We start from the raw sequence: 57,119 nt of genomic DNA on the forward strand, positions 1-57,119 counted from the left end.
AATTGCCATCGGAATATGCTTTTCATTAAAGATAATGCAATGTTCATTGTAATACACATATGGTGAATACTGTAAATAATACTGCTCTCCACACAGAGTGATTGGTATAATCCTGTGGTTTTGTCTTGCCGGTTGTGAGAGGTGACCTGCATACCCTTCGTTTTCCCTGCAAAGCAGGCACGCCGGGTATCCAGATTTTTTTGCAGTTCCATCTTTTGCAATATCCCTTGGATCTTTTTCTGATTTTGACAAGTTAATTGTGATATCCATCTTGCCAAATTCTGTATCAGTCTCCCACTTTTCATCCTTTATAATCCGATCTGTGCGGATATAGTTTGTTGCCTGGCTGAAATGATAATAAAATTCAGTTGCTGCCTTTGGGGATGAATTTAAGGAACTTCTCGCAGCATATATTCGGAAACATAACACAACCATACATTCTGCTACAGGAAAAACGCCTCTTTCACGTTATCTCCACAGTGTGCATCCGATCAGAAAGCCAAAATCCCCGGAATGGCTGGATGAATGCTTTTTGAATCGTACAACCCGTAGGATATCCAGAGATGCAACATTGGAATTAGACTGCAGGTGTTATGATGCCCCAATGCAGTTGATTGGACAGAAAGTAGAAGTACGTTATCTGCCGGATGATCCAGAAAAAGTATGGGTATTCTCAGAAGGGAAAAGATATCAGGCTCGTCTGACAAATCGAATTGAAAATGGAAAAACAAAACGTGAGAATCAAGTAGCGATTGATTATAGCACAGCCCTTGGAGGTGGAAAGAATGTACACTGATTTTTATGGCTTAAGTTTTAATCCTTTTGATAAACAGATGGTAAAAGAAAAAGATGCATTTGAGTCGGAAGATTTCCGTGAAATGACAGCGCGATTAGAGTACTTGAAAGAAATCCGGGGAATCGGAGTTTTTACAGCTAGTCCAGGGATGGGGAAAACATTTGCCCTGAGATTTTTTGCGAAAGGGCTGAATCCCAACCTATACCAATGTGCATATCTATGCCTGTCAACAGTAAGTGTGCAGGAATTCTACAGGCAGTTATGTGAGGCTTTGGGATTAGAATCAGGGTTTGGAAAAAGCCAGATGTTCCGGTCGATTCAGGAGAGACTGTATTATCTGTATAAAGAAAAAAGGCAGCCATTTATCTGCATTCTGGATGAAGCGCAGTATTTAAGCAGTAACATCTTAAGAGACTTAAAAATGCTAATGAACCAGAAATATGATTCTGTAAACTGCTTTTCATTGATTCTTTGTGGTGAGCCTTATCTGAATCACATTTTAGAGAAGCAGGTAAATGAAGCACTGCGTCAGAGAATTGTAGTACATTATAATTTTCATGGATTGACAGATCAGGAAGTACCAGATTATATCAGAAAGAAGATTCGAGCAGCCGGAGGAAGGAAAGACATCATAGATACCGCAGCAATCAACAACCAGACATTGAGCTGATAAAGTGCAAGAAAAGAGGCATGATTGTGTCGTTGAGATGCGATTGTGCTTTTTTTCTGTAAAAGTTGGCGATTATAAAGTGTCGCTCGACAGTATTTCATTCCAACGGTTTACTACAATTAAATACCACTCCTCCGAAACTGGAATACTATGTAAATTCCCTAATCGAGAAGGAAATTCGTGAAATAGATTACATAGTATCAAAAGCAAGTAAACTATGATAATTCCTCTCAACCATTTCCCTCGCAACTTATTTTTTTATCTCTTTTCTTTGCCATATTGTTATTTATGCCTTCATCCTTCTTGACCAGCTCTTTATAGCGAATGGCATACATAGAATACCAATCAAGACAGGAATAGTAATAAGTAGATATGGTGACCAGATAAGCTTCCCAAAAATACGAAAAGTATTAGTTCTGAAAATATCTGTTGAACTTCCTACCAATGGTATTAAATCCAATGCTTTTTGCATTTCATAAGGAAGATATTCTGCAATCATCATTGGTCCGTATACAACAGCCAGACTAAGCAGTAAGGTAAGTACATTATTTTTTACAGCCGCTGATATAAACATAACAATTCCAGCAAAACCTATTGCTCCAAGCAATACAAAAGCATATTCATAAATTTCTGCCTGCAGCATATTCATAGGTGCAACAGCAATCAGCTTGATATTCTGAATCGGCATATCCCATCCGGCAGTTCCCATAAAAAACAACTGTGATATAACACTTGAAACAGCAAGTAATACAAATAACTCCACTGTAAACGCTAAACCAGTAAGAATTTTGGCAAGAGCGATTTTCCCCCAACCATTTCGAGTCGTCAATACTAATGCGCTTGTATTATCATGCCATTCGCCAGCAAATAAAGAGGATAAAACAATACCGAGAAACAAAGCCATCACAACTCCCAGATCCGCAACCGTACTACCAAGAAGCGTTGACCATCCTTCTACCCACTCATAATGAAATGGTTTTTCTACCTTCCTCTCTATCTGATGTAAAAACTCTTTTTCAGCTCCTACCTGACCACTGACCTCCAAAAACTCATCAAGCACCTGCTGTCTTCTTTCATAGAAGCCTGTTAACTTATCCGGATCAACATAACTTATCATCGTTTTATAATTACTGGTATCTCGAAGCTCCGGATACAATGTTCCGAGCCAACTATTAACTATCTGCCAGTCTGTCTTTTCCAGTTCTTCCTCCATACCGTCAGCTTCCATTTGCTGATAATCACTTACTATTTGCTGCAAGGTTTCATCCGTCAATTCTCCACCAAATGAAAGTGCATATTCCTGACTATCCTTTATTACTGTATATCCATCAAAATTATTGCCAAAAGCGCTTGTATAGTCATCTGAACTGCCAAAACCGAACCATTGAAACGAAAGTATGCTGCCAAAAATTACACAATAAACAAAACACAACAACACACATATTTTAACGATTTTCTTTCGCCATAACTTTTTATGCTCTAACCAAAATAGCTCCATTCTATTTCACTCCTTCCTCTGTCGGAAAATAAAATAAATAAAGATCTTCCAATGTAGCTTCACAAGGAACCGCTCGCTCACTAGGCATATTGTCTGAAATAATACGCAATATAATTTCTTTTCCTTCATGCCGTAAATTAGCAACCGTTGTTTTTGTCTGCCATTGTCTAGCTTCTTGTGGAGAAACAGAAAGTTCCCAAACCTTACCATTTGCCTTGTGAATCAACTCTGGAACCGTACCCTGCAATATAAATTTTCCTTTTTTCATCAATAGCACTTCATCTGCTATTGCTTCTATATCCGATACAATATGTGTGGAAAGAATCACAATTTTATCACCTGCATACTCTGAGAGCAGATTACGAAAACGGACACGCTCTTTCGGATCAAGTCCTGCAGTCGGCTCATCCAAAATCAAAATTTTCGGATTATTAAGTAACGCCTGTGCAATTCCTACTCTTTGTTTCATACCACCGGAAAAAGTTTTTACTTTTTTGTTTGCCACATGGCTTAAATCAACTACTTCCAACAATTCAGTCACACGTTTTTTTGCAACCTTCTTCGGTATTCCTTTCAGTGCTGCAATATACATTAAGAACTCCACCGCAGTATAATTTGGATAATATCCAAAATCCTGTGGTAAATAACCCAACACATTCCGGTAATCTGCCCCCATCGAAGTTACTTCTTTTCCATCCAGCAATACCTCCCCTGAGGTTGACTCCAAAATAGCACATAGCATACGCATCAATGTTGTTTTACCTGCACCGTTAGCCCCCAAAAGACCATATACTCCCGGCTTTAAGGTTGCACTAACACAATCTACCGCTATTTTTCTGCCATACTGTTTTGTTAAACGATCAAGCGACAATTCCATACATTTTTCCTTCCTTTCTCATCTCTGCAATATAATGAATTTCATTTATAAAGAACATAGCAAAAATCAAAAATGTAACAATCCACACCCCCACTGCTGATGTTTCATATAACCATGGCAATATTCTTGCTGACATACCCCAACAAATGCAGGAACCCAGCATTACAATCGCACATATCTGTAAACTCTGTTTCTTTTGCAAACGGATCAAACGTAGCAACGCAACCATACACACTAAGTACGGAACCAGGCAGTATAGGACCATCTGTCCAATCTCTTTATAAGAATTTTGCAAATAAACTTCCATACACAAAAGAATTGTTATACACACCAAATTAGCTGCCCCGACCAAAACCAGCTTTGCTAACGTGATTTGGGCACCAGAAGCTCTTGTTACCGCTTCAATCTCGCTCATTCCATAATACTGGCTTTTAAAAATTGCTGGTATGATAGCCAATACAAACAGCGGCATAAAAATTGGTATATTCTTTGGCACGTCTGCAATGCTGGCAATCGTTAAACAAACTATAAATAACGTTACTGCCTGCAAACCAAATATTGGAATACCTTCAAAGCGAAATACATCTGAAAGATAGTGAAAGAAACCTGTCCTCGGTTCTGCCCTAGTCACTTCCTGTTCTCGTACAATTTCAGTGCAAAGCTTAATCGTTTCCTCTAATCTTTTAGGATGTACTTCCTCTCCTAAAGATTGCTTTAAATAGCCCTTCAAATTTTTATCTTTCATTTTCCTGCTCCTTTCTCATAATTTTTAAAGCATTACGAACCCTGCTTTGTGCTGTTCGCATATTGCATCCCATCACTTTTGCAATCTCTCCAAAACTAAGTTGTTCTCCAAAGCGTAGAATGACTGCTTCCCTTTGTTCTGATGATAAAAAATTCAAAAAATAGCTTATCTCTGCCCTATCCTCTAGCCGAACTATGTCGTTATACTCATGCACTATATTTTCTTCATCTTCTAATGGAGAAAACCCAACCTTCCTGCTTTCATCAATACATAAATGATTTGCAATCGTGTATACATAAGCCTTAAACTTCTTTTTCCCTTTATATCCGGATAAATTCTTAAACAACTTCAAAAATGTTTCCTGAGTCAGGTCTTCTGCTTTTTCCAGATTAGAGCAATGCCACCTACAGTAACGTAAAATAGATGTATAATAGCGTTTTATCAATTCTTCTGCTGCATTTTCATTTCCAAGTAGAATCTGTTCCACTAATTCGTCATCACTCAACACGCATCAGACTCCTTTCCATTGAATATCTGTATATATATAATAACGGGTTATGCACTTAAAATGATTAAAAGATTCCTCATTTTTTCTTTTTTGCCCATCCTAGACACTGCGATACCCTCCTTCAAAATGTTCAAATTATGTAGCCTTTTTTCGTTTTTTATGCCCTTTAATCGTATCAAAAGATATGCAAGGCATATTTCCCTGTCACTTCATCAGGAACGCCTTAAATCGTCAATTTCCTGTCAGGAAAGGCAATCAGTGTTCAAACCGATTGCCCCCTCAGATGTTGTGACACTTTCTTATTCCGTCTGTATCTGCCGGAATGCTGCTTCAAAATGTGCTAAAGCCTTATCCACAATCCAGCAGAATTTCCATTTATCCAACAAGTGATGATACAAGTCCTCTGCATTGTCGTAGTTGGAATTATTCTCAAAATATCCATCCATGTAATACTCCAGTACAATAAAGCCGAACCTAACATCATATACCACACACATATCTCCCAATTCATCCATCATACTGCGGAACAGTTCCACAACCTTTGTACACTTTCTGATTTCTTCCTGTTTCATAAGCTCTCTATCCTCCATACCCTTAACCGTTTACTGTGACTTCCTTTGATTTCTGTTCTTCCCCTGCGATACGCTTTCTCCGCTTTTCCATGTATCTGCGGTTATATTCTGCTTTTTTTGCCCTGCGTACTTTCAGCTTTTCATGCTCTGCAATTTCTTCCGCAGTCGGTTCTTTTACAGGCAGTTCAAACTTCCCGATAAAGTTCAGGTAAATCTCCACTTCCTGTACCCTTTCTCCGCTGGAATAATCCGCTTCATGGACAAGTATCTTTTCCACAAATTCATTCAGCATGGGGGTAGTTAATTCACTGAAATCCGTATAGCGTTTCACAAGTTCTATAAATTTGTCTGCCCGGACTGTATCACTCTCATATTTTTCAATCTCGGCTTTGGCATTTTCCATAGATATTTCAATGGTGTCCTGTGCAATTTTTCGCTTTAAAGACCTTATGCTCTCTTTCTGCTTGTCTCTCGAAGAGGAATATATCCTGTTGATAAATTCCTCCTCATTGGTAATCACATAATCACTGACCGCTTTGATGGTTTCCAGCACCAGCTTTCTTACAACCTCTGTCCGGATATAATGCTGGCTGCACTGTTTGTCATAACTCTGTCTGCTTAAGTTATAGGTGGAGCAGTTATACTCATCACGATCCGGTCTGCGTTTTCCGTTTAATTCCCCTTTCCAATTTCTTGCCCTTCCTGCTCCGCCACGATGGTTGTACATTTTAGCACCGCAATCAGCACAATACAAAAGCTCCGTAAACGGATTGGCTTCGCCGACTGTATCCGTCCTGCGGACGGTCTTTCTCAGTTCCTGCACCTTATTCCACATTTCTTCAGAAACGATTGCTTCCTGTGTATTCTTGAAAATAACCCAGTCCTCTTTTGGTGTCTTTTTTGCCCTCTTATCCTTGTAGGACTCTTTCTAAGAGCGGAAATTTACGGTATGTCCCATATACTCCGGCTTGGAAAGAATATCCCTCACCGTTGCCCCACGCCACACATAAGGGGTTGCAGTATTATTGTTGGAACGGCAGGTTCCAAGTCCCCGCTTGGCAAGATAATAGGATGGACACTCGATTTGTTCCTCCGAAAGTATCCTTGCAATCTCATAGGGTCCTTTCCCCTCCAGAGACATCCGGTATATCCTGCGTACCACCTCGGCAGCTTCTTCATCAATTATCCACTGGTTTTTATCTTCCTCACTTTTCTGGTAACCGTAAATGGCATTATTGGTGGTGTGTTTTCCCTTCATTCCCCTTGCACGAAGCACCGTAGTCACTTTCCGGCTGGAGTCATGAATGTACCACTCATTCATGATGTTTAGAAACGGGGCGAACTCACTGCTCTCTCTTTTCTGATTATCAACTCCGTTTGCAATCGCAATAAAGTGGACTTCCTTTTCCTTGAACATGACCTCCGTATAAAAGCCCACCTGCAGATAGTCACGCCCTATCCGGCTCATATCCTTTACAATAACTGTGCCAATGCTTCCGTCCTCAATTCCTGCTATCATTCTTTTCCAGTCCGGTCTGTCAAATGAACCGCTGGAATAACCGTCATCTGTGAAATGCTCTATGTTAGTATAGCCATTCTGTTTTGCATAATCCTCAAGCATCTTCTTCTGGTTGACGATACTGTTACTGTCCCCTACCATTTCATCATCACGAGAAAGTCTTTCGTAGAGGGCAGTAATCTTTTCATTTTCTGCTTTTTTTGTTCTCATTTTTTGTCCTTTCTTGTGCTTTTTTCTTAACTACCCTTTACAATATAAGTCCTCCGGATAGTGTTTCGGCGGTGAAGTTTTCCATTCACGGAGACTTGCTGACACAGTTTCAAAAGTCTGTCCTTCCTTCAGCACAGGGAGAGCGGCATCTTCGTTTTCTCTATGTTCCGTTTCACTCTGCCTGATACTCATACGGTGAATCCGTTCCACCTCTTTCCAGCCGGACTGTAAGATGGTCTTTCCTCTTGCTGTAAAAGTATATCCCTGGCAGTCCAACATAGCGGTGACCGCTTCAAACCGATTTGCCTGCGTTGTGGCACAAAGCAGTCTGACGGCAAGCAGGGTAAGCACGTCCCTCTCCCTGGAAGGAAGCTCTGACAGGTCTGTCCGTGCAATCTCCACAGTTGGGATGATGGCATGGTGGTCGGTCACTTTGCTGTCGTCTGTTACCCGGTCAATATCCGGCTCGCCGGCACAGCCTTTTTCGAAGGGCATATTGTCACGCAGCCACAGGATTATGGAAGCGGCAGTTGCCTGCATGCCCTTCGTCAAATACTGGCTGTCCGTTCTCGGATAGGTTGGATACCGATTCAGTAATTCTTTTCTCTTTGCACAAAAAGTCTGATATTCCTCCTGTTCTTTTTGCTAACTATAACAAGTTTCTCAGGAGAAAACGACTGTGCGATTTTCACATTCAATCTGCCAGAAACTCTCTGGCAGACTGAATCCTTTCTACCGCTCACGCTCTTTTTTCTTTTGTTCCGGTTCTATCTCCACTCCTTCTCCATCGTCCAACAAGGGCAATTACTTTACACTTAGTCATATGGCTTCCTCCTTCCTCGAAAAATTTAATAGCCAATCCTTTTTACGGGACGGGCTATGTATAAAAATGAGCATGAAAAAAGCCGACTGATTTTCAATTTGAATCAATCGGCTATGTAATATATTCTATTTTACATTTTTCAAGATATTCAATTTCTCGAAAATCTTTTTCTTCACGAAAACGTTCTGGAATATTTCCAAATATTGTCTTATAAATTTCAGCAGACCCTTCTGTATATTCTTCAACTTTATGTGTTAATTTCTTTTTACTTGCTCTTGAAATGTTTCTGATTGTCGTGGAAGCCATTCATTCATAATTTGAAATGCATTATATTTCTCCAGTCTATCAAAACATACTCCCATTGTTTCTATGATTTCTTTTATCCGCATTTTCTCTTTTGAGGGAATAATAATATACCTCTTTTTTACACATTCACTAATTCTATATTCATTATATTCTACTGGAATAAGCTTACTTTTATACCAATATTCATGTGTAAGTGCAGCATCATCAACCAAACCATTTAAATATAACTGTTCCCATGAAATTAACTGTTCATCATTTTCATCAACGACTATCTTATAAACTTTAACATCTAGCGTATCTTCTTGAAAATACTTATATATCTCCAATGCACGCAAGCATTGAATAATACTTGGTGCCAAACATATTCTATTTGTTTTAACTTCTTCCCCTATAGAAGTATCTCCTGGTATTCGTGGAATCAGTATTTCCTGTGTTGGCTTATTAAATAATGTTACATGATATAAAATCAATTCTATTCCCCTTTTTACTACTAGATGGTTCTTTATGCAAATAATCGAAAATCTGTTCCTCATTATAATCTCTCTTTTTTAATATTTCAATTTATTATTTTCCACGATAGCTTATGAAAAGTTGGGGAATCCTACGCTATCATACATCAAAAGTTGGGGAAATATTGGGTAATTACACTACTCCCCAACTTTTACCCAATTCCATGCATAAATAGCGATAATTTACGATAAGTCAAAATTTATTCCCCAATACGCAAAAAAACCTTGAATCATCCCATTTTCATAGGAAATTCAAGGTTTTTCGTTGATTTACATGATAATCATACGGTTCAAATTCTTATGCGAACTGTAAGATTATGCGTTCATCTGAGCTGCAACTTCTGCTGCAAAGTCCTCATTCTTTTTCTCAAGACCTTCACCAGTCTCGAAACGAACGAATCTCTTAAGCTCTACAGGTGTTCCAACTTCTTTGGATACCATCTCAAGATACTTAGCAACTGTCTCTTTGTTCTCAGCTTTTACATACTCCTGCTCTAACAGGCAGATCTCTTTGAGCTCTTTTGCAAGACGTCCAGTAATCATCTTCTCGATGATGTTCTCTGGCTTGTTAGCATTCTTAGGATCATTCTTAGCCTGAGCGATAAGAATCTCTTTCTCGTGCTCTTTGTACTCTTCCGGTACATCATCAGTAGATACATACTTCGGATTCAGAGCTGCTACCTGCATAGCAACGTTCTTAAGAGCCTCTTTAACTCTCTCGTCATCGCTCTCTGTCTTAGCTTCTACTAAAACACCGATCTTTCCTGCTGCGTGGATGTAAGATACAACGATTCCATCCTCAGATACGATTTTCTCAAATCTTCTGATGTTCATGTTCTCACCAATCTTAGCGATCATAGCTGCAAGTTTCTCATCTACTGTCATAGATGTATCAAGTGCCCATTTCTCAGCCTTGAATGCATCGATATCAGCTGCATCTGTGTCTGCTGCCTGCTCAACAACTTCTTTAACAAATGTCTGGAATACTTCATTCTTTGCTACGAAGTCTGTCTCAGCATTAACTTCTACGATTGCTGCAACTTTATCACCATCTTTGATAGTTGTTGCTACAAGTCCTTCAGCGGCAATTCTTCCTGCTTTCTTCTCAGCAGTAGCAAGTCCCTTCTCACGAAGGAATTCAATAGCTTTGTCAAAATCACCATCTGTTGCAGAAAGTGCCTTTTTGCAGTCCATCATTCCTGCTCCGGTCATCTCTCTTAATTCTTTTACCATACTAGCTGTAACTGCCATCTTTTTTGTCCTCCAATTAATTAATGTAATTAATCAATATTATCTGGTTCTTACTCTTCTGTTGCCTCTGCTACTTCTTCAGCTGCTTCAGCCTCCTCGTATACGTCAGCGCCAGCCTCGCCCTGATTAGCTTCGATAACAGCATCTGCCATCTTAGAAACGATCAATTTTACTGCACGGATTGCATCGTCATTTCCTGGGATAACATAGTCAAGCTCTTCTGGATCACAGTTTGTATCAGCGATACCGATAAGTGGAATTCCAAGTGTGTGAGCCTCCTGAACACAGATTCTCTCTTTCTTAGGATCTACTACGAAGATAGCATCCGGGATTTTCTTCATCTCTTTGATTCCGCCAAGGTTCTTCTCAAGTTTCTCCCACTCTTTTTTGATCTGGATAACTTCTTTCTTAGGCAGTACATCAAATGTTCCATCCTCAGACATTCTCTCAATCTCTTTGAGACGGGCAATTCTGCTCTTGATTGTCTTGAAGTTTGTAAGCATTCCTCCAAGCCATCTCTCATTTACATAATACATTCCGCAGCGCTCTGCTTCTACTTTGATTGCATCCTGAGCCTGTTTCTTTGTTCCTACGAAAAGGATTGTTCCGCCCTGTGCTGCAATATCAGATACTGCATAGTAAGCCTCATCAACTTTTCCTACAGATTTCTGTAAGTCGATGATATAGATACCATTTCTCTCTGTGTAGATGTAAGGAGCCATCTTAGGGTTCCATCTTCTTGTCTGATGTCCAAAGTGAACACCTGCTTCTAAAAGCTGCTTCATTGAAATAACGCTCATGTTTCTTTCCTCCAATTGGTTTTTTTACTTCCGCACCGGTATACGTCCTTGAAACCAGTCTCTTTCTTTTGACTGGCACCGTCTCAGACAGCCATGTGCGTGCTTTTTTGCGACCTTAAAATGATATCATAAAACCCTTGCGAATGCAAGGGTTTTTCAAAAACATCATATTAGATTTTTGTATATTTTATATTTTCAAATGTGACTCACCTATGGTTCAAATATGACTCAATTCAAGAATGCCTCGGAGTTTTTATATCATGGAAATTGTAATTTTCTAAAGATGTTGGGGGCAAAAGCCCCAACTATGATTCCTGCGGATTGTTCCGTGCTTTGCACTCCCACTGGCATCATGATATTAAAAATGCCAGGATTCAAAAGAAATCCTGGCAAATAAATTCAATATTCTTTTATTAAGGACGTACGATTCTCATATTAGAAGGGACACTTGCTACTTTTACTACATCACCTGTATGTGGTGCATGGATCATCTGACCATTTCCAATGTAAATTCCACAGTGTCCGGATCTTACACACACATCTCCAGGCTGTGGGTTACTCACTGTCGGAAGGGCATTCAATGACGCTGATGTGCAGGAACGTGAATATCTACCTGTCAGGCAGAAACCTACAAGACCTGAACAGTCAAAGGAATTCGGTCCTGTCGCTCCCCATACATACGGTTTTCCAAGTGCAGAATACGCACGGGACACTGCGTCTCCTGATACATAACTTGGAGCATTGTTGCTTGTTCCTTTATTGGAACTATTTCCCTTATTGCTATTACTTGAGCTATTGCTTGATGAGCTGGAAGAATTATTCCTGTTCGATGCAGCCTGCTGTCTTGCTGTTTCTGCTGCCGCTGCCTGTCTTGCTGCTTCTTCCTGCTGTCTCTTCAGCTCTTCTTCCGCCGCCTTACGCTCAGCTTCTTCGATCTGCTGATTCAGATCAGACACCTCTGCCTGTTTAGATGCGATCAGGTTATCAAGTTTCGACTCCTGCGACTCATACTCTGTCTGCATACTTTCAAGCTGTGACTGTTCTTCTTCCAATTGATCTTTCAGATCAGAAATCTTCTGCTTTGTCTCTACGTACTCCTGTAATTTCTGTCTGTCGTAATTATGTACATTACTTACATATTCCGCTTTGTTGACCATATCAGAGAAATCCTCTGAACCAACTAAGCTTTCTACAGCACTCTGATCACCAGCTTCGTACATATACTTAATACGAACCTTCATATCTGCATACTGTTTCTGTTCTTCTGCCTCGGCATCTTCCAGATCTGACTGTGCCTGAATAATCTCTTCACCTTTACTGCTAAGTTGAGACTCCAGCTCCGTAATCTTTCCCACTACTGTATTAAGCTGTGTCTGGAGTGAACTTACTTCATTCTGTGCGGACTCTTTGCTCTTTTTCAAATCGTCAACAGATGGATCTGCAAAAACCGGTGTCACAAGTACAGAACTGGCAACTGCCGCCGCCAGAATTCTCTTACCTATTTTGTTCATATTCATCTTCCCTCTTTTAATTATTTTTCTTTCGAAAACGCCCCATCGTTATTATACACATTTTTCATAGTTTACGCAACCCGCTACAAATTTGACGCAATCTTTATCATTTTGTGTTCATTTTTTTACCATTTCAGATACAATTCCATCAAATATGTCTAGATATGATCCTGTATATGACAAATGCCAGTCCTTTCAAAAAAACTGGCATTAAATTATTCATTTTCTTATATACTTTATGGACGAACGTACCACATATTAGATGGTACTGCAGATATTTTCACTACATCTCCTGTGTGTGGTGCATGAATCATCTGACCTCCACCTATATAAACACCTACATGCCCAACTCTTACACAAATATCTCCTGGCTGTGGATTACTTACCTTAGTCAATCCAACGAAATCACTGGAGCTATATGTATGTGAATATCTTCCTGTCAGACAGAAACTTACAAGTCCGGAACAATCGAAAGAATTCGGTCCTGCCGCTCCCCATACATACGGTTTTCCAAGTGCTGAATATGCACGGGATACTGTACTTCCGGATACGTAACTACCAGAACTGCTGCTTGATGATGAACTGCTGTTTCCTTTGTTACTGGAACTGCTTGGATTCGAGCTGCTGTTGCCTTTATTACTATTGGAGCTGCTTGAACTATTGGAGTTGCCAGAATTACTATTCGTTGTTGTACTATTCTGAGATGCTGCCTGAAGTTGTTTCTGTCTTTCCTCTTCTGCTTTCTTCTGACGCTCTTCCTCTTCTTTCGCCGCCTTCTCTGCCGCTTCCTGAATCTGTGAATCAAGATCTGCTACTTCTGCCTGTTTTGAATCAATCAGAGTTGTCAGATTAGACTCTTCTGTCTCATATTCTGTCTGCATGCTCTCAAGCTGTGACTGCTCTGTCTCAAGCTGTTCCTTCAGATCAGCAATCTTCTGCTTAGTTGCAACATATTCTTCCAGCTTGTCGCGATCATATCCATGTACACTTTGAACATACTCAGCTTTACTTAACAGATCCGAAAAATCTTCTGAGCTTACCAGTGATTCAAGCGCTGTTGCATCACCAGCCTCATACATATACTTGATGCGAAGCTTCATAGCCGCATACTGTGTCTTCTCGTCTTCCTGTGCCTGCTCCAGATCTGCCTGCGCCTGAATAATCTCTTCACCCTTTGTTGTAAGATCAGCTTCCAATTGAGTAATCTTACTTACAATACTCTGAAGCTGTGACTGAAGTGAGTTCACTTCACTTTGCGCTGATGCCTTACTCTTCTGAAGATCATCTACTGAAGGTGCTGCCAAAACCGGTGTAACTACTAAACTGCTCGTAATTAATGCTGCCAGTATTCTTCTTCCAAATTTATTCATATAAAAACTTCCTCACTCAAATGTATACAATTTTATATAGTTTTGCTACTACATCTAGATGTTATTATACATGAGTCAGTACATATTTGCAATATTTTTTAACATTTTTGTAACATTTGGACCAGTCAAGCCATGCAGGAAAATAAATATGGGGTGAGAAATCAAGCTTGTTTGAAGTTCTCACCCGATACTTATTTTGTTACTGTACATTCATATTCGTATATCCCATCAGGCTGACATCGATTTCCTGTGCGGCTTCTCTTCCTTCGCGGATTGCCCATACAACCAGTGACTGACCTCTGTGCATATCTCCCGCTGTGAACACCCGCTCCACATTTGTATGATACTCACCTGCCGGTGTTGCCACATTTGTACGCGCATTGACTTCCACGCCAAATGCTTTTGTCACATATTCTTCACTTCCAAGAAATCCTGCTGCAATAAGTACAAGATCTGCCTGTACTGTATACTCAGTTCCCGGTATCTCAGTCATCATCATGCGTCCGGTTTTCTCGTCTTTCTTCGGCTCCAGCTTCACAAGTGTGACCTTGCAGAGATTTCCTTCCTTATCTTTGATGAACTCTTTGACCGTTGTCTGATATACACGCGGATCATGTCCGAAGACTGCCGCTGCTTCTTCCTGGCCATAGTCTGTTTTGCAGACTTTTGGCCACTCCGGCCACGGGTTGTTATCTGCACGAGTGTCTGGTGCTTTGGGCATCATTTCTACTTGAAGAACAGATTTTGCGCCATGTCTCATAGAAGTTCCGATACAGTCATTTCCCGTATCACCTCCGCCAATAACGATAACGTGTTTTCCCTTTGCAGAAATGTATGTGCCATCCACCAGTTTCATATCATTTGCCCACAATGCTTTTGTCGTGGACTTCAGGAAATCGACTGCAAAATAAATTCCTTTTGCGTCCCGTCCCGGTGCTTTAATATCTCTTGGATGAGAAGCTCCACAGCAGAGAACTACACGGTCAAACTCTTTTAATATAGAAGAAGCTTTTTTGTCTTTACCAATATTGCAATTTGTTACAAACGTAATTCCTTCTTCTTCCATAATATTTACCTTACGGTCAATATACTGTTTTTCCAGTTTCATGTTTGGAATTCCGTAACGAAGAAGTCCTCCGACTTTGTCTTCCCGTTCAAACACTGTCACGCTATGTCCTCTGCGGTTCAGCATATCTGCCACAGCAAGTCCAGACGGTCCTGATCCCACAACAGCTACTTTCTTTCCGGTTCTGACTTTCACCGGTCTTGCCGCAGCGTATCCTTTTTCGTAAGCATTTTCAATAATACTGTACTCATTCGCTTTTGATGATACTGCATTTCCGTTGAGTCCACATGTACATGCTGCCTCACAAAGTGCAGGACATACCCTGGAAGTGAATTCCGGAAAATTATTCGTCTTTTTTAACCTATAATAAGCCTCTTCCCAGTTGCCGTGGTAAATCAGATCATTCCACTCCGGCACCAGGTTATGGAGAGGGCAGCCACTTGCCATCCCCATAATCATCTGTCCTGCCTGGCAGAACGGAACGCCACACGCCATACATCTTGCACCTTGGCGCTCCTGTTCTTCTTTTGACAAAGGTGTGTGGAATTCGCGGAAATGCTTGATTCGCTCCTTCGGTGACTCTGCCGGCTTATCCTGTCTTTCATATTCCATAAATCCTGTTGGTTTTCCCACGTTGTCCGCCCCCTATCTTCTTCCTTCTTTAATTGCGTAAAATGCTTCAATTCTAGCTTGCTCACTGCTCATGCCCTGTTCTTCCATCTGAACGATAGTAGAAAGCATTTTCTCGTAATCAATCGGAATGATTTTCTTAAATTTCGGCAGATAATCGGTAAAGTGATCCAGAATTTCTTTTCCGCTCTCAGAATTCGTATAAGCCACATGCTCTTCGATCATTTCTTTCAACTCGTTGATTTCAAACTTCGAAGTCACTCGTTCAATATTTACCATCTGCTTATTAATATTCTTATAAAGATCACTGTTCAGATCCAGTACATAAGCGACACCGCCGCTCATTCCGGCTGCAAAGTTCTTTCCAGTCTTGCCAAGAACAACAACGCATCCGCCGGTCATGTACTCACATCCATGATCACCAACACCTTCTACAACTGCTTTTGCTCCAGAGTTTCGGACTGCAAAACGCTCACCTGCCACACCATTGATAAAAGCTTTACCACTGGTTGCTCCGTAAAGTGCAACATTTCCTATTATAATATTCTCTTCGTGTTTAAATGTAACACCCTTCGGTGGATACACGATCAGTTTTCCGCCTGAAAGACCTTTACCAAAATAATCATTGCCGTCTCCTACAAGTTCCAGTGTCAGACCCTTTGGAATAAATGCACCAAATGATTGACCGCCTGCTCCGGTACATTTGATCACATAACTGTCTTCCTCTACGCCTTCCGGATATCTTCTTGTAATTTCTGATCCGAAAATTGTTCCAAATGTACGGTTGGTGTTCGTGACATCGACTTCCAGGCTTCTCTTCTGATGCTTTTCAAGTGCCGGAAGCAGTTCTTTTACAAGGACTCTTTCGTCCAGCGTCTTCTCCAGTTCGAAATCATAAATCTTCTTTGGATTATAAGTCATTGGTGTCTTTGTTCCCTCATAAGGGTTTTGCAGGATCTGGCTTAAATCCAGTGTTGCTGCACGATCAGATGTCGGCACTTCTTTGACTTTCAGAAGGTCAGTCCTTCCAACCAGTTCATCAATCGTACGAACACCTAATTTTGCCATATATTCGCGCAGATTCTGTGCGATGAATCTCATAAAGTTGATGACGTATTCCGGTTTTCCGCGGAAGTTCTTGCGAAGTTCCGGATTCTGTGTTGCCACACCAACCGGACATGTATCCAAATTACATACCCGCATCATAACACATCCCATAGTTACAAGTGGTGCTGTCGCAAATCCAAATTCCTCTGCTCCAAGGATTGCTGCAATTGCCACGTCACGACCACTCATCAATTTTCCATCTGTCTCAATACGGACACGTTCACGCAGTCCATTTTGGATCAACGTCTGATGTGTTTCCGCAAGTCCAAGCTCCCAAGGAAGTCCTGCATTGTGGATAGAACTCTTAGCCGCCGCTCCGGTTCCTCCGTCATATCCAGAGATCAGGATCAGTCCGGCTCCTGCTTTTGCAACACCGGCTGCGACAGTTCCAACACCTGCTTCAGATACAAGTTTTACGGAAATCCTTGCGTCTTTATTTGCATTTTTACAGTCATAAATGAGCTGTGCCAGATCCTCGATAGAGTAAATATCGTGATGCGGTGGTGGTGAAATCAGGCTGACACCTGGCGTAGAATGTCTTGTCTTGGCAATCCACGGATAGACCTTTCCTCCTGGAAGATGTCCACCTTCTCCTGGTTTTGCACCCTGTGCCATTTTAATCTGAATCTCTTTTGCGCTGACAAGATATCTGCTCGTTACACCAAATCGTCCGGAAGCGACTTGCTTAATTGCAGAACATTTTTCTGTATCCAGACGCTCGATTTCTTCACCGCCTTCACCACTGTTGGATTTACCATGCAGACGGTTCATGGCGATTGCAAGCGTCTCATGTGCCTCCTTGGAAATGGATCCGTAGGACATAGCACCTGTCTTGAATCGCTGAACGATTTCATCCACACTCTCTACTTCTTCAATCGGAATACCTTTCTTCGGATAATTAAAATCAAGCTGACCTCGCAGATTAATGTGGGCACCTTCTTCATTTACCATATCTGTGTACTGCTTAAACATTTCATAATTGCCAAGTCTTGTAGACTGTTGAAGCATATGGATCGTACGTGGATTGTACAGATGTTCCTCGCCACAGCTTCTGGATTTGTGTTGTCCGAGACTGTCCAGTGTCAGATCTACTTCCAGTCCAAGTGGATCGAATGCCTGAGAATGTCTTGCAAGATAATCCTGTGCAATCTCCTCAATACCGATGCCGCCAACACGGCTGACTGTATCTGTAAAATATCTGTTAATAAATTCTTCTTTTAATCCAATGGCCTCGAAAATCTTTGCTCCCTGATAAGACTGAATTGTGGAAATACCCATTTTAGAAGCAATTTTTACAATGCCGCTTAAGATTCCGTGATTGTAATCATCAACTGCAGCGTAATAATCTTTCTGCAGCATACCTGTATCAATAAGCTGACGGATTGTCTCATGTGCAAGATATGGATTGACTGCGCATGCTCCATATCCAAGTAATGTCGCAAAATGATGTACTTCTCTTGGCTCTCCAGTCTCAAGAATGATTGCAACGGAAGTTCTCTTCTTCGTGCGCACCAGATGCTGTTGCAGTCCGGACAATGCCAGAAGTGACGGCATAGCCACATGATACTCGTCAACACCACGGTCAGAAAGGATCAAAATATTCGCTCCGTCACGGATTGCACGATCTACTTCGATAAACAGGTAATCCATTGCTTTTTCCAGACTGGAATTTTTATAATAAATAGTCGGAATCTCTGCAATTTTGAATCCATCCTGTTTCATGTTCTTAATCTTCAGAAGGTCAACATTTGTAAGGATCGGATTATTGACCTTGAGCATCTTGCAGTTTTCTGCTTTTTCTTCCAGAAGATTTCCGTCTGCTCCGATGTATACAGTCGTGGATGTTACCACTTCCTCACGGATTGCGTCAATCGGCGGATTCGTAACTTGTGCAAATAACTGTTTAAAATAATCGAACAGGTTCTGATGCTTATCCGAAAGTACCGCAAGTGGTATATCAATACCCATGGCAGCAGTTCCTTCTCCACCGTTGAGTGCCATATTTTTGATAGAAGTTTCTACTTCCTCATAAGAATAACCAAATGCTTTCTGAAGTCTCTTAAGATCCTCTGGTTTGTAGGTCGGTACTAACTGATTCGGAATTTTCAGATTCTTAAGCTCAATCAAATTGCTGTCCAGCCACTCACCATAAGGCTGTCTGTCCGCATACATTTCTTTCAGCTCTTCGTCTCCGATGACACGTCCCTGAACCGTATCGACCAGAAGCATTTTACCTGGGCGAAGTCTTTCTTTTACTATGATTTTCTCTGGTGCAATATCCATAACTCCGACCTCAGATGATAAAATCAACTGATCATCATCTGTAATGTAATATCTGGACGGACGAAGTCCGTTTCTATCAAGAACTGCTCCCATACAATCTCCATCACTGAACAGAATTGACGCCGGACCATCCCATGGTTCCATCATTGTTGCATAGTACTGATAGAAATCTTTCTTCTTCTGGGACATGCTCTTATTATTTGCCCACGGCTCCGGAATAGAAATCATAACTGCCAGCGGAAGTTCCATGCCACTCATGACCATAAATTCAATGGCATTGTCAAGCATAGCGGAGTCAGAACCTGTGGCATTGATTGCCGGAAGGACTTTGTGAAGTTCTCCTTTTAAAGCTTCAGATTCCATATTTTCCTCTCTTGCCTGCATCTTATCCCGGTTACCACGGATTGTATTAATCTCGCCGTTGTGTACAATAAAACGGTTCGGATGTGCTCTCTCCCAGCTTGGATTCGTGTTCGTACTGAATCTGGAATGAACCAGTGCAATGGCAGATTCATAATCCTTATCCTGAAGATCTGCAAAAAAGAGACGTAACTGATCTACCAGAAACATTCCCTTATAAGCAATCGTTCTGCTTGACAGTGAAGCTACATAAGTATCATCGCTGCTCTGCTCAAAGACACGGCGTACCACATACAGACGTCTGTCGAAGTCAATTCCTTTTTCAACCTTTTCCGGCCGCTTGATAAATCCCTGCATGATGCATGGCATACACTCTACTGCACGACTTCCAAGCACATCCGGATGTACCGGTACTTCTCGCCAGCCCAGGAATTCCATTCCTTCTTTTTCCACAATCACTTCAAAGATATTCTTTGCCTGATTTCTTTTCAGTTCGTCCTGAGGGAAGAAAAACATACCTACGCCGTAATCTCTCTCAGAGCCTAAAAAGATGCCGAAAGGTTTACAGACTTTGGTGAAAAACTTGTGAGAAATCTGTAACAGAATTCCTACTCCATCACCTGTCTTACCTTCGGCATCTTTGCCCGCTCTATGTTCTAATTGTTCCACAATCTTTAATGCATTCGCCACGGTATCGTGACTTTTCTGGCCCTTGATATTGACGATTGCTCCAATACCACAGTTATCGTGTTCAAACGAAGGACGATACAAGCCAGCATTTTTCTGTCGCTGTTGCCCGTTCATAATATCTGAGTCCTTTCTTACATTTTTTTATTTTTTCCTACTATACACCCATTTTTCAAATTTGTAAATAAAAACTTCTTTTTAAATTGTCAGATAATTAGACGTTTTACGATTGCAAAAGGAGTAGTCTGATAACTACCCCTCGTTTTGGCTATTATTTTTAGTTGTATCTGTGTTCAATCTCTGAATCATAACATAAATACTTGATGTAATAAATGCACATAACACTGTTGAAATTCCGACACGCATCGGATCTTTGAACAACCAGTCGAACCATTGGAACTGCGTTCCAACCACTGACAGGATATTCGCTGTAATATGCGCAAGTATCGGTGCTTTCACAGAACCATATTTTTCATACACATAACAGAACATCATGCCCATGATAAAACCATAAAGTCCCTGGACAAGATTGCCATGGGTAAATGCAAATACGAGTGATGAATACAAAGCCGCTGCCCAAAACGGTGAAGTATAACGTAATCTTTTATAGACAAGTCCTCTGTACACCAGTTCTTCACATGTCGGCATCAAAATTCCAAGCACGAGAATCTGCACTGCAAATCCCTGTCCGTATAAAGTCTGCATTGTATCGGAATAAGTTTCACTCGCTGCTGACAGATTACTTAAAAATATCAGATTATTAAGCCCAAGTGCCATAACTGCAAACATCACTATAATTGCAATATATTTCCAAATTGACGCTTTTTCCGTTACAATCCCAAGCTCTTTTTCTTTTCTGCTGTCTCTGTGAAATAAAAATAACATGACTGGAATCGTAATCAGCGCTGCCACGCCCTCAATATAAACAGCCCAGTTCATTAGCTCATTTGTGATCTGATCATATAATTTGCCGGACTGTGCTGTACTCTGCGCAATCTGCATCATCGCATCTGCATCTCCACCTGTCATCTGCATCAGATGTACGCCTGCAAGAAGTGATACCGCCGCCATATATACAAGATATGCAATTCCCAGTTTGATAAGCACAGATCCCCAGATATACCAGAAGCCTCTCCTGCCTCTTGTTTTCTGTTCCATCTATTTACTTCCTTTCCTTTTGCTGCTGATCCACTTTTCATTGTACCTTCACCGAAAACTCCTCTATTCGGCACGATGTTAATTGTACTTCTTTTCTACAGCATATGCAATTAAAAAAGTATGAAATCTTCCAACGCTTCCCGGCTGGCACTGTCGTAATCTGCCATACTCTGAGATTTCCGGATCCTTTTCAGCGCCTTCTTCGCTTCCGGAGCGTTCTGTCCCATATATGCCCACAGCTCTTTTAACTTAAATAACGTATTTTTCTCACCCATTCCCACTTCCAGATAATCACATTTAATCTGTTCAAGAAATGCATGGATTTCCTTTTTATATCTGTCTGCACTCTGCATTTTTCGTAACGTTTCTTCTTTTTTCCACTCAGTCACATCTATATCAGTTGTCTTTTTCACATCTGTTTTTTCTCTCATACGGATAAGATCAAGCAGAGCCGGATTCATTAAAATCCCTCTTCCAAGCATAAAGGTATCTACCTTCGGAAATTCCCGTTTCATCTCTTCATAACTTTCTGGCGTAAAAATATCTCCGTTATAGCAAAGCGGAATCTTACTTTCCTCCACCGCGTCATGAAACGCGCCAAGATTCGGTTGATTTTTATAAAAATCCTTCTGTACCCGCGGATGAATAATCAGTTCCTCTACCAGATACTGATTGTAAATATCAAGAAGCCGCGCAAATTCTTCCGGATCATCTTTTCCAATTCTTGTCTTAATAGAAATTTTCACATCACATTTTTTAAAAATCTCATCCAAAAACCGGTCCAATCCGTCCGGATCTGCAAGAAATCCAGAACCACGCCCTTTAGACACAACTGTCTTTGAAGGGCAGCCCAGATTCAGATTCACCTCTTCATAGCCATAGACCTTCAGTTTCTCAACCGTATGTAAAAATGACTCCGCCTGATTACTCATAATCTGTGGCACAAGATTCATGCCCGGACTGTGCTCTGGCATCACATCATTCTTCTCCTTCATACTGAACCCCTTCTTCGTATGTGGTACCAGAAAGGGCGTAAAATACTTATCCATCGGTGCAAAATGCTGATGATAAGCCCGACGATATATATAAGTTGTAATCCCCTCAAGCGGAGCAAGGTAATACTTCATAAAAAATCCTTCCCATTTTTATTCACAATGCACAAAGGCGACACCGCAAATCAATGATGGGGACGTAGTACTTTAACATTTCACTACGTCCTTTGTTAAATAATTGCCCATCTCATTTTCGTGCATTTTGCGCGTGGATTTCTTGCGCATTCCTGTGCTGATGGACGAATCACGTCTTTACAGATTTCGCTGTAAATTCCTGCTTTTTTTCCTTCTTTAAAAGCTCGTTTCACAAGTCTGTCTTCCCCGGAATGAAAGGTCAGGATTGCAATTCTTCCACCTGGGTTCATGACTTGTGGCAGTTTATCTAAGAATGCATATAACACTTCAAATTCCTGGTTCACGTCGATGCGAAGTGCCTGGAATGTTCTCTGACATGATTTCTTGACTGCCTCTTTTTTCTCTTTCTCCGGAAGAAATGTCAGAGCTTCTTCGATTGCTTCTTTTAATTCTGTTGTAGTTTCCGGAGATTTCCCGTGTTTTCTCCAATTCATCAGCACTTCTGTTATCTCTGCTGCGTATGGTTCATCAGAGTTTTCCACCAGCATTCCTTCTATTTCTTCTGCGTCCATGCTTTTCAAACGCTGTGCCGCGCTTTCTCCTTTTTGTGGGTTCATGCGCAGATCCAAAGGTCCGTCAAATTTGTAAGTAAAACCGCGTTCCGGGTTATCGATCTGCATAGAGGATACACCAAGATCTGCCAGTACAAAGTCAAACTTTCCATGTTCTTCTGCCACTTTGTCAATGTCTGCAAAATTGCATAATTTCACAGTCAAAATATCTTCTCCATATCCAAGATCACGCAGTCTCTTTTTTGTCTTCTCGGACTCAATCGGATCTACGTCAAGACCATAAATGTGACCATGTCCTTCCAGCTTTTCCAACATCTTTCTTGTGTGTCCGCCATAGCCAAGTGTTGCATCCAGTCCTTGCTGTCCCGGTTTGATGTCCAGAAAATCCAGAATCTCCTGCACACAAATGGAAATATGCATACCTGCCGGAGTGCTGCCCTTTCCTATGACTTTTTCAATCGTATCCCCATATTTTTCAGGATTTAATTCCTTATATTTTTCTTCATACTTTTTCGGATGCGTCCCGGAATAACGCTTTCTTCTCTTATGAGGCTTTTGCCCCTGTTTTCCTGATTCTTGTCCGCTTTTTTGTTCTTCCATATTCACATTCTCCAACAAACTGTTACTTTCCCTAAAATCATTCAAGTCAAACATTACAAAACGGAGGTCTTCAAAAAAGGGTTACCCTCTTTTAAAAACCCCCGTCCAACAAACTCAAAATCTACTTCTTTGCTTTTGGCAGAGTTAAGTTTAACACAATCGCTACGATAGTTGCAAGAACTACCGGTGATTTTCCAAATATAGTCATTACCCAGTCCGGGAACTGTGCCAGTGATGCACTTGCCTGAGTCACACCCATGCCGACTGCAACTGCAAGTCCAACAACTGTTGTATTGCGGAAATCCATCGGCTCTGTTGTAATCAGCTTCATACCTGTCATTGCAATTGATGCAAATACAGAAATTGTTGCACCTCCCAGCACGCAATAAGGAATCGTAGTCAGTATTGATGAAAATTTCGGGATCAATCCGGCCGCCATCAGAATCGCAGCAGCAATTCCAAGCACTCTGCGGCTGATACCTTTTGTTGTAGATACAATACCTACATTCTGGCTGTAAGTTGCTGTCGGAAGTCCACCGAAAAATGCGCAAAAAATATTGCTGATTCCATAGCCTACAATACCACCGGATAATTCCGTATCTGTCGGCATACGATCCATAGAACCTGTTGTAGTTGCAGAGAAATCTCCAATTGCCTGCACAGAGTTAATAGCAAACAAAATACCAAGTGCTACGCAAGATGAAGGCTCAAACTTAATTCCAAAATGCATCGGCTTCGGAAGCTGGAAGATTGCCGCTTGTGCAAGGGAAGAAAAATCTACCATTCCAAAACAAAGTGCTACAATATATCCACCAATAATTCCAATTAAGATAGATGCCAGTTTCCAGATACCTTTTCCAAAATGATTAAGTGTCGTTACAATAATCAATGTAATAATTGCTACGAGCCAGTTCTTCCATGAACCGTAATTTTCACTGCTGGCTCCTCCGGCCATATAATTGATTGCGGTCGGATACAAAGATAATCCAATAGAAAACACTACCGTACCGGTAATAAGTGGCGGGAAGAACTTGCGGATCCTCTTAATATTTAATCCCACTAAAAGTGCAATGATACCACCAACAATCTGCGCTCCAAGAATCGTTGCAATATCAAAATCCGCAGCAATTGCCTGCATACTTGGCACATATGCGAAACTGATTCCCATCATGACCGGAAGTCCTGCTCCGATAGTGAACCATTTTGTCTTAATAAACGAAAATAACTGAATCAATGTCGTCAATGCAGACATCACAAGTGCTGCCTGAATAAGAATCACAGAATCTTCCTGTGAAAGACCTGCTACGCCTGCCACGATAATAGAAGGCGTTACGCAGCCGACGATCATAGCCAGTACGTGCTGTATCGCAAGTGGCAGTGATTGTCCAATGGAAGGCTTCCCGTAAAAATCAAACAATGCTTTGTCCATCTGAACAGACTGTTTTGCTTCTTTTGTATTCATTCTTTTCCTCCTGAGTCATTTTTTCAACTCATATATTATATAATGCAACGCTTCTATTTGGGCACCCTCTGGCTCATTACTTTTTTTAATGTTATTTTTTAGTCATACTTATTTTTCAATTACATTATCTGTCATACGCCTTTACATAGACAAAATTATCATTGGTACGCTCCATACTATATTCCGGATTCAGAATTGCCTCGACAAAATCTCCTCCACCAGATTCTATTGGAATAAGCCGCATTCCGAGCTTCTGTTCCACGTCTTCCACAGTCCAGTCATCCAAAAATACCCTTTCTCCGGTACGAAGCATGTTACATGGAATAATGAGATCTTCTCCTAATCCATGCACATTTTTATCAGCACTTCCTATGTTATCCACAAATTTCTTCGCATCAGAGATCTTTCCCACAAAATGTTTCCTACTATTCTCCTGGTACTCTTTTATCTGAGCAGTCAGATCCTGTCCGGTAATCAGTCCGGATACGGTAATTGTCTCACCAAAGAAATCATTCCTTATGGCAAATACATGGATCTGAAGTCCCGGAAATGCCTCCATCATACGCTCTGCAAATGAACAAATGGTTGCGTAAGTCAATTTTCCGGTCGCGATTGTGACCGTGCGCTTCATTTCTTCACGCATTTTGAGGTATCCAGGATTGCTTTTCACCTGCTCAAGCGCTTCCGCGAATTCTGTAATGAAAAGCCGCATCATACCGACACCATTTTCCAACTGGATATATCCGTCATACCGCTCTTCTTCCGGAAAATCACGTCCAGCGGTAATATACCATTCATCGCTTGCATGCATAAAATGAAGTCCATATTCTTCATAATATTTTTTCTGACGGCTCTCGATCATATCAATAATCTCTCCAGCCTCTTCTTTCGTAAAAAGTTCCAGCGGATAAAGATTGTCTCTGTACTTCGTGATACCCGCAGGCACAACAGAGACACTGCGCATAAACGGAAGATATTTTGACAGATCGTCCATCGTGCGTTCCAGCTCTTTTCCATCATTCACACCTTTACAACACACAATCTGACCATTCATCTCCACATGACCTTCATAAAGCTGATCTAAAAATTTCAACTTTTCTCCTGCAAATCGGTTATTCAGCATTTTACAGCGAAGTTCCGGGTTCGTAGTCTGCACGGAAATGTTGATCGGCGCCAGCTGCATCTTGATAATGCGGTCTACATCCTTTTCTTTCATATTAGTCAGCGTAATATAATTCCCCTGTAAGAAAGAAAGTCTGGAATCATCATCTTTAAAATATAAGGTCTCTCGCATATTCGGCGGCATCTGATCAATAAAACAAAAAATGCATTTATTGCTGCATGATTTGTAATCACTCATCAACTGATTCTCGAATTCGATGCCAAGATCGTCATCGTAATCCTTGTCGATTTCCAGAGCCCATTCTTCTCCATCCGGTTTGCGAATAAGCACTTCTATATATTCGTCCTTTATCATATAACGATAATCAAACACATCTTCAATTGACTGATTATTGATCGACAGCAGTACATCTCCCGGTTCAATCTCCAATTCTTCTGCGATGGAGCCCGGATAGACTTCCTTAATCAAATGTTCTACCTTCTTCATCTGGATTCCATCCTCCTTTCTTCGTTATTTATCATTTATAATCTGTTATCAACGTTTATCTTTTCATTTTCAGCTTTCGCATTTCTTGCACTTTTTATGTGCTCTGCTTCGTTGATCTGCTTCAGAGCCCTTACATATCCGCCAATCAGCATCAATGTCATAAAAATCCAGATAATCGGCTCTGTATAGATAACTCCAGTGTATCCCAAAACTGGCACGATCCAGATCGTGGATACTATTTTCAACACAAGTTCCAGAATACTGGACGCCACCGGAATGACTTTATGTTCCAGCCCCTGAAGAGAACAACGCAATACAAACAGTGGTCCAAGTACAAAATAAAATGACGTATTTCTTGTCAGATAACGGTATGCCGTATCCAAAATATAGGTATCATTACTGCTTGTGATCCAACGAATCAATGGGTGTCCAAATATCCAGCAAAATGTGGTAAATATAACTCCCTGCACAAGTACGATCACAAATGCCTGATGGATTCCCTTTTTTATCCGGTCATATTCTCCTGCCCCCAGATTCTGGCTGGCATAAGTCGTCATAGCCATGCCTGTACACAGCATCGGAACATTGGTCAGTTCCTCGATTCTTCTTGCCGCAATATGCGCCGTCACAATCTTCGTACCAAGTCTGTTTACTGCAGTCTGGAAAATCACGGTACCGATACTCACAAAACAGGACATCATACCAAGTGAAATTCCAAATACGGTCATCTCCTGATACTTTCTTCTCTGTACCTGCCATTCCTGCCCCTTTGGCACAAGTTCCCGGAACCTAAAAAGCAAGTACGCCATACACAGAACTCCTGCAATACACTGGGCAATATTGGTCGCATGCGCTGCACCGCGAAGTCCCATGGAAAATGTATGCACAAAAAGAATATCCAGAAAAATGTTCAAAATGACTGCAACTACAAGGCATAAAAGCGGAATCCGGCTTTCTCCGACCGCTCTCAATATATTGGCACTGTAATTGTAAAGAGAAATGAATGCTGTCCCCATAATAATAATGCGGATATATTGAAGTGCCTCTTCCATAATATCTGCCGGTGTGTCCAATATATGCAAAAGTCCTTCTATCCCAAGAAGCGCACCTACTGTAAGAATCAGCGTCATTGCAACTGTCATAATAAAACTTCCTGCCACATAACGTCGCATATTCTTATAATCTCCTGCTCCAAAACATCTGGATATCGGAATTCCAAATCCCTGGGTCACTCCATTCACAAAACCAATAATCAGATTCGCAATAACTGCTGTTGCACCAACTGCTGCAAATGCCTGTGTCCCTACATAAGTGCTGACAATTTTACCATCTGCCAGATTATATAATTGTTGTAAAAGATTTCCAAAAATAATGGGCAGGGCAAAGGTCATTATGACCTTTGCCGGACTGCCCTTCGTCAATTCCCTCATAGAATAACATTTACTCTTTCTGCTAAAACCAGTGTATGAACTATCTCTGAACTCGTGCTCCTGCACCACCCATGATAGCTTCTACTTCTTTCTTGCTGGCCATAGTTGTGTCTCCAGGTGTTGTCATAGCAAGTGCTCCGTGAGCTGCTCCGTAGTTAACTGCAAGCTCTGCATCCTCTGTTGTCATCAGTCCATAGATAAGTCCTGATGCGAAAGAGTCTCCTCCACCTACACGGTCCATGATCTCAAGTCCCTTGTAGTCTTTTGCTTTGTGGATTTCTCCATCTGCCCAGCAGATAGCGCTCCAGTCGTTCACTGTAGCTGTCTTAACCTCACGAAGAGTTGTTGCAACAGCTTTGAAGTTCGGGTATGTCTTAGCTGCTTCATTGATCATCTTCTTGTATCCGTCAAGATTAAGCTGCTTGAGATCTTTGTCGTTACCCTCAATCTCAAATCCGAGGCATGCTGTAAAGTCTTCCTCGTTACCGATCATAACGTCTACATATTTTGCGATCTCTTTGTTCACTTCCTGAGCTTTCTCCTGTCCACCGATTGCACTCCACATAGAAGGACGGTAGTTCAGATCGTAAGATACGATTGTTCCATACTTCTTAGCTGCCTTGATAGCTGCAAGTACAGTCTCACATGACTGCTCGGAAAGAGCCGCATAGATTCCGCCTGTATGTAACCAGCGAACTCCAAGCTCACCAAAGATATAATCAAAATCAAAATCTTCCGCTGTTGCTTGAGCGATTGCTGTATTCGCACGGTCAGAGCATCCTACTGCACCACGGATACCAAATCCACGCTCTGTAAAGTTGATACCATTTCTGCAGATACGTCCGATTCCGTCTGTTTTCTTCCAGTTAATTAAAGATGTATCTACTCCACCCTGAAGAATAAAGTCCTCCATCAGTTTGCCAACTTCGTTATCAGCAAATGCTGTGATAACTGCAGTCTTCATACCGAAGCATCTTCTAAGTCCGCGGACAACGTTGTACTCTCCGCCGCCTTCCCATGCACGGAAGTTTCTTGCTGTACGGATTCTTCCCTCACCCGGATCAAGACGAAGCATAACCTCACCTAATGATACTGCGTCGAACTGGCACTCCTCTTTTGGTCTTAAATTCAGATTCATTTTCATTTCCTCCTAGGATTAAATTATTAAAGTTATAAGTAATCCATATATCACCATCGGTACTATTATACAATCAACACTCTGGAAAATCCAGCACGAAATACTCGAAAGTAGGGAAAACCTGCAAAAACCGTGAATTTCTATAAAAATTAATGCTTTATAGCAAATCTTGACAGCAGTTTCTTCCGCTCTTTGTAATCCGGCATATACTTCTCCACTTCTTTCCAGAATGCTTTCGAATGATTCATAAATCTGCGGTGTGCCAGCTCATGGATCACTACATAATCCACGATCCGGTCCGGCACAAACAACAGTCTGCAATTAAAATTGAGATTTCCTTCACTGCTGCAGCTTCCCCACCTGGTCTTCTGATTCCGCATAGTGATCCGTCCATAACTGACACCCATAACAGATGCGTAATGCGATACCTTTTCTTCTATAAATGTCTGTATACGCTCTCTATCGCTTTCTTCTGTCACTTCCGGAAGATACACAATATCCGGGCGGTTGTCTTTTGAAAGAACCAGTTTTCTCTTCTTAAATATCCATTCTGCATGTCCCTCAATAAATTCCTGCACAGCATAATCCATCACCTGCATCGGAACTCTGGCACAGACCGTCCCATCTGCTTTCACCTGAAGTCCCATCGAACGTCTGGATGAGCGGATGATCTGTACCTCTACCGGTTCTTCATTTTTCTGTTCTACCCTATATATTTTCATTTGATCCATAATTCACCACCATATATCAGTGTCACAATCACACAACACATCTATCGTCTTCCTTTTATTATTAAGATAAGGTTCTCTTTTTCTTCTCATAATCATACCAAATCTGACATTAATTAACAATTGTAGGATAGATTATCTTTTCATATCATGGTATGATTATGATGCCTGATGGGATTGTAAAAATCCATTCAAGAATGCCTTGGCATTCTTGCTGCGAGGTGCGCGTCATGCAATTGCATGACATACTTCTACTGCGCACCTCTGAAATCCTGCCGGCTAGCTACATACATAATTTTGGAATTATGTATGCTGTATTGATAAAAGAAAGGAGCACTAAGATTTTGAGACCTATAGAAAAACTCATTGAAAAAAGAAAAGAAGAATTCATCCGCAACAATCTGATGTCGGATGAGTTTATTGATTTTATACAGCAGAACAAAAAACCAATGGACAAACTGCTCTCTTACTATGCCTGCGCAATTATGGAAGTAGAGACAAAATTCCGTGTTCTGGATCATCAGTATTCTCTGGAATACGACCGCAACCCGATTGAAGACATCAAATCCCGTGTCAAATCCTGGGAGAGCCTTATAAAAAAAGTCCGCCGGAAAGAAATCCCTCTGACACTCTCTTCTATTGAAGAGAGTATTCACGATATTGCCGGAGTACGCGTCGTCTGTTCTTTTCCTGATGACATCTACATGCTTGCCGACTGCCTGTTAAATCAGGATGACATCACACTGATTGAAAAAAAGGATTACATAAAAAACCCAAAACCGGGCGGATATCGAAGTCTTCATCTGATTATCAGCGTGCCAATCTTTCTTCAGGACGAAAAGCGCATGGTTACTGTAGAAGTTCAGCTTCGAACCATAGCCATGGATTTCTGGGCAAGTCTGGAACACAAGATCCGCTATAAAAAAAATATTCCGGAAGACAAAGCTCTCTATCTCCAGAATGAGATGCTGGAATGTGCCGAAATCAGCGCCGACCTCGACCGCCGTATGCAGAATGTCCGTGATGTTATCTCAAAAAATGTACCAAAAGAAGAAAAAATCCCATTTCTCGGAGAGATGATTTAGACTTGATTTCTCCAAATGATTCCGATTACCTTTATATCATAGTTGGGGGTTTTACCCCCAACACCATTTAATTGTTCAAATACTATTCATCCATTCCTTCAATTATAGTTTTATCCTATATCTAAATATAATATTTATTAATATCACCAATATGTTATCTAGTATTATTACACAAATCTATTTGATATTTTTTACTTTTCCCTGTACAATATGCCTTGCATTGGAAAAACACGTTTTGATCAAGACTACTTTTTTAAACAACAACAAAATAAGGTTATTTTAAAGGAGAATTATAAAATGGAACCAAATCAGAAAAAAGCAAACGGTCTGGCTCTCATTCCTTTCGCAGTATTTGTAGGGGTTTACCTGGCCACAGGAATTACCTTGAATGCAATGGGTGTTGAGATGGCATTCTATCAGCTGCCTACTCCAATTGCTTCATTTATCGGTATTATTGTTGCTTTTGCTATGTTCAAGGGAAAATTTGATGACAAATTATCTGTTTTCCTTCACGGTTGTGGAGAAGAAAATATCATGATCATGTGTATGGTCTTTTTGTTTGCCGGAGCATTTACATCTGTTTCTTCCGCAATGGGCGGTGTTGACTCCGTTGTAAATCTGGGTATGACTTTCATTCCTCCACAGTTCATCGCTGCAGGTGTTTTCGTGATATCAGCATTCATTTCCATCTCAACAGGAACTTCTGTTGGAACGGTTACTGCTGTAACACCAATTGCACTTGGACTTGCACAGGCCGGTGGACTCAATCAGTTCCTCGTGGTAGGTGCTACGATCGGTGGATCTATGTTTGGAGATAACTTATCCATGATTTCCGATACAACCATCGCTGCCACACGAACACAGGATGTAGAGATGAAAGACAAATTCCGTGCCAACTTTAAGATTGCTCTTCCTGCTGCACTTGTAACATTTGTTTTATTACTGATTTTCGGCCGTCCGGAAACTTTACCTGCAGTACAGGAGTACTCTTACAATATTATAAAAGTTCTGCCATACATCTTCGTACTGGTTGCATCACTGCTCGGTGTCAATGTATTCGCAGTTCTGACTGGTGGAATCCTGTTCTCCGGTGCTATCGGTCTTGCAACCGGAAGCCTTTCCGCACTGGAACTTGCCAATAATGTTTATAACGGCTTTTCCGGAATGTTCGAAATCTTCCTGTTATCTATGATCACAGGTGGTCTTGCTAAAATGGTAGAAAAAGAAGGCGGCTTAGAATGGCTTCTTCAGAAAATCAGCAAAGTTATCAAGAACCGTCAGACTGCAGAGCTCGGCATCGCTGTCATGACTTCTCTGACTAACATTGCAACAGCCAATAACACAGTTGCAATCCTGATCGACAGTACAATTGCAAAAGATATCAGCAAAGAATACGGTGTGGATCCAAAACGTACCGCCTCCCTTCTCGACATCTTTGCCTGTGCTTTCCAGGGAATCCTGCCATATGGTGCACAGATTTTATTTGCCTGCGCTCTTATGGAGAATCTGAACAGCCCGTTCCAGGTAATCACGCAGTGCTGGTATCAGTTCATCCTGATGGCATTTGCAATCCTGTCCATCTTCTTTGCAAAAGGTGTAGATATGAAAAAAGCAACAAACTAATATGTGAGGTTATAAAAAAATATGATAGAACAGTACTTAAAAGGTCTGAAAGTTCCAAAAGATGAACTGACCGCAATTGAACGTAACAAATTGCTGAATGAAGGAAAAGACGTAGACCGGATTATGTGCTGCATAGATTCAGGGGAGACATTGGCTCCCCTGATTGGCTGTACTCTTCCGGAATATTACTTTTCTGCCGAGAAAATGTGTGAACTCGAGGAATATATCTATAATAAGTTCCACTCTGACGGAGCCGGTCTGTCCACAACCTTGCGCGGCATGGCTGAGGCTATGGGATCAAAAATCAAATATTCTGATTACAACATTGCCCAGCTCGAGACTCCTGCCATTTCAAGTCTGGATGAAGTAGACAAATTAAAACTGATAAATGTAGATGAAGACGGACGCTTTCCTATTATTTTAAAAGGTCTGAAAATGGTCAAAGAAAGACTTGGAGACAAAGTCCCTGTGAGCGGGACTGTCACTGGACCATTTACCGTTGCCTCAATGCTTGCTGGAACAGAAAATCTTCTGAAAGGTATGGTAAAACAACCGGATAAAGTCCTTCAAATGATGGACATCATTACAGAAAATAATAACCGTTACATCCAAAGACTCCTGGACATGGGCGTAGGAATTGGATTTGCAGATCCGGTAAGCTCCACCTCTCTTCTTCGTGTGAAACAATATGAGAAATTTTCACTTCCATTTTTCCAAAAGAATGTAGACTTTATCAAAAGCCAGGGTGGGGGATGCGGTCTTCATATCTGTGGTACAAGCCGTAAATTATGGGAACTCCTGATTCCGACCGGAATCGGTACATTTGGTCCGGACAATGTCGAGGATATGGCAGAAGCCAAGGAAATCCTCGGACCATATATGTGCATTCAGGGAAATGTCCCTCCTGTAGAAGTCATGCGTCTTGGAACTCCTTACGATGTTCTTCGCGCATCCAGAGAAAGTATCCGGAAAGCTTATGACTCCCCGAAAGGTTTCGTGCTGACATCCGGATGCCAGACTCCGATGTTCACACCAGAAGAAAATATGACTGCACTTATGGATGCAGCCCGTATCTTCGGGCATTATCCGATCAATCAGGATTTATTAAGGATGGAGGATTAATCCTCCATCCTTTTAAAATTCAAAATCTGCATAATCTTCCGGCAGGAATCTGTGATAAATGATATGACAGCCTTCATCTTTAAAGCAATAATAGTATCTGTCCTCACTTCCCTCTGGAAATCTCACATAGAAATCAAACTCTCCGTTATTCATCTCTTCTGTGATTGTGTTTTCACTGTACTGACCAAATAATTCCAGAATCTTTTTCTTCGTGCAGCCATGTTCTCTCACCAGTTCAATCAGTTCTTTGATAAATTCATTTTCAGTGGTATGCTCATGCACATACTCACTTCCCTGCTCCGGAATATGGAAGCAGAAACGATCTTTTTTATGTGTTACAGCAATTTCTCCAAGTCTTGCTTTCATATCTTCCGGTAAATGTGTCAGTCTCTCTGCCATCTCCTCCACTGTATCCTCAGTATCGAAGAAATGATTCAGCGTGCTGAGTGGATAATATAATCTTACATCTTCTTTTCTATATCCCAGCTTTGCCTGCTCTTCCTTTACAATATCAATCAGGCTCTGTTCCAAACGTTTATATTCCATCCTGCCAATCTCCTTTTTACTGCTTTATTTCTTATCAGACACATAGTTGTTCCTGCCTGCTTTCTTCGTATATAAATGATACTTACGGAACATTTCGCACTTCCACAATCCCGGCTCATTATACTACATCCACCTGTATTGTACCATTCTTTCTATAACATTTCAGGATGAACTGCAATTATTTCCATGAAGTTTGACATGGACCCTGTCTATCCCTTATACTAATTTACAGAAATATTCCCGGTATTCCATGTTGCCAGGACATCCCATATGATGCCTGTAAACTCATTTATTACATTTGAAAATATGTCGGGAATGATACGAAATTCATACATGACAGGAGGATAATAATTCTTATGATTATAAAAAATGGACTCGTCGTTGATCCGGCTTTGGGACTTTCCGAAAAGATGGATCTTGCGATTGAAAATGGAACAATTCTGAAAATAGAAAAAAACATTGATACAGATCAAGTTTCAAATGATACCGAAGTCCTGGACGCCACAGGACTTGTCGTTGCTCCGGGACTGATTGATACTCATGTACATTTCCGCGATCCAGGATTTACTTATAAGGAAGATCTTCATACCGGTGCACTTGCTGCTGCAAAAGGCGGATTTACAAGTGTCATCTGCATGGCAAATACTTCACCGGTCGTTGACAGTCTCCCTGTGCTCAAAGATCTGATCGACCGCGAGAAAAATGAAGACATCCGTATCTTCCAGGCAGCTGCCATTTCCTGCTCTCTGAAAGGAAAAGAAGCTGTCGACATGGAGGCTATGAAAAATGCCGGTGCATGCGGGTTCACTGATGACGGAATCCCTCTCCTGGACGCTGATTTCTGTTACCGTGCTATGGAACATGCCGCAAAATTAGGTGTACCTGTAAGTCTCCATGAGGAAGATCCTTCTTTTATTCAGAATAATGGAATCAATCACGGTACTGTATCTGAAAAGCTTGGCGTCTATGGTTCCCCTTCCATTGCCGAGGAATCGTTGGTTGCCCGTGACTGTCTTCTGGCACTTCGCTCCGGCGCAGATGTTGTTATCCAGCATATCAGCTCTGGTGTCTCTGTAGAAATGGTCCGCACTTTTAAAGCCCTCGGTGCTAAAATTCACGCAGAAGCAACACCGCATCATTTTACTCTGACTGATGAGGCACTTCTGACTTACGGAACGCTAGCCAAAATGAATCCGCCACTTCGCACCGCAAAGGACCGCCAGCAGATCATCGAAGGTCTTGCAGACGGAACCATTGACCTCATTGCCACCGATCATGCTCCACATAGCATGGAAGAAAAGAATAAACCTCTTACAGAAGCACCAAGCGGAATCACTGGTCTTGAGACTTCTCTTGCACTTGGCATCACAAGTCTTGTAAGACCTGGGCACCTGACTCTGTTACAACTTCTGGAAAAAATGACTGTCAATCCGGCAAAGCTTTACCATCTACCATACGGACAGATCAAAGAAAGTGCTGCTGCCGATCTGGTTATCTTTGATCCGGAAGAATGCTGGAAACCTGGCGATTACGCTTCCAAATCCTGCAATACCCCGTTTACCGGACAGGAACTTTTCGGAAAAGTAAAATATACGATCTGTGGCGGTAAAACTGTTTATTCTGATAAATAATGTAAATAATCACTTCATAAAAGTCAAAAGACAGGAAAAAGAACTTCCATACTTACACAAAAAGTTCTCTATTCTGTCTTTTTAATAATCACTTTGATATTAAATATCTTCCATCAAGTGCTTTAGCAATTTGCCCCCCCACACAGAAATATTCTCTGTTTCTGAACGATGGCTGCCCGCCAGCTCTATGTTATCTTCCGCATCAAAATTATCTACAAAGTCCGAATTCACAACTTCTTTCAAATGATCCTGAATATCTGTCAGACATTCCAAAAGAACCGGATTAAACGCACCACACTCTCCATTCAGAATCATCTTCACAGCCTGTTCATGAGAATAAGCTTTCTTGTACACACGGTCACTGATCAACGCATCATAGGCATCCGCCAGTGATACGACCTGAGCAGAAATTGGAATTTCCTCTCCCACAAGCCCATCCGGATATCCTTTTCCATCATAACGTTCATGGTGCCAGCGGCAAATCTGATAAGCAACTTCCAACAGTATCTCTCCTTGATACATCTTGAGGTTCTCAAGCATGGCGGCTCCAATCAACGTATGTGTCTTCATAATATCAAATTCTTCTTTTGTAAGCTTACCCGGCTTATTCAGAATCTTCTCATCAATTCCTATCTTACCAATATCATGAAGTGCAGATGCCATAGAGATCATATACTGCTCAGACCATGACAGTCCGTACTGCCCCGTCTTTTGGACGAGACGCTCCAAAAGTAATCTCGTCAAAGTCTGAATGTGTAATACATGAGGTCCACTCTCTCCATTACGAAATTCCACAATCTGGCTTAAGATTCCGACCATCATCCGGTTATTCTTCTCTTTCTCATAAATCTGGTCAGCAACAAGAGAAATCAATCTCCTCTGTTTTGCATAAAGCTTAATGGTATTAAACACTCTTTGATATACGATTTTCGCGTCAAATGGACGTCTGATATAATCTGCGATCCCCATCTCATATGCCCTGCGTATATAATCCTCAGATTCTTCACTGGAAATCATAATGACCGGGATATCATCCATCCAGTGCTCTCTTGCCATAGCCGCAAGGACCTCGAAGCCATTCATGACCGGCATCACAATATCCAGCAACATCAGTGATATGCCCGTACCATACTGCTTAAGCATCTTCAATGCCTCTTCTCCATTCTCAGCTTCCAAAATTCTGAAATCGTCCTGAAGCATCTCTGTAAGGATTTCCCGGTTCATCTCCGAATCATCCACGATTAAAATCTGCTGCTTAACTTTTAATGCTTCAAGTGCAGTTCCATCCTCACCCTCCTCATTCGCAAAATCTTTCTCTGTAACGACTGTGTTCTTTCGATTCTTCGCAAGATACATAAACTTATCCGCTTCCATTACCGTCTCCTCGACAGTCCTTCCTGCAGACATGACTCCACCGATACTTGCTGATAACTGAAGCCTTGAATATGTCGGAACATTTGCATTATAAATTTCTGTCCGGATCTGCTTAAGCTTTTCTCTGAACATCGTCTCGCTGATTCCCTGCAATACAAGGAGAAACTCGTCCCCTCCATAACGGATCAGAGTATCGTTCTTTCGGATACAATGACGAATTGCTTCCACTGTGGTGATAAGTGCCAGATCACCGGCATTGTGTCCATATGTATCATTATAGATTTTAAAATCATCCATATCAATCATGGCGACCCCGACAGATGCTGTCATCTTCTTGATCCGATCCTCGTAATAGCGGCGATTATATACACCGGTCAGCGCATCTTGATACAGCTTTTCATTATATCTGCTCAACTTCTCCATTAAACGATCACGGTTCTCCAAATCAACCAGGAATTCCTCATCCATCTTCCTGAGCAGCTCCATAACGTATGGCTGTCCGTCAATCTCCACATAACGCGCTGTCACTTGATAAATATCTGAATCCAGGTATTCCAGCTTTGTCCGCACTGACTTCTCCTCGAATGCCCGGGCAGCAATACAATGCGTACATGGCTTTTCCTTCTTCCAGAAATCATAACAATGGCATAATTCCATGTCTCCGCCTGGATTGTCGTTCTCTTCCAGCCGGAACTCCCGCTTATCCAACAGTCTTACAACCGTAAAGACCTTTTTATACAATTCCATCTCCATCTGAGCCTGCTGCATTGTCATAATATAATCTGAAGACATGATTTTAACCCTCCTGCACGATTCAAAAATCCGCGCTTTATCGTTCTGGTAAACATATTTATTTTACCAAATATAAATAAAATCTACAAGTTGTTTAGTCAGAAAGATTGTCAAAACTTTGTCCTACTTATTCAGCTATGTTTATATTGACAACTGCTAGTTTGATTGTAGCCATTCTGAATTTTACGCATAAAAAATAGACGCCTTGACTTTGGTAGAGTGAACGTCTATTTTTTCTTAATTTTATTTTTGTGGGTGGCAAATTCACTGAATCGCACTGAACACAATCGAGAAAACGCCTATTTACGCGATAGTGAGCAAACAGTTTCGCAGTGATCGCAGAACGGGAACATATCAACCGGCTGAATCTTTTCCACCTTATAATGATGCTTTGTCAGATATTTCAAATCTCTTGCCAACGTCTCCGGATTACAGGAAATGTAGATGACTTTCTTCGGAGATAACTTTACAACAGAAGATAAGAATCTCTCATCACTTCCGGCTCTCGGCGGATCCATAAATACCACATCGGCTTTTTCACCTTTCGCTGCCATCTCAACCATAAATCTTCCGGCATCTCCCTGATAAAATGCAGCATTCGTGATCTTATTCTCTTTCGCATTGATTCTGGCGTCTTTTACTGCATCTTTGTTTAGCTCCACGCCAATCACCTTACCGGCTTTCTTCGCAGCAATCAGCCCAATTGTTCCAATTCCGCAATACGCATCAATCACCGCCTCTTTTCCTGTCAGACCGGCGTAATCAATGGCAGTCTGATATAAAATCTCTGTCTGCACCGGATTGACCTGATAAAAGGACTTCGGTGAAATACGAAACATACAGCCGCATAATCTGTCTTTAATAAACCCCGGACCAAAAATCGGCTTTTCCCGGTCTCCCAGAACCATGCTTGTCTGTCTGTCATTTACATTTAACACAACGGTCGTAATCTCCGGATGCGCTTTTCTAAGCGCTTTCACAAAATTATTTTTCGACGGAAAAATCGGTGAACCTGTGACAAGGACGACCATAATCTCTCCTGTAGAAAAGCCTCGGCGGATCAGCACATGACGCAGGAGTCCATAACCTGTGTCCTCATCATATGTCCGGATTTTAAATGATTTCAGCATTCCACGAATCGTCCGGATAATCTCCTGACTCTTCTCGTCTTCAATCAGACAATTCTCCACAGGCACTACTCTGTGTGTGCCTTCTTCGTAAATACCGGAAATAATATTTCCTTTCCGGTCACAGTCAAATACCGCATGCACTTTATTCCTGTAATAATATGGATTCTCCATTCCGATGATTGAACAGACCTTCCCGTATGCTCCAAGAAGACTCTGTTCTTTTTTCTGCTTTTTCTTAAGCTGCTCTTTATAAGGAATACCCTGAAACTGGCAGCCACCACATTTCTTCGATATATTACATTTCATAATTTCTTACTTACCTGTTACCATTCATATATATTCTGACAGTAACTCTCCTCTTTCATCTATAACTGTTCAGAACCCCACCACACAAATTCGCAAAACCGCACGATACTCGTGCTTTCCCACTGCTACGCAGCTAATTTTGCTCATATGTGGGGTGGTAACTCTATTCGAGTCACCTTGAAATAAGAAAAACCGCTACTTACATGCAAGCATGACGCATCAATTTTTCTTATTTCAAGGGGTTCTGAATAGTTATCTTCTATTATAAATTGTGGACATTTTCCCTGCAACCTTTTATAATCAAATCATGTTGTTATTTAAAGGAGAGATCAAATGAGTACTAATCAACACAATCGCGAATCTTTTGGCAGTCGTTGGGGCTTTATCCTCGCCTGCATCGGCTCCGCCGTCGGCATGGGAAATATCTGGATGTTTCCAACCAGAGTGTCCCTTTACGGAGGCGGCTCTTTCCTGATTCCTTATATATTTTTTGTTGCCCTCATCGGCTTCACTGGAGTCATTGCAGAAATGAGCTTTGGCCGTGCTACCAGATCTGGTCCGGTCGACGCATTTGGCTGCGCCTGTGAGGCAAACGGCAAACGAAAACTCGGAGAGGCCCTTGGCATGATTCCAGTTCTCGGTTCCCTTGCAATGGCAATCGGATACACCGTCGTTATGGGCTGGATTTTCAAATATGCAATCGGTACCCTGACCGGTTCGACTCTTGCCCCAGATAATGTAGAAGAATATGGAAATGCTTTTGGCAGTATGGCTTCTGCATTTGGAAATAATGGATGGCAGATTGGCGCTTTGATTATCTGCATGTTAATCCTCATGCTCGGTGTCGGGGGCGGAATCGAACGTGCCGGTAAAATCATGATGCCACTTTTCTTCTGCCTGTTTGTTATTCTGGCAGTTCACGTTGCATTCCAGCCGGGAGCCATTAATGGATACCGCTACATTTTCCGGGTGGATCCGGAAATGCTGGCATCCCCGTCTACATGGATTTTTGCTCTTGGGCAGGCATTTTTCTCCCTGTCTGTTGCGGGAAATGGAACTCTGATTTATGGTTCCTACCTGTCAGATAAGGAAAATATACCCGCTTCTGCCGCAAAAGTAGCACTTTTTGACACCATCGCCGCAGTCCTTGCAGCCCTGGTCATCATTCCAGCTATGGCAACCACCGGAGCACAGTTAAATCAGGGAGGACCGGGACTATTATTCATCTTCCTGCCGAATCTGATTCGTTCCATGCCGGGAGGCCGGATCATTGCAATCATTTTCTTTGCAGCCGTATTCCTTGCAGGGATGACATCACTGATCAACTTATACGAAGCACCAATTGCAACGGTACAGGAAAAACTACATTTATCCCGCGTACCTGCATGCGGTGTCATTGCAGCAATCGGAATCATCGTTTCACTTCTGATTCAAGGCATCGTCTCCACATGGATGGATATTCTTTCTATATACATTTGTCCACTGGGCGCGGGACTCGCCGGAATCATGTTCTTTTGGGTATGTAAGAAAAGCTACGTCGAAGAACAAGTCAATAAAGGCCGGGAACGGAAATTCACCAAATACTTCATTCCTGTCTGCAGATACATCTATGTACCAATCTGCTTTATCGTACTGATTCTTGGAATCGCACTTGGCGGGATTGGATAATAAAAAAGAATCTGGTTATCCTCATTAAAGGATATCCCGATTCTTTTTTTTACATATCAAATTCTATGATGCGCTTTCTGTTTTATCTCCAACTCGAAATCTTGCCATGCAGATCAAAGTCGCCACTGCCACAATCACTCCACCTGCAAATCCTATATCTTTCAGCGAAATCTTTGTATACACTGTTCCGCCAAACCAGGTTCCGCAGCCAATTCCCAGATTGAAAATTCCCGAGAAGATCGCCATAGCAACAGATGATGCAGCTACAGAGACACAACCAATCAACTCTGCCTGAAAACTTACCTGAAATGCCATAATCGCCAGTCCCCATCCGGCACATACCAAAATCACGGTATACATATTGACAGAAGCTGGATATAAGAGCAGCAGAGCTGCCACAACACCAATCATAACAGTCTGAACAAAAGCATACCGATGATCATCATAATATCTTGAGAACAAATAGCTTCCTCCAAGCCCCGCTACTCCGAATAACATCAGTGCCATAGTTACCCAGTTACTCGGAAGCCCTGCTACTTTCTGCAAAAACGGCTCGATATAACTGTAGCTTGTATAATATCCGGTCGCCACAAGAAAAGTAATTACATAAATGCTCATCAATCTTGCATTTTTGAAAAGCTCCGGAAGCTGTCCCACGGAAAATGATTCTGTTCCTTCCAGCTTCGGAAATACAAATGCCAGATAGCCAAGTACCAGAAATGAAACTATCGCCACACATAAAAATGTCATTCGCCAGCCGATCTGAAGTCCGATTATTCGGCCAAGCGGCATTCCAAGTACCATGGCAATTGATGTTCCGGTAACAATTGCACTAAGAGCCTTTGACTGATGCTCTTTCGCCACAACCCGAACTGCAACCGGTGATGCGATCGCCCAGAAAATGGAATGTGCACACGCCACACCAATACGTGACAATACAAGAAATGTAAAGCCACTTGAAATTACCGACAACACCTGACATACCGCAAACACACTTAACGTTCCAAGCAGCAATTTCTTCGGCTGTATCCTGCACACTAACAACATCAGCGGCAGCGATAATAATGTCACAGTCCAGGAATAGGCTGTAATCATCACGCTCGCCTGAGCCTCCGTCATATGAAACTCATTAGAAATATCTGTTAAAAGCCCAATCGGCATAAATTCCGAAGTATTTACCAAAAACGCTGAAATCGTCATACCGATCAACGGGAGCCACTCCCGTAAAGTCATCTTCGTCTTCATCTATAATGTCCTCGCTATTCTTTAAAATCATTATTTTGTCCGCGGACAATTATAGTATAATAGCTAAGTAGTGTCAATAAAATTAAATAATTATACACACTGTTGACTGCTTCTAATTCCAGATAATTTCGGATATCATCAACATCTCTTTGTATACTTCGTTCATTTACTCCATATTCATTGGCTTCGGCTGCTTTATTTACAATGTACCCGTTCAGTAGTTTCGTATAGATTCCGAGAACACGCTCGATTTTGCCATTCTTGTATTCTTCCATATTGCTCCTCCGTATCGGCTCATTTCTTATGCCATTATACGTTTTGCAAATGTCAGAAACTGTCTCTCTGCAAAAGTTTTTCTATAAAATTGCTATTTTCTTCCACCTTAATCAATCAAATCGTTCTGAAATCTGGACAAATGTTCATATGGCAGAATGAGGCGCCCACGATACAGTCCGCAGCCGTCGTTGATCAGGCTGTTATTCATTGCTGCGAACATATTAACATCAAGGTCTTTTAAATCTAAATTAAAAAGTTTCATTCCGCGCTCGTATGCCTCATCGAAGTAAATGCATTCCCCTTTTGGAACTGCATCTCTTCTTGCTCGTTCATGCTCCTGACGCTTCTCATACCCCAAGTGATTCGCCGGTCCGATTTCCGCGATGTCGTCCATTTTCTTTGTTCGAAGCTGCACTTCCATATAGCTTCTGGACGTATTATCATAAAATGTGATATGTAATGACTGATAGCCGTACATAGTCGGATTGGTGATGAAATCTCTGTAATATGGCTTTACTTCGCCGTCCAGCAAGTCTGATTTACTCTCCCGGACTCCTTTTGCCGGCTCGGCTGTAAAGCCGCGTTCTTCCAGAAATCCCGGCAGAGCATTGGCTATCTGATAAAGATATTTCATCTCTTCCTCTTCAAGATTCTGTCCCGGCTTCAGATGACATTTCGGCAATGCAATTACAATCCGATATGCGATAATATCCCGAAAACAGCTCAGTTTTTCTTTTAAATCTGCCACAGCCGGATATGTTCCATGTTCCTCATAATAATTATAAATGTATTCTACAATGTAGCCGTTGAATTTTTCTTCTGTACGTATCAAAGATTTGATTCTTCCACGAAATGTAAAGGCGAGAAATGGAAATTCTTTTGCCATGTACTTGTAAAATTCCCGGATTTTCTGTGACTGGGAAGTCAGGAAATCGTTGTGCTCCAGCATTTCCTGTACTTGAAGGAGACAATTGCTATGCACAAGGTCGATTTCATTATGTGTCCGCTTTGCTTCTTTTCTCAAATCTGTCCTATAATTTTGTATAATTTTAAAGATCGTATCCCCGGAATATAAATAATCGTTTAATGTAACCATCTGTCAGTCTCCTTTACTCGTCTGGATTCAATGAATAAATGCTGTATCTACTGCATTTCTCATCATCAACCGAATCTCTTCATCGGTAATTCTATAATGCTCCTGAATAAATTGCAATTCTTTTGTCATGGTTGTGTTGCTGACGGTCCGGTTATCTGTGTTGATCGTCACCTTGATCCCGTTGTCCAGGAACTCCCGAAGCGGATATTGACTTTCGCTTTCTACAGCTTTCGTCTGAAGATTGCTAATCGGGCACATCTCGACACCAATTCCTTTTTCCCGGATCATTTTCTGGACTTCTGAATTACCTCGCATGGCGATTCCATGTCCGATTCGAAGTGCTCCTGCCTCTACGGAATCCAGAATGTTCTGCACGTTTCCACACTCCCCGGCGTGAATGGTAAATGGCATTCCAAGCTTTTTTGCTTGTCCAAATAACTTCATGAATTCTGACATCGGATAGATGGCCTCAGCTCCTGCAAGGTCTGCCGCGCACACACCGTTTCCAAGGTATTCTCTTGCTGTCCGGATCATACGGAGATTCTCCTCATAGCTGTGATGGCGCATGGCACAGGTAATAATGCCATAATCCACACCGAACTCATTTTTTCCACGATTCATCCCCCGAATGACTGCTTCTATCACCTGACCGCAGCTTAAGTTTTCATTTTCTGATAAAAGCGGGGCAAACCGCACTTCCGCGTACCGGACATTTTCCTGACTCATACTTTTTAATACGTCATACCCTGCCAGCTCCAGTCCTTCCTCGTCCTGCAGACACTGTCCCGGAAGATTGAATTTCTCCAGATATTCCTGAAGGCTCTGGCAGTCATCAGATACATGAATTTCAGAAGGCTCTACTTTTCTTCCAAGACGGCTTTCCAGAAATTCCCGACTCAGTGAACCGTCCAGGTGACAGTGCAGTTCTATTTTCGGCAATGCTTTCAATTCTTCCAATGTCATAGCTTATCCCACTTTCTTTTATCATCTAACATAGCCTCATTATAAAACAAAGGCTATCACTTTTCAGCAATAACTTTCATTTTTTCGACAATTACTTCTACTGTATATGCCGCTTTTATTTACATTTTCAAGAAGATTCCAGGATCTCTGATTGCTGTTATCGCTGGAATTGTTATGGTAAAATTTCTTCCATGAAAGGCAAATACCATCGGAGATTTATATACAATTAGTAATTCACTCCCAGCTTTCCATCTGCCGAAAGTAAACTTAGAAATCATCGGACAGTCTGCTTCCGATTCATTTACTATTGCGATACTAGCTTCCATTGAATCACTGCTCTCCTGTGTCGTTGCCGACGGTATGATTAACGGAAACCACTGCTCCGATATGGAACTGGTCATCGTTCTTGTGGTTCTGATGCCATATGCCGGGCTGATTCCGGTGCCGCTGACGCCATTGAACATATCGTTGTAAAAGACTTTACAAAATGTCTTGTCATCCGTATGCGAAGTGTTCCGGCTCTGGACTTCCGCCCAAATATCTCAGCAGCACTGAATCGTGTAGAAGAAATTATCACGATTTCATAATACCAGCTGATTGCTTCATACTAACATTATTTGTCAACCATTGTGTTGCACATGGTTGACATTTGTTTTTTTGCATGTTAAAGTATGTCTTGTATAAAATTTCAGAAAAATGAATTACTCAAGGAAAGAGAGGACTTCTAATGATTTCAAATCAAAATACATCTACGGATCCACAGCTTTCACGTGAAGAAGCAATTGAAATACTCAACACGCCGGATGAAAATCTGGATGAGCTGATTGCCCGGGCTGAAAAACTGCGTCGAAAATACAAAGGAAATCATGTAAGTATCCACATTCTTACTAATGCCAGAAGTGGAAACTGTTCTCAGGATTGCGCTTATTGTGCTCAGTCCTGCCGTTCAAAAGCTGACATTGATAAGTACAAATGGGTCGCAGATGAGAAATTATATGCAGACAATGACTTTGTCAACGAGCATCATTTATCACGCCACTGTATCGGACTTAGTGGGATGAAATTTACCGATGCAGAGATTGAAGAATTGGCTGAAAAAATTCGAAAAATGAAAGAACAGGGAACACACCTGTGTTGTTCTATCGGTTTTCTGACAGAAAAGCAGGCATTGATGTTAAAGGAAGCCGGACTTGACCGCATCAACCATAACTTGAACAGCAGCCGTGCTTATTATCACAACATCTGTTCCACTCACACATTTGAACAACGTGTTGCTAATATAAAAATGCTTCAAGGGCTTGGTTTTGAAATCTGCAGCGGCGGCATTATTGGTATGGGCGAAAGCAAAGAAGACGTGGTAGATATGTTACTGGAGCTTCGCGAGATCCGACCGGAGGCACTTCCAATCAACTTCCTTCTTCCAATTCCGGGAACGCCTTTAGAGCACGCCGATATGTCCGCTCTCACAACAGCTTACTGTATGAAAGTCCTCTGTCTTGCAAGACTTTTAGTTCCGCAGTCCGATATCCGCTGTGCCGCAGGACGTGAGATTTATTTTAAAGGAGAAGAAAAAAATCTGCTCCGCGTCGTTGATTCCATATTTGCCTCAGGATATCTTACCGCTGGCGGACAGGGAATCAAAGATACAATCCAGGCAATTGAAGACGCCGGATTCACTTATGAGATTGAGTCCGCTTAATAAGTTTAACGTCTTTGCACATCATTAAATAATAAGGAGAGTTTTACTATGACACATGACAATACAAATACACAGACATTTCGAAAAACAAGTACTTACGCTATGGTCGTAACCGCACTTATGGCAGCTGTGACCTGCATTCTCGCACCATTATCTGTTCCAATTGGTCCGGTGCCAATTTCACTTACTAACTTTGCGATCTACCTGTCTCTCTATCTGTTAGACTGGAAAAAGGGAACTTTAAGTTACCTGATCTACCTGTTGCTCGGATTGGTAGGGCTTCCGGTATTCTCCGGATTCACAGGCGGACTGGCTAAACTGGCAGGTCCGACCGGCGGATACATCATCGGATTTATTCCAATGGCAATCATCGCAGGTATTGTCATTGACAAATTCACTAACCGTGGAATCCAGATTCTCGGAATGATCGTCGGAACTGCAATCTGCTACGCATTTGGAACAGCATGGTTCTGCTTCCAGTCCGGCTATACAGTAGGCGCAGCACTTGCAGTCTGTGTCATTCCTTTCATTCCTGCGGATCTGTGCAAAATGGTCATCGCAATGATTATCGGACCGATGGTTCGCAAAAGACTTGGAACTGTAGCACAGCAATAATTACACCAGATGATTTTATAAAAGCATACAGATAAAGATATAAAAAGAGATTAGAGCACCTATCAAAATGGCAGGTGCTTTTCTTATGCTCATTTTACGGAAAGGAAGAGCGCATGGCAGGGCTTATTTTATGGGTGATGAACATGATATATCAAAAAAGATACGTTTACTATATCAAAGATGAATACTTTGAAAAAGTACAGGATTCCAACTTCATGCAGAACAAAGAGGGCGGTACACATCGTCCTATATCATTGTCATCAGAAATGTTCCCAATGTAAGCAGCACAATTCCTGCAACAGATTTCTGGTAATCATCAATGCAGTTCCAATTCCAATCAGACATACACAGTTTGTCCGCTTATATAAAAGTCCATATAGAGTTGACGCGCTTTGTTCAACCAGACAAACTGCTCTGCGGTCATACCGTTGTATTTGATAAATCCCATAGCCGCAAAGGGGAATACACCTAAGATACAAAACCAGCTAAGGGTTTCCGTTCCGAACCGTGGACGGAGCGGGAAATACAAACCCACCGCCACACCGCAGGCAAGGACAGAAAAAATGAACTGTCTGAGGGACAGTACAAAAAACATACTCTCCGTATAATTTCGTATTTCTTTATTTATCTTTACTTCCAATCATAGCACCTCCTTTTTGAGCACAAAAAAATCGCCACCTGCTGTGAAGTGACGATTTGTGTATTTGATATTCTGTTTTAACGGATAAGCCAACTGTAATCTTTACGGCAGTCAAGGATATAATCCACATAAACCGTATCATCTTGGATTTGGTAAAGAACAAGATACCACTTTGCAACAAACATCTTATGATATTTATTCGTCGGTATATACGCTTCTTCAAAAAACGGAAAACGCTGCGGCATACGTTCTAAAGAACACATTGCTTCCATAAGCTCTTGCTTCTTCGTTTTGGCAGCATCTTTATTAACTTGTGCCATAAAACGAATATGTGTTCCCAACATACGCTTTGCTCTGTCGGAAACAATGACTTTATATTTTTTATCTGACATAAGCTTATACCTCTGCGATTACGTCGTCAAGGTAAGCATCGAGCTCATCAAGAGTGCTGCCGTTTCTTCCTGCTATTCTGTCTTCTTCGACAGCAAGCAGTTCTTCTCTTAGCTTCAGCATTTTTTCCCGACGGTTATAAGTTTCAATATCCATAACAACCAAATCTCCTTCACCATTCTTTGTAAGGAATATTGGCTCTGCCGTTTTACGACACATATCTGCAATCTCGTTGTAGTTCTGACGGATTGCTGCTGATGGACGAATATTCATATTTGCACCTCCTTAAAACAGTTGTGATAGTAATATTCTAACTATATTATACTCATTTCATACAACGAAGTCAACAAATACAGAAAAATTTACATTTACAAGCCCATCATTTCTCTTACAACACGGTCTGCCATTTTTACTGCACCCACCAGAACGAGCATATTAAAAACAAGCTCCCCTATATAGCTCCATACCATTGTAACCGCCGCAGCATCGGGATTGACCACAGGCGGAGAAGAAGCAAACAGGGAAAAGATAATGCAGACAAGCACGATAACCGCACCTTCAACACTTTCTGTTCTTTTGGTAGTTCTTTGTTAGCTGTTACTTTTCAGATACAGGTAGCGTGATTTGGCTTCCATTCGTACGACCTGATGTTGGCGTTACTGCCGAAATTGTGTTAGGCACTCTTTTTATTTTACATTTTGTTTTGCCCAATTCTTTAATAATTTTTCAATCAAATCAACCTGCTGCTTTGGAGTATACGCTGTTGGAAAATATTTACCAATTCTTTCCAATGGCAATTTAATCTGTTCTTTCTGATTCGGTTTGATTTCCTGCAGAATCTCATAAATCTTATCCATATCAAGGCATTTCTGTTGGCTCATACGCTTTAACCGATTTGCTTGAGAAATGTTAGGAATGCTCTGTTCCAGTTCCATGACTGCATGGAGTTCATGCTGTTCTTCTTCGCTCAGAAACGGTATCTCCACTGCTGACCGGATCGCAAGTATTTCTTTATCAACCATATCCAGTATCTTCGGAATCAGATAGGTTAACCGGATATATCGCTTGATCTGTGTCACACTTTCGCCAACCATACTGGCGAGCTGTTCATTGCTTCGCTTGCCTCCTGCTCCGCCTTTTTTCTGGATTTTTACTTTTCCAAATTCCTGTAATTCTGCTTTCAGTTCTGATACATTCACCAGTTCTGTCTTGTACTTCGGTTCCAGTGGGTCCGAAGTATCTGCTTCTGCTCTGCCCTGGTGCTTCATTGCTTCCAGACGCATTTTATAGGCAAACGCTTTTTCGCTTGGTAGTATCTTCTCTCTTTGGAGATTGCTATCTATCATCGCTATAACCGACTGGTCATCATCCAGTTCCCGAATAATAACCGGCACTTTTGTAATCCCTGCCCATAGTGCTGCTTCTTTCCGTCTGTGTCCGGCTATAATTTCATATCCATCACCATATGGATTTTTTCTCACCAGAATCGGAACTAATACGCCTTCCTTCTCAATACTGCATCGCAGTTCAAACAGTTTCTGATTTCTCTCTACCTTAAACGGGTGTCCTTCAAAGCTATGCAACTCTTCCAGTTTCATCAGTACAATACCTGCACCCGACTCGTGATTCTCTGATGAACACATTTCTTTCTTCCTTGCCATTTTTTATCTTCTCCTTTGCCTTGGGATAAAAGAAAAGGACACTCATCTTCCAGAAGTTCTGAAAACAAGCGTCCTTTTGGCTTTTCTCTATGCTATTAAATAAAAAATGTTCCCTGTTTGCCTGTTGGTGTGAAACTCATATACCTCGCAAAGTGCCTGAATCTGAGAATTTCTATGAAATTCTCAGATCGCGTACATTCGTCAAATTCCGCATAAACACTGGCTTTACAGCCAGTTGTTTCTTCGGAACTCTCCTCATTGTCTTCGCGGAAATTAAGGACTTCTACGAATTCACCCGATGTAGACAACACACGACTTCATCTGTACTTCCGTTGTCCCAATCCACACCCAATACATTTCTGCCATTCATATATATCGGAAATTTAAACCGGAGACCTCTTAATATTCTGCCATCCTTTTGTTCTTCCTCATAGATAAACACATCCGACAGGAAGCTCTTCAAAAATGTCTTCTTTTCCAGATCTGTAAATTTATCATACAGCTTATCAAAGAATAAAAGGAACTGGTAAACATTATCTTCTGAGATTTTGTCCTGCCTGATATTATATAGTCTTGTTTCGACTTCTTCCATGGCATTCTCAATATCAGTGATTTCATCATATAATTTATCTAGCCGTTCCTGCATGTCATTATATTTTTTGTCATAATTCTTATCGGATACAGATAAATGATCCATCTGGTCAACAAGCCTGTTTTTCGCCCCGGTTGTCTGGTTCAGTCTGTCTTTTAATCCATCATATTCCCTGTCAAGCTCCGTTGTATCAATGCTGCTTCCTATCTGCTTACGGATTTCCTGCTCAAACTTTGGATTCTTCACAAATTTGCGGATAATTTCCTCAACTGCCGCATTAATCCTTTCCTCATTCCACTGTCTTTTATAAGTACAGCGGTGTCCGTCCACAAGCTTCCTGTGTTTGCACGCATAATAGAAATAATCCTTGTAATAGCCTCCATCCGGATGCTTCTTGCGGTTTACATTACCATACATACCGCTTCCACAGACAGGACATTTGATAATTCCAGATAAAATATGCTCATGTTCAAGGCTGTGCGTTTTTACCTGTAAAACACCTGTCTCCTGACGCTTTCTGTATGCCTGATTCCACATTTCTTCTGATATGATTGCCTCATGGATTCCATCATTTAACATGTATTCCTTTTGTTTTACGATATGATATTCATTCCTTGTTCCCGGAATCTTCTCATTTTTTCTTCTTCCAAATGCAAGCTTACCGCAATATATCGGATTGTCCAGCACCCCTTTGACAAATGATGTCGAGAAACCTTTGATTGTGTTATTCTGGCGAAGCTTTTTCTTATAACCACTGTTATTTAAAAATGCAGCTATCGCAGCCATTCCCATCGTTGTATTGACGAATTTATCATATATAATACGGATAATCTCTGCCTCATCCTCTGCAATGATAAGCTCACCATTTACCAGCTGATAGCCATATGGAGCAAAGCCTCCATTCCATCTGCCTTCTCTCGCTTTCTGTCTGCGGCCTTCCATTGTCTGGACAAGTATATTCTCACGCTCTATCTCTGCTACTGCAGATAACACAGATATCATCAGTTTCCCGGCATCCTTAGAGCTGTCAATCCCATCCTCTACACAGATAAGATTAACCCCATAACCCTGCATTTTCTGCAATGACGATAAAACATCTGCAGCATTTCTTCCAAATCGTGACAGCTTAAATACCAGCACATAATCAACATTGTCTTTGCCACTTTCTATATCCGCAAGCATCTGCTTAAACTGTGGTCTGCCTTCCACACTTTTGCCAGATTTACCCTCATCAGAATATTCACCGACGATAGACATTTCCTGATAATCTGCGTATTTTCTAAGCTTGTCCTTCTGTGCATCAAGACTGTAGCCTTCTACCTGCATGGAAGTGGAAACTCTTGTGTATATGTAACATTTCTTCTGTTTTTTCATCAGATGTTATCTCCTTTTTACTTCCTTGGAAACCTCTTTAATGCTTTCAAGATATGCTTTTTCGACTGGCGTCAAAGTAATCTCCTGATATTTTCTGTATTCTGACTTTGCTTTCTTCAACGCCTGTTTATGACTTACAGAACCAACTCCAGTTAAAAGTTTTCTATTTCCTGATGACAACACACTATCCAGCTGCTTTACATAATCATCCATATATATTGGCTTATGCTCAATTGCATTAATTTCAGCAAGATCAAAATAACCAGAAACAAGATTGTTTAATACTTTGAGTTCATTTTCTTCAAGATAATTCTTTGCAATTTTAAAGAATCTAACAGACTCTTCGCTATGAGGATTGTAATCTACACTCGTAGCATACAAATCAAGAACCTGACGATACAAGACCTTTTCTGATGATCGGATATCTCTGATTCTATCCAGTAATTCTTTCCAGTAATTTCCTCCACCATTGCCTTTCAGTCGCTCATCATCTATCGTAAATCCTTTAATCATATATTCTTTTAACCGCTTTGTTGCCCACTGTCTGAATCTTGTTGCAATCACTGATCTAATACGGTATCCAAGAGATATAATCATATCTAAATTGTAATAAGTAACATTATATGTTTTTCCATCATCTGCAGTTGTTCGGAATTTCCGAACAACTGAATCCTTATCCAATTCCCCTTCTTCGAATATATGCTTTATATGTTCACTTATATTTGATTTACTGCATTGATATAATTCAGTAAGCTGCTGTTGTGTCAGCCACACTGTATCATCTTCTATTTTAACTTCTATATTTGTCTGCCCATCATCAGTCTGATATATAAGTATTTCCCCATGTTCATCGGTTCCAATTTTATCTGCCATAAGCACCTCTCCAATCCATTACTTCTTAGTTATGAAATATGAACACATGTGTTCACTATTGTCCCAACAAAATTTTATCATCATTCCAACCTCTGTTCAACCAGAACTTTTTCCATTATACAGTGCAAAATAAAAGAGACTCCACTCGCCATGAATGAAGCCTCCTGATATATGTATACATCCTACAGCATATTATCTGCAGGATGCCGGCTGCCTACGCAGCCTTTTTGTCCAGAAGCTGTTTTACTCCACCTAAGTAATAACAGAATCTGTCAAATTGTTTCTGCCTGCTTACTTTCTCGTCATCAATGGAATCCTTGATCATCATGCACATCTCCACTTCATCTCTTATCTGTGGTGCGTATTTTATAATCATGTCTGCAAGAAAGCTACAGCAGCGTTCAAAATCCTTGTTCATTGCCAAGCCTCCTTAAAATATAATCCTGTGAACGATTCACAGAACATATTTTATCGCAAGGCTTTTAAAAATGGAATAGATTTTACCAAACGGCAGTTTTCAAAAAAACTTATCTGTCAAAAATTAATTTCTCCCACGGTTCATATCCTGCCATGTAGCTGAATTCTTCCTCGTTTCTGAATCCTTCAAGAAGTTTTTCTTTTACACCATCTAATATAGCTTCATCAATATCTCTGAACTTCATATGCTTATATAAACCGGACTTTCTAAAATCATACATCGTACCCACATTATCAAGAAGATGTTTTACCACCTTATATGTTCCCTCTACATCTTTCCCTGCACATACAATATCAAGCATTGGCGAATACTCATTATATTTTCCCATTTCCAATGTATGTGCAACTGCCTGTACCTTCCCTGACAAAAATCTCGCATAACCGATATCATTTTCCCGCAATGCCAGTCCCGCCATTGTGGAAAGCACAAAATTAAGTGTACTAAATCCGGAAAGAATAATATTTTCATATTTCTCATATGCTTCTTTGATTTTTCCCTGCTCCTGGAGTAATCTTCCCTGATAACAACTTTTCATAGGATCGTGTTCTGAAAAATAGTCCAGATATTTTTCTGCCTTGGTGTAATCCTTCTTACGTAAATAAAATCCAAATAAGGAATCTGCTGCATGATGCTGTATCTCTTCATTCTCATCATGTAGTGCCAGCTCATACCATGCGTTAATCTGCTTATCATATTTTTCCTGATTCGTGCATTTATCCGTTATTCTTCTTGCATCAAGCATTACCGCAGTCTGCCAGATAAGCATGTTACAATTCGGATATTCCTTTATAAGTCTCAATGCCCATTCATAAGTCTTTTCATAGCCTTCTTCTGAAAACATCCTGTCCATCTTCCTGATAATTTCTTCGATTTCAGTATCTGAAAGTTTTTCATGAAAAGAAAGTAATGTATCAAGTGAAATATCAAGCAGTCTTGCAATTGGTGCCAGCAGTTCAATATCCGGCTTGGAATTACTATTCTCCCATTTGTTTACAGCCGGTGTCGTCACGCCTAATCTGTTTGCCATCTCCTCCTGCGTCATACCAGCTTCTTTTCTATATTTTTTTATAACAACGCCTATATCCATTTGCTTCATCTCCTAAAAAAATTCAAAATCTTTTGTATACTCAGCATATCAGATTCATATAGATTGCACAATTGAACAGCGTTTAATTTTTATTCAATTTAATTAACCAGCAGGAAAAAAGTGCATAGCCGAGCGGCAGACCAATGATCAAAGCTACGCATATGGTGCCAACCGTAAAAATCAGTCCCTGTAACTGCAGGCATAAATTTAATTGTTTATTTGTCATACCCACAGCCTGTAATATACCATATTCCTGCTTTTTTGTCGTAATATTCATGATCATGGTATTCGCCATATTCATAAACCCGATGAGTCCTACAATAGCCATAAACAGATAACAGCCAAGCTTCATCATGCTGCTTGCAAATTCGGCAGATTGTAACTGCGCATGATAAGTATCCATTTTTATATGCGAAGTATTAGAAATCAAAGTATTCAGACTTTGTTCTACAGATGCCACATCTTTTTTATCACAGTCCACCCACAGATAGCCATAGGCTGTTCCTCTCGGATTCATAGAACGATATACACCTTCCGGAATGACAAGATAAGTGTCCGCACTTACAAAAGATCCTGCAATCTTTCCCTGATAGGTATAGGTTCCACTTCCATTCTCAAAGTCAAATGCAATGGATTCACCCGGAGCATATCCATCTTGTTCCATCCACGTTGACCAGCCAAAGAAAATATCACCATTCTTTACCGCCTGATCATAGTCCATAGAGCCAATATCCCCTTCTTGGCGCATAAAATCAAAATCCTTTTTACTCACAATATCAGCCGGAAATCTTGTTCCGTTCAGATTTACAGAGACAATCTCTCTCGTCATGACATCTGTTATTCCTGGAATGCTTTTGATTTCTTCAATCAGCGAATCATTCAATGGATTATCCGTCAGAATCGTATCCAGATTATTCTCCGGATATCTTTCATCATACTCAGCAGAATAGTCAAGCTGCAGTTCAAATTGTCCATGATTAACGGAAAGACGTGCTTCATGCTCCGTGTCAATATTTCCCACATAATTAGAGATAATCACAAACAATACGCAAGAAAAACCCATTGTGAGGATAGTACCAATAGTTCTTTTGGGATTACCCGTTACATTTGCCATTGCCATAGAAAACACGGTGACATTTTTTCTGCCATTTCGTTTTCCTTTTTTTTGTGTTTCTGCATTTTCTAAATACCGTGTTGCTTCGATAGGTGAAATCCGTGAAACAATTTTCATTGGTTTACGCAGTGCCAAAGCAACGGTAAGAAATGATACGAAAATACAGAGAAGCATAACAGGCAGGGAAAACAGAGGCACCTGCTGATTTTGAACTCCCATAGAGCCAGTTTGGGTTGATACAAGGTTTCCCTGTTCTACCAGCCAGTTAAAACCGCATTTTGCAATCAGAAAACCAAGAAGCAATCCAACTGGCATTGAAGAAATTGTCAAAAACATACCCTCTCTGAAGATCAGCGGCAGCGGAGACCAAGGAAAACATATAAAACAGTATAACACAAAATAAACGTGACATGGTGAACTGATTGAAATGCTTCTAATTTTTGTCGCAAATAATTGATTGAACAATAAGGAGATAGGATTGACTGCTGGGACGCCGAAAAGGATTTAAAAACCACACCCGGATCAGACTGTGCATTGACTTCACTTGCAGTCGATGAACCACTTGAATATGCGCGATTATATCTTGAGGGAAATTGCAAATGTGGGTAAATGCCGAAGATTCATTATCAGAAAATGCAATCTGACACATAGAATAAACAAGAGGACTTGCAAGGTTTGTGACCTTCTTTCAAGCCCTCTTATGTATCATTGCGGTACTGGCTGTGTCCGTTCCGTAAAGGACTGCCCTAAGTGTATCGGCTTCACCTTGTTCCTTTACCTCACTATTCACAAATCACTTTTGCTATTTTCGCAATAATATTGCAAATAAAACAATTAGAACTAATATAATTATCAAAAAAATAAACCTTATTTGACCATGAAATCCTAATCCAATCCACTGCAATACTATTATTAACACAAAAACTAATAACGCCCAATACTCTTTTTTCACGATTTTCCTCCTTTCTTGAAGAATTTAAGATTTATAGACGACTTTAAAAGAATGCGCATGTTTTTGTATACACTTAATATATATCACACTTTTAAAAAATAAAAGACTTGGTTTGAATTATTTTCGTTAAATAAAAAAGTAAATTTCACATTGGACTTAAGTAGTTATTTCAGTTTTTCATATATCTCATCAGTTACTGTTTCACACCATTCGGATGATGTTTTTTCTACCGGTACTTCAATTGCCAGATGTGAAAACCATTCATCTGGTGCTGCTCCATGCCAGTGTTTTACTTCTGCCGGAATATTGACACAATCTCCAGGTTTCATTTCTACTGCTTCTTTTCCTTCTTCCTGATAGTATCCACGTCCTGCAATGCAGATAAGGATCTGTCCGCCTCCGCTTTTTGCATGATGAATATGCCAGTTATTCCTGCATTAAACTGGACTACACCCTCGCAATCCCCCGGATTTACTGGCTTGAACACAATACAAAACTGTGTTTTCTGTACCCTTTTCGATGAAGTTCTGCTACTTTCTACTACAATATATTTATGGTTAATATCCCTTACAGCCAGTAAGGAATTATCCATCTTGTTGCTTAAGCTGTATAATGGTGGAGCAATTGGTATATCGGCTTCCTTTCTTGGACTTCGCGTCCGTAAAATAGACTGATAACCAGCTCCTCATTCGCAGCGTTCGTTTTATGCAGGTTGAATCGTCGTAGGCGCATTCGTGTCACACCACAGTAGATTGAATAGGCAATGAGTAAAACTGGCACTTATCCATTGCAATAATCTTAAGGAGTGACAAATTTATGAACGCAGTAGGTATCGATGTTTCTAAGGGTAAAAGTATGGTTGCTA

General features: G+C 41.1%; 45 protein-coding genes and 8 pseudogenes. 11 read left to right on the forward strand and 42 right to left on the reverse strand.

Annotation, left to right across the window (positions count from 1 at the left end; translation table 11 throughout):
* Positions 1 to 435: pseudogene (locus tag G593_RS0113225) on the reverse strand (UDP-glucose--hexose-1-phosphate uridylyltransferase); the annotation flags it as partial.
* A gap of 97 nt (positions 436 to 532) precedes the next feature.
* Here G593_RS0113225 and G593_RS0113230 point away from each other — a divergent pair.
* A complete protein-coding gene (locus G593_RS0113230) occupies positions 533 to 796 on the forward strand; it encodes a Mu transposase C-terminal domain-containing protein (protein WP_196801975.1) in 264 nt (87 codons plus the stop codon).
* Positions 786 to 1,466 carry an ExeA family protein gene (locus tag G593_RS0113235; RefSeq protein ID WP_029731995.1) on the forward strand — a complete coding sequence of 227 codons (681 nt, stop codon included), beginning with the start codon at positions 786 to 788 and terminating at the stop codon, positions 1,464 to 1,466. Before G593_RS0113230 ends, G593_RS0113235 begins: the two co-directional genes overlap by 11 nt.
* 286 nt (positions 1,467 to 1,752) lie before the next feature.
* Here G593_RS0113235 and G593_RS0113240 read toward each other — a convergent pair whose 3' ends face one another.
* From G593_RS0113240 to G593_RS0113355, 23 genes and pseudogenes are all read right to left on the reverse strand, one after another.
* Positions 1,753 to 2,964, reverse strand: coding sequence for an ABC transporter permease subunit (locus G593_RS0113240; protein ID WP_029731996.1), 1,212 nt, complete (start codon positions 2,962 to 2,964; stop codon positions 1,753 to 1,755).
* A gap of 1 nt (position 2,965) precedes the next feature.
* Positions 2,966 to 3,841, reverse strand: coding sequence for an ABC transporter ATP-binding protein (locus G593_RS0113245; protein WP_005341628.1), 876 nt, complete (start codon positions 3,839 to 3,841; stop codon positions 2,966 to 2,968).
* On the reverse strand, positions 3,825 to 4,586 hold the full coding sequence (locus tag G593_RS0113250; RefSeq protein WP_029731997.1) for a hypothetical protein: 762 nt from the start codon (positions 4,584 to 4,586) through the stop codon (positions 3,825 to 3,827). Before G593_RS0113250 ends, G593_RS0113245 begins: the two co-directional genes overlap by 17 nt.
* A complete protein-coding gene (locus G593_RS0113255; protein WP_029731998.1) occupies positions 4,576 to 5,094 on the reverse strand; it encodes an RNA polymerase sigma factor in 519 nt (172 codons plus the stop codon). Before G593_RS0113255 ends, G593_RS0113250 begins: the two co-directional genes overlap by 11 nt.
* Positions 5,095 to 5,393: 299 nt before the next feature.
* Positions 5,394 to 5,666, reverse strand: a complete 273-nt coding sequence (locus G593_RS0113260; protein WP_005341623.1) for a hypothetical protein — start codon at positions 5,664 to 5,666, stop codon at positions 5,394 to 5,396.
* 22 nt (positions 5,667 to 5,688) lie between these two features.
* Positions 5,689 to 6,501 (reverse strand): DUF4368 domain-containing protein, encoded by an 813-nt coding sequence (locus G593_RS20885; RefSeq protein ID WP_255348535.1) that lies wholly within the window; start codon positions 6,499 to 6,501, stop codon positions 5,689 to 5,691.
* Positions 6,481 to 7,395, reverse strand: a pseudogene (locus tag G593_RS20890) (recombinase family protein); the annotation flags it as partial. The pseudogene G593_RS20890 and the gene G593_RS20885, both read right to left, overlap by 21 nt.
* A gap of 30 nt (positions 7,396 to 7,425) precedes the next feature.
* Positions 7,426 to 7,989: a DNA topoisomerase gene (locus G593_RS18680; protein ID WP_330360859.1), complete on the reverse strand. Its 564-nt coding sequence runs from the start codon at positions 7,987 to 7,989 to the stop codon at positions 7,426 to 7,428.
* A 483-nt stretch (positions 7,990 to 8,472) separates the two neighbouring features.
* Positions 8,473 to 8,994 carry a hypothetical protein gene (locus G593_RS0113285; RefSeq protein ID WP_155961816.1) on the reverse strand — a complete coding sequence of 174 codons (522 nt, stop codon included), beginning with the start codon at positions 8,992 to 8,994 and terminating at the stop codon, positions 8,473 to 8,475.
* A gap of 354 nt (positions 8,995 to 9,348) precedes the next feature.
* Positions 9,349 to 10,284, reverse strand: a complete 936-nt coding sequence (tsf, locus tag G593_RS0113290; RefSeq protein ID WP_005340079.1) for a translation elongation factor Ts — start codon at positions 10,282 to 10,284, stop codon at positions 9,349 to 9,351.
* 50 nt (positions 10,285 to 10,334) lie between these two features.
* The gene (gene rpsB / locus G593_RS0113295; RefSeq protein WP_022278765.1) at positions 10,335 to 11,084 is read right to left on the reverse strand and encodes a 30S ribosomal protein S2; all 750 of its coding nucleotides are present in this window, start codon (positions 11,082 to 11,084) and stop codon (positions 10,335 to 10,337) included.
* A 413-nt stretch (positions 11,085 to 11,497) separates the two neighbouring features.
* A complete protein-coding gene (locus G593_RS0113300; protein ID WP_005340083.1) occupies positions 11,498 to 12,595 on the reverse strand; it encodes a coiled-coil domain-containing protein in 1,098 nt (365 codons plus the stop codon).
* Between the two features lie 236 nt (positions 12,596 to 12,831).
* Positions 12,832 to 13,965, reverse strand: a complete 1,134-nt coding sequence (locus G593_RS0113305; RefSeq protein ID WP_029732002.1) for a coiled-coil domain-containing protein — start codon at positions 13,963 to 13,965, stop codon at positions 12,832 to 12,834.
* Positions 13,966 to 14,164: 199 nt separating this feature from the next.
* Positions 14,165 to 15,664 (reverse strand): glutamate synthase subunit beta, encoded by a 1,500-nt coding sequence (locus tag G593_RS0113310; protein WP_005340097.1) that lies wholly within the window; start codon positions 15,662 to 15,664, stop codon positions 14,165 to 14,167.
* A gap of 12 nt (positions 15,665 to 15,676) precedes the next feature.
* The gene (gene gltB / locus G593_RS0113315; RefSeq protein WP_005340099.1) at positions 15,677 to 20,215 is read right to left on the reverse strand and encodes a glutamate synthase large subunit; all 4,539 of its coding nucleotides are present in this window, start codon (positions 20,213 to 20,215) and stop codon (positions 15,677 to 15,679) included.
* Positions 20,216 to 20,350: 135 nt separating this feature from the next.
* A complete protein-coding gene (locus G593_RS0113320) occupies positions 20,351 to 21,256 on the reverse strand; it encodes a CPBP family intramembrane glutamic endopeptidase (RefSeq protein WP_029732005.1) in 906 nt (301 codons plus the stop codon).
* A 110-nt stretch (positions 21,257 to 21,366) separates the two neighbouring features.
* A complete protein-coding gene (locus G593_RS0113325; RefSeq protein ID WP_029732006.1) occupies positions 21,367 to 22,383 on the reverse strand; it encodes a tRNA dihydrouridine synthase in 1,017 nt (338 codons plus the stop codon).
* Between the two features lie 95 nt (positions 22,384 to 22,478).
* Positions 22,479 to 23,555 carry a 16S rRNA (cytosine(1402)-N(4))-methyltransferase RsmH gene (gene rsmH, locus G593_RS0113330; protein WP_022278760.1) on the reverse strand — a complete coding sequence of 359 codons (1,077 nt, stop codon included), beginning with the start codon at positions 23,553 to 23,555 and terminating at the stop codon, positions 22,479 to 22,481.
* Positions 23,556 to 23,676: 121 nt separating this feature from the next.
* Complete coding sequence (locus G593_RS0113335; RefSeq protein WP_029732007.1) at positions 23,677 to 25,017, reverse strand: uracil-xanthine permease family protein; 1,341 nt, start codon at positions 25,015 to 25,017, stop codon at positions 23,677 to 23,679.
* A gap of 124 nt (positions 25,018 to 25,141) precedes the next feature.
* Positions 25,142 to 26,626, reverse strand: coding sequence for a DUF512 domain-containing protein (locus G593_RS0113340; RefSeq protein WP_044994462.1), 1,485 nt, complete (start codon positions 26,624 to 26,626; stop codon positions 25,142 to 25,144).
* Between the two features lie 35 nt (positions 26,627 to 26,661).
* Positions 26,662 to 28,056, reverse strand: coding sequence for an MATE family efflux transporter (locus G593_RS0113345; protein WP_029732009.1), 1,395 nt, complete (start codon positions 28,054 to 28,056; stop codon positions 26,662 to 26,664).
* Positions 28,057 to 28,096: 40 nt separating this feature from the next.
* A complete protein-coding gene (locus G593_RS0113350) occupies positions 28,097 to 29,194 on the reverse strand; it encodes a sugar kinase (protein WP_005340111.1) in 1,098 nt (365 codons plus the stop codon).
* A gap of 149 nt (positions 29,195 to 29,343) precedes the next feature.
* On the reverse strand, positions 29,344 to 29,925 hold the full coding sequence (locus G593_RS0113355; protein WP_005340114.1) for a M48 family metallopeptidase: 582 nt from the start codon (positions 29,923 to 29,925) through the stop codon (positions 29,344 to 29,346).
* A 341-nt stretch (positions 29,926 to 30,266) separates the two neighbouring features.
* Here G593_RS0113355 and G593_RS0113360 point away from each other — a divergent pair, with 341 nt between their 5' ends.
* From G593_RS0113360 to G593_RS0113370, 3 genes are all read left to right on the forward strand, one after another.
* Positions 30,267 to 31,007: a GTP pyrophosphokinase gene (locus tag G593_RS0113360; RefSeq protein ID WP_005340116.1), complete on the forward strand. Its 741-nt coding sequence runs from the start codon at positions 30,267 to 30,269 to the stop codon at positions 31,005 to 31,007.
* A 210-nt stretch (positions 31,008 to 31,217) separates the two neighbouring features.
* Complete coding sequence (locus G593_RS0113365; protein ID WP_255348534.1) at positions 31,218 to 32,630, forward strand: Na+/H+ antiporter NhaC family protein; 1,413 nt, start codon at positions 31,218 to 31,220, stop codon at positions 32,628 to 32,630.
* Positions 32,631 to 32,651: 21 nt separating this feature from the next.
* On the forward strand, positions 32,652 to 33,752 hold the full coding sequence (locus G593_RS0113370; RefSeq protein ID WP_029732013.1) for a methylcobamide--CoM methyltransferase: 1,101 nt from the start codon (positions 32,652 to 32,654) through the stop codon (positions 33,750 to 33,752).
* 12 nt (positions 33,753 to 33,764) lie between these two features.
* Here the strand turns inward: G593_RS0113370 and G593_RS0113375 are convergent, their stop codons facing one another.
* A complete protein-coding gene (locus tag G593_RS0113375) occupies positions 33,765 to 34,298 on the reverse strand; it encodes a DUF3877 family protein (protein ID WP_029732014.1) in 534 nt (177 codons plus the stop codon).
* Between the two features lie 356 nt (positions 34,299 to 34,654).
* On the opposite strand from G593_RS0113375, the gene G593_RS0113380 reads away from it, so the two are divergent.
* Positions 34,655 to 35,929: a dihydroorotase gene (locus G593_RS0113380; protein ID WP_005340134.1), complete on the forward strand. Its 1,275-nt coding sequence runs from the start codon at positions 34,655 to 34,657 to the stop codon at positions 35,927 to 35,929.
* Between the two features lie 99 nt (positions 35,930 to 36,028).
* On the opposite strand, the gene G593_RS0113385 is transcribed toward G593_RS0113380, so the two are convergent.
* Positions 36,029 to 38,095, reverse strand: coding sequence for a diguanylate cyclase domain-containing protein (locus G593_RS0113385; RefSeq protein ID WP_044994465.1), 2,067 nt, complete (start codon positions 38,093 to 38,095; stop codon positions 36,029 to 36,031).
* A gap of 299 nt (positions 38,096 to 38,394) precedes the next feature.
* Complete coding sequence (rlmD, locus tag G593_RS0113390) at positions 38,395 to 39,531, reverse strand: 23S rRNA (uracil(1939)-C(5))-methyltransferase RlmD (protein ID WP_029732016.1); 1,137 nt, start codon at positions 39,529 to 39,531, stop codon at positions 38,395 to 38,397.
* Between the two features lie 333 nt (positions 39,532 to 39,864).
* Here rlmD and G593_RS0113395 point away from each other — a divergent pair, with 333 nt between their 5' ends.
* The gene (locus tag G593_RS0113395) at positions 39,865 to 41,199 is read left to right on the forward strand and encodes a sodium-dependent transporter (RefSeq protein ID WP_029732017.1); all 1,335 of its coding nucleotides are present in this window, start codon (positions 39,865 to 39,867) and stop codon (positions 41,197 to 41,199) included.
* A gap of 63 nt (positions 41,200 to 41,262) precedes the next feature.
* Here G593_RS0113395 and G593_RS0113400 read toward each other — a convergent pair whose 3' ends face one another.
* From G593_RS0113400 to add, 4 genes are all read right to left on the reverse strand, one after another.
* Positions 41,263 to 42,444, reverse strand: coding sequence for a sugar transporter (locus tag G593_RS0113400; RefSeq protein WP_029732018.1), 1,182 nt, complete (start codon positions 42,442 to 42,444; stop codon positions 41,263 to 41,265).
* Positions 42,445 to 42,458: 14 nt separating this feature from the next.
* The gene (locus G593_RS21305; RefSeq protein ID WP_005340144.1) at positions 42,459 to 42,719 is read right to left on the reverse strand and encodes a hypothetical protein; all 261 of its coding nucleotides are present in this window, start codon (positions 42,717 to 42,719) and stop codon (positions 42,459 to 42,461) included.
* A gap of 107 nt (positions 42,720 to 42,826) precedes the next feature.
* The gene (locus tag G593_RS0113410; RefSeq protein WP_029732019.1) at positions 42,827 to 43,816 is read right to left on the reverse strand and encodes a guanosine polyphosphate pyrophosphohydrolase; all 990 of its coding nucleotides are present in this window, start codon (positions 43,814 to 43,816) and stop codon (positions 42,827 to 42,829) included.
* 27 nt (positions 43,817 to 43,843) lie between these two features.
* Positions 43,844 to 44,779, reverse strand: a complete 936-nt coding sequence (gene add, locus G593_RS0113415; RefSeq protein WP_029732021.1) for an adenosine deaminase — start codon at positions 44,777 to 44,779, stop codon at positions 43,844 to 43,846.
* A 126-nt stretch (positions 44,780 to 44,905) separates the two neighbouring features.
* Here add and G593_RS21550 point away from each other — a divergent pair.
* From G593_RS21550 to G593_RS0113430, 3 genes and pseudogenes are all read left to right on the forward strand, one after another.
* A pseudogene (locus G593_RS21550) lies at positions 44,906 to 45,226 on the forward strand (SulP family inorganic anion transporter); the annotation flags it as partial.
* A 280-nt stretch (positions 45,227 to 45,506) separates the two neighbouring features.
* A complete protein-coding gene (bioB, locus tag G593_RS0113425) occupies positions 45,507 to 46,478 on the forward strand; it encodes a biotin synthase BioB (RefSeq protein WP_022278750.1) in 972 nt (323 codons plus the stop codon).
* 48 nt (positions 46,479 to 46,526) lie between these two features.
* On the forward strand, positions 46,527 to 47,093 hold the full coding sequence (locus G593_RS0113430; protein WP_005335568.1) for a biotin transporter BioY: 567 nt from the start codon (positions 46,527 to 46,529) through the stop codon (positions 47,091 to 47,093).
* 400 nt (positions 47,094 to 47,493) lie between these two features.
* Here the strand turns inward: G593_RS0113430 and G593_RS18685 are convergent.
* From G593_RS18685 to G593_RS0113485, 10 genes and pseudogenes are all read right to left on the reverse strand, one after another.
* Positions 47,494 to 47,733: pseudogene (locus G593_RS18685) on the reverse strand (PrgI family protein); the annotation flags it as partial.
* Between the two features lie 77 nt (positions 47,734 to 47,810).
* A complete protein-coding gene (locus G593_RS0113445) occupies positions 47,811 to 48,125 on the reverse strand; it encodes a type II toxin-antitoxin system RelE/ParE family toxin (protein WP_029732025.1) in 315 nt (104 codons plus the stop codon).
* A gap of 4 nt (positions 48,126 to 48,129) precedes the next feature.
* The gene (locus G593_RS0113450) at positions 48,130 to 48,396 is read right to left on the reverse strand and encodes a type II toxin-antitoxin system prevent-host-death family antitoxin (RefSeq protein ID WP_005340155.1); all 267 of its coding nucleotides are present in this window, start codon (positions 48,394 to 48,396) and stop codon (positions 48,130 to 48,132) included.
* 95 nt (positions 48,397 to 48,491) lie between these two features.
* Positions 48,492 to 48,686, reverse strand: a pseudogene (locus tag G593_RS19675) (hypothetical protein); the annotation flags it as partial.
* A 123-nt stretch (positions 48,687 to 48,809) separates the two neighbouring features.
* Complete coding sequence (locus tag G593_RS0113460) at positions 48,810 to 49,784, reverse strand: ParB/RepB/Spo0J family partition protein (protein ID WP_029732026.1); 975 nt, start codon at positions 49,782 to 49,784, stop codon at positions 48,810 to 48,812.
* Positions 49,785 to 50,067: 283 nt separating this feature from the next.
* Positions 50,068 to 51,750, reverse strand: a complete 1,683-nt coding sequence (locus tag G593_RS0113465; protein WP_029732027.1) for a recombinase family protein — start codon at positions 51,748 to 51,750, stop codon at positions 50,068 to 50,070.
* Positions 51,751 to 51,756: 6 nt separating this feature from the next.
* Positions 51,757 to 52,623, reverse strand: a complete 867-nt coding sequence (gene rhuM / locus G593_RS0113470) for a RhuM family protein (RefSeq protein WP_029732028.1) — start codon at positions 52,621 to 52,623, stop codon at positions 51,757 to 51,759.
* 214 nt (positions 52,624 to 52,837) lie between these two features.
* A complete protein-coding gene (locus G593_RS0113475) occupies positions 52,838 to 53,041 on the reverse strand; it encodes a hypothetical protein (protein ID WP_005340162.1) in 204 nt (67 codons plus the stop codon).
* Positions 53,042 to 53,150: 109 nt separating this feature from the next.
* Positions 53,151 to 54,188, reverse strand: coding sequence for a helix-turn-helix domain-containing protein (locus G593_RS0113480; protein WP_029732029.1), 1,038 nt, complete (start codon positions 54,186 to 54,188; stop codon positions 53,151 to 53,153).
* A 112-nt stretch (positions 54,189 to 54,300) separates the two neighbouring features.
* Positions 54,301 to 55,656: pseudogene (locus tag G593_RS0113485) on the reverse strand (FtsX-like permease family protein); the annotation flags it as partial.
* Between the two features lie 120 nt (positions 55,657 to 55,776).
* On the opposite strand from G593_RS0113485, the pseudogene G593_RS20230 reads away from it, so the two are divergent.
* A pseudogene (locus G593_RS20230) lies at positions 55,777 to 55,946 on the forward strand (DUF6061 family protein); the annotation flags it as partial.
* Between the two features lie 472 nt (positions 55,947 to 56,418).
* Here G593_RS20230 and G593_RS0113495 read toward each other — a convergent pair.
* Positions 56,419 to 56,691: pseudogene (locus G593_RS0113495) on the reverse strand (cupin domain-containing protein); the annotation flags it as partial.
* Positions 56,692 to 57,119 lie beyond the last annotated feature (428 nt).

The sequence above is a fragment of the Dorea sp. AGR2135 genome (genome assembly GCF_000420885.1).
GTDB lineage: Bacteria > Bacillota > Clostridia > Lachnospirales > Lachnospiraceae > Dorea > Dorea formicigenerans.

Coding starts and splice junctions, on each gene's coding strand:
- G593_RS0113235 (WP_029731995.1), top strand. CDS start 786: ATGTACACTGATTTTTATGGCTTAAGTTTTAATCCTTTTGATAAACAG.
- G593_RS0113240 (WP_029731996.1), bottom strand. CDS start 2,964: ATGGAGCTATTTTGGTTAGAGCATAAAAAGTTATGGCGAAAGAAAATC.
- G593_RS0113245 (WP_005341628.1), bottom strand. CDS start 3,841: ATGGAATTGTCGCTTGATCGTTTAACAAAACAGTATGGCAGAAAAATA.
- G593_RS0113250 (WP_029731997.1), bottom strand. CDS start 4,586: ATGAAAGATAAAAATTTGAAGGGCTATTTAAAGCAATCTTTAGGAGAG.
- G593_RS0113260 (WP_005341623.1), bottom strand. CDS start 5,666: ATGAAACAGGAAGAAATCAGAAAGTGTACAAAGGTTGTGGAACTGTTC.
- G593_RS20885 (WP_255348535.1), bottom strand. CDS start 6,501: ATGTGGAATAAGGTGCAGGAACTGAGAAAGACCGTCCGCAGGACGGAT.
- tsf (WP_005340079.1), bottom strand. CDS start 10,284: ATGGCAGTTACAGCTAGTATGGTAAAAGAATTAAGAGAGATGACCGGA.
- rpsB (WP_022278765.1), bottom strand. CDS start 11,084: ATGAGCGTTATTTCAATGAAGCAGCTTTTAGAAGCAGGTGTTCACTTT.
- G593_RS0113300 (WP_005340083.1), bottom strand. CDS start 12,595: ATGAACAAAATAGGTAAGAGAATTCTGGCGGCGGCAGTTGCCAGTTCT.
- G593_RS0113305 (WP_029732002.1), bottom strand. CDS start 13,965: ATGAATAAATTTGGAAGAAGAATACTGGCAGCATTAATTACGAGCAGT.
- gltB (WP_005340099.1), bottom strand. CDS start 20,215: ATGAACGGGCAACAGCGACAGAAAAATGCTGGCTTGTATCGTCCTTCG.
- G593_RS0113320 (WP_029732005.1), bottom strand. CDS start 21,256: ATGGAACAGAAAACAAGAGGCAGGAGAGGCTTCTGGTATATCTGGGGA.
- G593_RS0113325 (WP_029732006.1), bottom strand. CDS start 22,383: ATGAAGTATTACCTTGCTCCGCTTGAGGGGATTACAACTTATATATAT.
- rsmH (WP_022278760.1), bottom strand. CDS start 23,555: ATGGAAGAACAAAAAAGCGGACAAGAATCAGGAAAACAGGGGCAAAAG.
- G593_RS0113335 (WP_029732007.1), bottom strand. CDS start 25,017: ATGAATACAAAAGAAGCAAAACAGTCTGTTCAGATGGACAAAGCATTG.
- G593_RS0113340 (WP_044994462.1), bottom strand. CDS start 26,626: ATGAAGAAGGTAGAACATTTGATTAAGGAAGTCTATCCGGGCTCCATC.
- G593_RS0113345 (WP_029732009.1), bottom strand. CDS start 28,056: ATGAGGGAATTGACGAAGGGCAGTCCGGCAAAGGTCATAATGACCTTT.
- G593_RS0113350 (WP_005340111.1), bottom strand. CDS start 29,194: ATGAATCTGAATTTAAGACCAAAAGAGGAGTGCCAGTTCGACGCAGTA.
- G593_RS0113355 (WP_005340114.1), bottom strand. CDS start 29,925: ATGGATCAAATGAAAATATATAGGGTAGAACAGAAAAATGAAGAACCG.
- G593_RS0113365 (WP_255348534.1), top strand. CDS start 31,218: ATGCCTTGCATTGGAAAAACACGTTTTGATCAAGACTACTTTTTTAAA.
- G593_RS0113370 (WP_029732013.1), top strand. CDS start 32,652: ATGATAGAACAGTACTTAAAAGGTCTGAAAGTTCCAAAAGATGAACTG.
- G593_RS0113375 (WP_029732014.1), bottom strand. CDS start 34,298: ATGGAATATAAACGTTTGGAACAGAGCCTGATTGATATTGTAAAGGAA.
- G593_RS0113380 (WP_005340134.1), top strand. CDS start 34,655: ATGATTATAAAAAATGGACTCGTCGTTGATCCGGCTTTGGGACTTTCC.
- G593_RS0113385 (WP_044994465.1), bottom strand. CDS start 38,095: ATGTCTTCAGATTATATTATGACAATGCAGCAGGCTCAGATGGAGATG.
- rlmD (WP_029732016.1), bottom strand. CDS start 39,531: ATGAAATGTAATATATCGAAGAAATGTGGTGGCTGCCAGTTTCAGGGT.
- G593_RS0113395 (WP_029732017.1), top strand. CDS start 39,865: ATGAGTACTAATCAACACAATCGCGAATCTTTTGGCAGTCGTTGGGGC.
- G593_RS0113400 (WP_029732018.1), bottom strand. CDS start 42,444: ATGAAGACGAAGATGACTTTACGGGAGTGGCTCCCGTTGATCGGTATG.
- G593_RS21305 (WP_005340144.1), bottom strand. CDS start 42,719: ATGGAAGAATACAAGAATGGCAAAATCGAGCGTGTTCTCGGAATCTAT.
- G593_RS0113410 (WP_029732019.1), bottom strand. CDS start 43,816: ATGGTTACATTAAACGATTATTTATATTCCGGGGATACGATCTTTAAA.
- add (WP_029732021.1), bottom strand. CDS start 44,779: ATGACATTGGAAGAATTGAAAGCATTGCCGAAAATAGAACTGCACTGT.
- bioB (WP_022278750.1), top strand. CDS start 45,507: ATGATTTCAAATCAAAATACATCTACGGATCCACAGCTTTCACGTGAA.
- G593_RS0113430 (WP_005335568.1), top strand. CDS start 46,527: ATGACACATGACAATACAAATACACAGACATTTCGAAAAACAAGTACT.
- G593_RS0113445 (WP_029732025.1), bottom strand. CDS start 48,125: ATGTCAGATAAAAAATATAAAGTCATTGTTTCCGACAGAGCAAAGCGT.
- G593_RS0113450 (WP_005340155.1), bottom strand. CDS start 48,396: ATGAATATTCGTCCATCAGCAGCAATCCGTCAGAACTACAACGAGATT.
- G593_RS0113460 (WP_029732026.1), bottom strand. CDS start 49,784: ATGGCAAGGAAGAAAGAAATGTGTTCATCAGAGAATCACGAGTCGGGT.
- G593_RS0113465 (WP_029732027.1), bottom strand. CDS start 51,750: ATGAAAAAACAGAAGAAATGTTACATATACACAAGAGTTTCCACTTCC.
- rhuM (WP_029732028.1), bottom strand. CDS start 52,623: ATGGCAGATAAAATTGGAACCGATGAACATGGGGAAATACTTATATAT.
- G593_RS0113475 (WP_005340162.1), bottom strand. CDS start 53,041: ATGAACAAGGATTTTGAACGCTGCTGTAGCTTTCTTGCAGACATGATT.
- G593_RS0113480 (WP_029732029.1), bottom strand. CDS start 54,188: ATGGATATAGGCGTTGTTATAAAAAAATATAGAAAAGAAGCTGGTATG.